This window comes from Amycolatopsis sp. NPDC051716, from assembly GCF_040681595.1.
Classification (GTDB): domain Bacteria; phylum Actinomycetota; class Actinomycetes; order Mycobacteriales; family Pseudonocardiaceae; genus Amycolatopsis.
Genome location: NZ_JBFAZA010000006.1, coordinates 164602 through 219932, shown reverse-complemented (window position 1 = coordinate 219932; position 55331 = coordinate 164602). Strand labels below are relative to the sequence as shown.

Genomic DNA, 55331 nt, shown 5'->3' with positions numbered 1-55331 from the left:
ACGAAATGCGAGGAATCGCCATTCCTTCCGGCATTCGGGTGACGACAGGTGGCCGTGGGGCCTGCTCCCTTGCACGCTCGGCGCGGCCGTCCGGTTGCCTCGCCGCCCTGTGCCGTTTCTCGCAGCATCGGCGCTGCTCGAGGCTTCTAAGCTCGGTTGATGGACCCCTTCGGCGGTTTCGTCAAGCGGCGGTGGGTGTGGTTCGCCCTCCCGGTGGCCGTGGTGACCGTCTTCGCCTTTTCCCCGGATGGCGTGGCGGCTTTCGGGGTGGTTGCCGAGGTCGCCGTCCTGGTCGCGGTGGGGGCCGGCTGCGCGGTCTGGCGCCTGCGGGTGTCGGCCCGGAACCGCGCCGCCGCGCGGGAAAACGGCTTCGCGGGTTGGTTGCCGCCGCCGACCGGCCACGACCACGACCGCCGGATCGACTTCGCCGCCGAAACCGGGCGGCTGCGCCGGGTGGCGCTTCGCGCGGCGGCGTTCGTCCTCGCCTGGCTGGCGCTGGCCGGGGCCGGGGCCGCGGATCTGGTCCTGCTCGGCAAGGCCGCCGACGACCTCCTCGCGACCGGCGCCCGGACCACCGGCGAAGTGGTTTCCGTGCGGACCTACAGCCGGGACGGCGGGATGACGTTCGAGGTGCGCTACGGTGCCCGGACCGCGGAGATCGTCCGCGACTCGAAGGACTCCTACGTCGTCGGCGAGCGGGTCACCGTGGTCTTCGACCCCGCCGATCCGGACCGCGTGCGGACCACGAAAGAGGAGAACGAGAGCGGGTTCCTCGTCAACCTCGGCTACGTCCTGCTCGTGGCCGGCTCGCTCGGCACGCTGTTCGCCGCGGTGGCCGCGGTGGGCTGGTGGGGCCGGGCCCGCGCGGTCGCGGTCACCGGGTGGCGGAACGCGACGGTGGACATCGTGCGCGTCTTCGCCCGCAGCAGCCGCTCGCTGAAGCGGCCCCCGCCGGAGATCCACGTCCGCTACCGCGAGGGCACCGGCATCGTGCTGAAGGCGATGTCGTCGACGCACGGGGCCAACGCGCTGGCGGACTTCACCGACCGGCTCGCGTGGGTGGGCGGCTGGGGACGGCACATGGTCGTCCTCTTCCCGAACGGCCCGAGCCGCCCCGGTCCGTACGCCGTTCCCGCTTACGCGTTGAACCTGCGCGCCGAGGGCGGGGGCCGCCGGTGACCGGCGAGCGGCGGCGGACCGGGTGGTGCGTCGTGACGGTGGCCGCGACGCTCGTCTTCCTGTTCTTCGGCGCGGGCACGGCGTACTCACTGCTGACCCCGGACTACGACTTCGCGGACGGCGAACTCCTCGCCGAGGCCGGCATCCTGACCGGCTCCCTGGCCCTGGCCGCGTTCGGCGTCCACCGCCTGCACGCCCCGGACCGCCGGCTGCTCGCCGCGGTGCCGGACTTCGGCGCCTGGCTGCCCTCGCGGGACGGCACCCACGGTGAGGGCCGGGTCGACCTCGGCGCGCAGACCGCGCGCCTGCGCCGGACCGCCCTCCGGGCCGCGGGGATCGCCGCCGCCTGGGCCGCGCTGTTCGCGGCCGGCCTCGCCGGGGTGATCGCCGCCGACCGCGCCGCCGCGGACCTCCTGGCCACGGGCGTACGCGGGGAAGGCACGGTGCTCGACGTCTTCGACCCGGGCCGGGGCTCGCCGTCGATCCGGGTGCGCTACCCCGCGCCGGAGGTGTCCCGGATCGAGGACATCGCCGTCGGCTCCGGGCACGAGTACCACGTCGGCGAGCCGGTGACCGTCGTCTACGACCCCGCCGACCCGGGGCACGTCCGCACCACCGCCGAGGCGAACGGAAACCCGGTCCTGGTGGGGTTCGGCGTCGTGTTCCTCGTGACCGGCTTCGTCGCGCTGCCGGTGGCGGCGACGGCGGCGCTGGGCTGGTGGCGCCGGGCCCGCGCGGTCGCGGCCACCGGCTGGCGGATCGCGACGGTGACCGCCGTGCCGCCCGGCGGGCGCCGAGCGGACATCGAGGTCCGCTACCGCGACGGCAGCGGCATCGTGCTGCGCTGCGCGCCGTCGCTGCACGACCCCGGCAACCCGGTCCGCCGCCGGGCGTGGATCGGCGGCTGGGGACGGCAGCTGGTCGTCCTCTTCCCGCCCGGGCCGCACCAGCCCGGCCCGCGCCACTTCCCGGTGATCGCGGCCGGGCCGCGGGTTCAGCCGATCTCGCCGGTCAGGTAGCGCTGCAGGTTCGGCGCGATCGCCCGCACCAGGACCTCGACGTCCTCGGTGGCGAGCGGCTCGAACTTCGCCACGTACCGGACCATGCCCAGGCCCACCATCTGGGAGGCGCAGAGGTTCATCCGCAGCGGGGTGCGGTCCGCGCCCATCGAGGTGATCAGCGCGCTGAAGAACCGCTGGAAGAAGTCGCGCAGCACGTGCCCGGCCTGCTCGTGGCCGGTGACGCTGCGGATGAGCGCCACGAACTGGCCGCCGCCCGCGCTGTCCCAGCGGGTGATGAAGGTGCGGACGATCCGCTCGCCCAGCTCGTCGTCGGGGCCGTGGCGCAGGATCTTCTGCAGCTCCAGGGGGTCGAACGGCAACTCGAGGACCGCCTGGGCGAACAGGCCCTCCTTGCTGCCGAACCAGTGGTTGACCATCGCCGCGTCGACGCCGGCGCGGGTGGCGATCGCACGCACGGTCGCCCCGTCGTAGCCGTTTTCGGCGAACACCGACCGCGCGGCTTCGATCAGCGCCGTCCGGGTGTCCTGGCCGGCGGGCCGCCGGCCGCGGCGGCGGGCCGTAGTCTCGCTGTTGTCCGTGGTGCTCACGGCTCCATCATGGCCCATGCGCCCGCTGAATTCAACAATCATTGAATTTCGGGTTACCGCCTGAACCGGCAGCGTCTTGCCAAGCTTGGAACACGGGATCGTCTTCGAGCGACCGTCCAGACCTGGGCCGGGCAATCTCCTCGGCTTCGGTCCAGCGGATGATCCTGGGCCGGTCCCCGGTGGCCACGAACTCGCCGATCGCGGCATAGACGTACTCGACGGGGACTTCCTGATCCGTGCTGCTGCCTTCGGGCTGGCCGCCCCGCCAATACTCCACCGAGGGCCCGTCGGCCAAGGTGCCTTCCGGAACGAACTCCGTCTGCCCGCCGGTTGCGAACCAGTTGAGAGTTCCCCGGTTTCCGCGGATGCCGACGACAAGGAGCGGGCCGCCGTCCGCGAGGCCGTGGCTCCACAGCTCCCAGCGGACCCCGTGGGGTTCGCCGGTTTCGGGATTCACGTGGCTGCCGGACCGGAGGAGGCCGACGACGTCGGCCATTTCTCGCAGCTGAGCCAGGGTGACCGCGTTGTCCCGGCGGATCACCTCGAGGTCGGCTGTACTGATGGTCACGAGCGACGCCTCCCGAACGTTCTTTGGTAAGGGCGATTGTTCTGGTATGAGCCGTACACCGTCAAACGCATCGAGCTGTCCGGCGGGAAGAGCCGCATGAGCACTTTGGCGCACACATTCGGATGCCACCGAAACTGCTCGGTTCCGCACGGCGTGTTGTTGATGACGATCTCCACTTCGGCATTGATAGCCGAACGGTGCATCAGGGCCGCCACCTTGATTTCGGCGTGCCACCGGAGAAACTGGGCTTCCTGGACGGTGCAGCCGTGTCGGCGTAGCAGCTGGTACGCCTCCTTGACCACGGGGTCGTCAACCGAACCACCGGATTCCACAGCTGGGAGTTTTCGGCCGTTCAGCCGCGGGATCGCGACTGTCCTGCCTCTCACCTCCGCCTGGTGGTCGACTCGAGGGGGTAACTCACCGGCCAGCTCCGCGGCGGCGACCGGGTAGCGATCGCCGTGCTTGTTCGTGAAGTTCGAGGGAGGGTTACTAGGCGGCTCCTCGGCGCGCGCTCCGCTACATGTCTAACCGCCGCGCACGATGTTGCCGGCGGTGTCCTTGAGGGCTTGGCGGGCCTCGGCGAGCTTCAAGGTGAGTTCCGTGGTGAGATGCTCACGGATAGCCTGGAGCCGCTCGACCACCTCCTCGTGTCCAGTACCGGACACGATGCCTTGGCAGAGGGCGATGGTCGCGTCGAATTTCTCGGTCAGTGCCGCGGCAACATCCTGCGGGATCTGCTCCGCGGCGGCGTCGAGCCGCCCGGCGAGTTCTTTGAGTTCACTTGACACAGCGTTCCCCCTCATCATGAACCGCATGTTGACCGTCAGTGTCCGGGGCGGCACCGACAGTTCGGCTCCTGGCGATCCGCAGTGGCCGAGCCCCCGACATCCCAGGCACACCCGGGCCGGGCCGGGGCGGCACAATGAGGTCCATGGTCAGCGCATCCGCCGGTTCGGCCGGTCCCGGCACGGTCAGCCCGTCCCGCGAGGACTTCCGCGTCCTCGCCGAGAGCCGCCGCGTGATCCCGGTCGTGCGCCGGGTCCTCGCCGACGGCGAGACGCCGATCGGGGTGTACCGCAAGCTCGCCGCCGACCGGCCCGGCACCTTCCTCTTCGAGTCCGCCGAGAACGGCGCGTCCTGGACCCGCTGGTCGTTCATCGGGGTCCGCAGCCCGGCCGCGCTCACCGTCCGCGGCGGCGAAGCGGTCTGGACCGGCACCCCGCCGGTCGGCCTGCCGTCCGAAGGCAACCCCCTGGAAGTCCTGCGCGAGACCATCGACGCCCTGCACACCGAGCCGCTGCCCGGCCTGCCCCCGCTGACCGGCGGCATGGTCGGCTACATCGGCTACGACGCCGTGCGCTGGCTGGAAAAGCTGCCGGAACTGGCCGAACGCGACCTCGACATCCCCGAGCTGACCATGCTCCTGGCCACCGACCTGGCCGCGTTCGACCACCACGAGGGCACGGTCACGCTCATCGCGAACGCCGTCAACTGGGACGACTCGCCCGAGCGCGTGGACGCGGCCTACGACGACGCCGTCGCCCGGCTGAGCGCGATGACCGAGCAGCTGCAGGTGGCCGCGCCCGCCACCATCGCCGCGTTCGACCGACCCGCGCCGGAATTCACCCGGAAGCGTTCGAAGGCGGACTTCCACGCGGCGGTGGAGAAGGCCGTCGAGGCGATCAAGGCCGGCGAAGCGTTCCAGATCGTGCCGTCGCAACGGTTCGAGATCCCCACTACCGCCGACGCGATCGACATCTACCGCGTGCTCCGGACGTCCAACCCGAGCCCGTACATGTACCTGCTGCGGCTGGAGGGCTTCGACATCGTCGGCTCCAGCCCCGAATCCCTGGTCACCGTGCGGGACGGCCGCGCGACCACGCACCCCATCGCGGGCACCCGCTGGCGGGGCGCCGACCCCGAGGAAGACGCACAGCTGGCCAAGGACCTCCTGGCCGACGACAAGGAGCGCGCCGAGCACCTCATGCTCGTCGACCTCGGCCGCAACGACCTGGGCAAGGTCTGCAAGCCGGGCACCGTGCGCGTCGTCGACTTCTTCCAGATCGAGCGCTACAGCCACGTGATGCACATCGTGTCCACCGTCACCGGTGAGCTGGCCGAGGGCAAGACGGCCTTCGACGCGGTCACCGCGTGCTTCCCGGCCGGGACGCTGTCCGGCGCGCCCAAGGTCCGCGCGATGGAGCTGATCGAGGAGCTCGAACCGGTCCGCCGCGCGCTGTACGGCGGCGTCGTCGGCTACCTCGACTTCGCCGGCGACGCCGACACGGCCATCGCGATCCGCACGGCCCTGGTGAAGGACGGCATCGCGCACGTCCAGGCCGGCGGCGGGGTGGTCGCCGACTCGGTGCCGGACTACGAGGACACCGAATCGCTGAACAAGGCCAGGACCGTGCTCTCGGCGGTGGCCGCCGCGCAGACGATGGTGGCGGCGGGTGCGCTCGACCCGGCCGCGGACGCCGCTCATGTCTGACACGCCGGACGCGCCGGGCGCCGCCTCTCCGGTTGCCGACGCGGCCGCTCCGGCGGCGACGGCGTCGAGACGTCCACTGTGGATGATCGTGGTCGCGCTCCTGCTGGGCGCGCTCGCGCTGTGGGGTGCGTCACGGCTGACCTGGTTCGCCGAGTTCCGCGACGGCGGGGTCCGCGGCACGGTGCTCCACCGCGAAACCGGCGAGCAGCAGGCGACCGCGCTGGTGCCGCTGGCCCTGCTCGCGCTGGCCGGCGTGGCCGGGGTCGTGGCCACCGGCGGCTGGGCGCGGCGCGTCCTCGGTGTCGTGCTGGCGCTCGCCGGGGCCGCGGCGATCTGGAGCGGCGTCGCCGGGGTCCGGTTCGGCGGCTACGCGGACGGCCTGCCGGTGACCGAGATGCTGCTCGGCCGCGGCCTGGCCGTGCTCGGGGGAATTCTCGTCGCCGCCGGCGGGTTGGTCGCCGTCAAGGGCGCCGGCCGGGCCGCGCGCCTCGGTACGAAGTACGCGGCCCCGGCCACCCGGAAAAAGGTCCGTGACCCCGACGCCGAGCTGTGGGAAGCCCTGTCCGAAGGGGAAGATCCCACGGACGTCCGGGGCAGGCATTCGGAGTAACGCACGCACCCGGAACCGAGCGCTCCAGATGCGGGGGTTAGCATCGTTTCGGCGGGAAGGGGAAGGTTTTTGTGAGCGAACTTGCGAGTGAATCCGTGAGCACGTGCCCTGGTGGGGGCGCCCGGTGAGCGTGCTCGAAGACATCGTCGCCGGCGTGCGGGAAGATCTCGCCGTGCGGGAATCCGCGCTGCCGTTCGACGAGCTGAAGATCCGCGCGGCCGCCGCCCCGGCGCCGCGCGACGTGATGGCCGCCCTGCGCGAGTCCGGCATCGGCGTGATCGCCGAAGTCAAGCGGCGCAGCCCCTCGAAGGGCGACCTGGCCGACATCCCCGACCCGGCCGCGCTGGCGAAGGACTACGAAGCCGGCGGGGCGCGCGTGATCAGCGTGCTCACCGAGCAGCGCCGCTTCGGCGGTTCGCTGGCCGACCTGGACGCGGTCCGCGCGGCGGTGGACATCCCCATCCTGCGCAAGGACTTCGTCGTCAGCCCCTACCAGGTGCACGAGGCCCGCCTGCACGGCGCCGACATGGTGCTGCTGATCGTCGCCGCGCTGGAGCAGAACGCGCTCGTCTCGCTGCTCGACCGCGTCGAATCGCTCGGCATGACCGCGCTGGTGGAGATCCACAACGCCGAGGAGGCCGACCGGGCCCTCGAGGCGGGCGCCAAGGTCATCGGCGTCAACGCGCGCAACCTGCACACCCTCGAGGTGGACCGGGACGTCTTCTCGCGGCTGGCCCCCGGCCTGCCGATGGACGTCTACAAGGTCGCCGAATCCGGGGTCCGCGGGCCGGGCGACCTGATGTCCTACGCGGGCCACGGCGCCGACGCGGTGCTGGTCGGCGAGGGGCTCGTCGCCTCCGGCGACCCGAAGGGCGCCCTGGTCAAGCTGGTCACCGCCGGTTCCCACCCCGCCTGCCCGAGGCCGTCGCGGTGACGGAAGAGCACGGCAAGCACGACCCGGACGAGCGCGGCTATTACGGCCCGTACGGCGGCCGGTTCATGCCGGAGGCGCTGATCGGCGTCGTCGACGAGGTCGCCACCGAGTACGACAAGGCCCGGCACGACCCGGAGTTCCTGAACGAGTTCAACCGCCTGCTTCGCGATTACGCCGGCCGCCCGTCGCTGCTCACCGAGGCCAAGCGCTTCGGCGAGCACGCCGGCGGCGCGCGCGTGTTCCTCAAGCGCGAGGACCTGAACCACACCGGCTCCCACAAGATCAACAACGTGCTGGGCCAGGCGCTGCTCACCAAGCGGATGGGCAAGAAGCGCGTCATCGCCGAAACCGGCGCGGGCCAGCACGGCGTCGCGACGGCGACCGCGTGCGCGCTGCTCGACCTCGACTGCGTCGTCTACATGGGCGAGGTCGACACCGAGCGCCAGGCGCTGAACGTGGCCCGGATGCGGCTGCTCGGCGCCGAGGTCATCCCGGTCAAGACCGGGTCGCGGACGCTGAAGGACGCGATCAACGAGGCGCTGCGCGACTGGGTCACCAACGCCGACACCACGCACTACCTCTTCGGCACGGCCGCCGGGCCGGCGCCGTTCCCGACGATGGTGCGCAACTTCCACCACGTCATCGGCACCGAGGCCCGAGAGCAGATCCTGGAGCAGGCCGGCCGCCTGCCCGACGTCGTCGCGGCCTGCGTCGGCGGCGGGTCGAACGCGATCGGCATCTTCTCCGGCTTCTACGACGACCCGTCCGTGCGGCTGGTCGGCCTGGAGCCGGGCGGCGAGGGCATCGAGGGCAGCCGCCACGGCGCCACCCTGACCAAGGGCACCCCGGGCAACCTGCACGGCGCGATGACGTACCTGCTGCAGGACGAGGACGGCCAGACGGTCGAGTCGCACTCGATCTCGGCCGGGCTCGACTACCCGGGCGTCGGCCCGGAGCACGCGTGGCTCAAGGACACCGGCCGCGCCGAGTACCGGCCGGTCACCGACGCCGAGGCGATGGACGCGTTCAAGCTGCTGTCCCGCACCGAGGGCATCATCCCGGCGATCGAGTCGGCGCACGCGCTGGCCGGCGCGCTGGTGCTGGGCCGCGAGCTGGGCCCGGACGGGCTGATCGTGGTGAACCTGTCGGGCCGCGGCGACAAGGACATGGACACGGCGGCCAAGTGGTTCGGACTGGTGAACGGATGAGCGGGCTCGACGACCTCTTCGCCGCGACACGCGCCGAGGGGCGCGCCGCGCTGATCGGCTACCTCCCGGCGGGCTTCCCGACGGTGGACGGCTCGAAGGACCTGATCGCGGCCTGCGTCGACGGCGGCGCGGACCTGATCGAGGTCGGCGTCCCCTATTCGGACCCGGTGATGGACGGCCCGACCATCCAGGCCGCCTCGGTGACCGCGCTGGACAACGGCTTTCGCCTCAAGCACGTGTTCGAGGTCGTCGAGTCGATCTCCGCCCGCGGCGGCCGCGCGGTCGTGATGACGTACTGGAACCCGGTGAACCGCTACGGCGTGGACCGCTTCGCGCGCGACCTCGCTTCGGCGGGCGGGCTCGGCCTGATCACGCCGGACCTGATCCCGGACGAGGCCTCGTCTTGGATGACGGCGTCGAAGGAGCACGGCCTGGACCGCACGTTCCTGGTGGCGCCTTCGTCGTCGGAGGAGCGGCTCGCTTTGACGGCGGCCGCGTCGTCGGGCTTCATCTACGCGACCGCGGTGATGGGCGTGACCGGCGCCCGCGACCAGGTCGGCGCGGGGGCGGAGGAGCTGGTGCGCCGCACGCGAGTGCACACTTCGCTCCCGATCGGCGTGGGCTTGGGCGTGCGATCGGGCGAGCAGGCGGCCCAGGTGGCCTCGTTCGCGGACGCGGTGATCGTGGGTTCGGCCCTGGTCACGGCGGCGGCCGAGGGTGCTTCGGGCGTGCGTGCCCTGTCCGCCGAGCTGGCCGAGGGCGTACGCCGGGCGGTCGCCACCGCTTGACCTGGAGTGCGCTCCAGGTGCGAGGCTGGGCCGGTGACGTCCTACACCCCGGCCCAGGTGACCGAAAAGACCGGTTTCACGATCGACACGCTCCGGTACTACGAGCGCATCGGCTTGCTCCACGAGGTAGGCCGCACCGCCGGCGGCCGGCGGTTCTTCACCGAGCAGGACGTGGAGTTCCTCCAGCTGCTGCGCTGCCTGCGCTACACGGGCATGCCGGTGGCGGAGATGCTGCGGTTCGTCTCGCTGCTGCGCTCGGGCGAGGCCACGCGCGAGGAGCGGGTCGACGTGCTGCGGGAGCACGAGGCCCGGGTGGCTGCGCAGATCGCGCGGCTGGAAGAGCACCGGGAGCACATCCGGTTCAAGATCCGGCTGTACAGCGGCGCACCGGAGATGGTGTCGGCGAGCTGAGGGCTGTCGCACCGGGGTGACGCCCATCGCCCGATCAGAACTGTCAGTGGCGGTCTGCATACTCCTCGTGTGATGATCGGCAACGCTCTTTCCATCCCGCCGCGACCGGACGGCTGGACGCTCGACCAAGTCCTCGCCTTGCCCGAGGACCAAACCTTGCTGCAGCGGGTCGAACTCGTTGACGGGGTGCTCCTGGTGAGCCCGTGGCCGGGGCTGGAGCACCAGCGGCTTCTGCGGAAACTCCAATTCGCCTTCGCGCCCGCGCTACCGGATGGCACCGAGCTGCTGCCCGGCGTGAACGTGCGCGTCGGAACGCAACGGCTGCTGATCCCCGACCTGGTGATCCTCAATTGCCCCGGGATCGACACCGTCGCCTACCCAGCGAGCGATGTCCTGCTGGCCACGGAGATCGTCTCCCGATCGACCAAGGTGCAGGACCGGATCCTCAAGCGGGCCATCTACGCCGAAGCCCTGATCCCGTACTACCTCCTGGTCGAGCCCGGCGAGCCCATCGCGGCAACCCTCTTCGAACTCCGAGGTGGTGAGTACGAACCCATCGCCAAGAGCGGCGAAACGGATATCGAGCTCACCCGCCCCTTCACCGCCACGATCCGCCTCGCCTGATCGGCGTTTGTACGAAAGCTGTACATCCGCGCGGCAAAGTCCGCCCCATGGACATCGCACACCTCCCGCGGCGCAGCTTCCTCCGCGGTGCCGCCGGCCTCGCCGTCGCCGGGGCCGCCGGACTGGTCCTCCCGAACGCCGCCCGAGCCGCCCAAGCCGCCGCCACCGCGCCGCGGATCTACAGCTGTGCCGAGTGGGGTGCCCGGCCGCCCGCCGACGCCCTCACCACGCTCGACCACCCCGCGAACCGGATCCTCATCCACCACATCGCCAGCGCCAACAGCACCGACTACTCCCTCGCGCACGCCTTCCAGGTCGCGCGCGACGACCAGCACGACCACATCGACAACAACGGCTGGTCCGACACCGGGCAGCACTTCACCGTCAGCCGCGGCGGGTACCGGCTCGAAGGGCGGCACGGCAGCCTCGACGCGCTGCGCGGGCGCACCACCATGATCCAGGGCGCGCACTGCCCGGGGCAGAACACCAACGCCATCGGCATCGAAAACGAAGGCCTCTACACCAGCGTCGAGCCGCCCGAGACGCAGTTCGCCTCGCTCGTCGTCTTCTGCGCCTACATCTGCCGGCAGTACGGCATCCCGGTCGAGGAGATCAAGGGCCACCGCGACTTCTACAACACCGAATGCCCGGGCGACCGCCTCTACGCGAAGCTGCCGCAACTGCGTACGGAGGTCGCCAGGGCACTGGCGGGGTGAGCGGCTACCCGAGTGTCTCCAACGTTCGCACGGCATCCGTGGCCGCGGCCTGGTCGGCCGGGTCCGGCTCGGCCGCCGCGGCCGGGTGGCGCGAGGCCGCCGGGTGCGTGCAGCCCAGCTGCTGCAACGATCCCCGCAGCCGGTCGGTCAGGAACTTCAGCAGGCCGACGCCGTCGTCGGGGGACGGCGCCGCCCGCAGCAACCGGCGGTCCGACGTCAGCCGGTCGAGCCCGGACGTCCGCAACGAGCGGCAGTACGCCCGGGTGCTCGCCGAACGCCGGTCGAGCGGGGGCTGATCGACCCCGGCGCGGTACAGGTTCGCCTTGGCCGGGCTGGGTTTCCCGGCCACCAGCGTCATCGGGTCGCCCGGCGGCACCAGCGCCACCGGCGCCCGCTGGCCGGCCGCGGCCTGCAGTTCGTTGAGGGCGAGTGACGTCGTGGGCCGGCCGCCGTCGGTCACGTCCGGGGCGGTGAACGGCGTGCAGCCCAGCGCCGGGTCCACGAACGCGTCGAGCAGCCGGTTGTCGCTGCCGTTCGCGAGCGTGGCGGGCTTGCGGAGCGTGCGCGAGTTCGCCGCCGTGGCCTGGGCCGTCCGGCCGTCGCGCGTGGCCAGGTACGTCGTCGTCACGTTGTCGCTCTGGTCTTGGTCCACCAGCGAGAAGTCGCGCACCGACGGGCACGGCCGGCCGTCCTTCGCCCGGCCCAGCGGCGGGATCCGCAGCTTGCCGGCCTGGACGGCGGTGTTCGCCGCGGCGAACAACTCCTGGGCGCCGCAGAAGGCGACCTGGCCGAACAGCGAACCGCCGAGGCCGTTGACGCACCGGCCCGCCGTCAGCGCGGCCCGGCTGCCGCCGAGGGTCAGCGTGTCGCCGTTGAACCCGAACCACAGGCCGACGACCGCGCCGCGCGGCAGCGCCGGGACGACCGGCGGGACGGCAGGCGCGGCACCCGCGTCGACGACGAGCGGGTGGTACACCGACAGCTTCCCGGTGGCGGGGTCCAGGATCGTCGCCTCGGCGAACGCGCCCTGCGCGTCCACCGATTCGTGGCACGCGCCTTGCCGCGGGTCGGTCGCGGCCAGCTGGTACGGCGTGGCCAGGCCACGCGCCGACAATGGATCTTCGGGCACCCGGATGGTGCAGGAGGAATTGGGGGTCGCGGGCGGCGGTGCCGGGCTGCGCGGTGCGGCCACCGCGATTCCGACCGCGCCCAGCGACGCCGCGGCCACCGCGACGGTCACCTTGAGCTTCCAAGGCCGTTGCCGGTGGCGGGGACGAGCTTCTGGCATGGACTGTGCCTTCTTTCGGCCTCCTCACCTCACCCGGCGCAGGACGCTAGCACAGATAACAGCTCGATCACAGGACGATTTACAGGCAGAATTCCGGCATTCACGGCGAATGGTGCCAATAAAAGATCAATGCAGGTACCGCATCACGGCGCACAGCTCGTCCGGCGGCAGGGCGCCGAGCCGGTCGAGCTCGCCGCGGCGGATGTCCATCAGTGTCGTCGCCAGCTCCGGGCCGAACGCCGACGTCAACGCCGCGTCCGCTTCGAACGCCGTCACCGCGTCGGCCAGCGAAGTCGGCAGCCGCTCCACCGCATCGCCGAGCGTTCCGGGGTCGACGTCGACCGGCTCCGGCAACGACTCCTCCGCCGAAAGCCCGGCCAGGCCCGCGAAGATCAGCGCCGCCACCACCAGGTACGGGTTCGCCGTCAGGTCGAAGCACTTGACCTCGAAGTTCGCCGCCCGGTCGCGCTGCCCGGCCGGGCCCTGCACCAGCCGCAGCGGCGCCTCGCGGTTTTCCAGGCCCCACACGCGGAACACCCCGGCCCAGCGGTGCGGCTCGAGGCGCAAATAGCTGACCACCGAAGGCGCGCCGATCGCCAGCAGCGCCGGCAGCCGGGAAAGGATCCCGGCGCCGAACGCCTCCGCCGTCTCCGTGAGCCCGAACCGCCGGTCGCCGCCGGCGCACAGGTTGCGGTCGCCGTCCCACAGGCTCAGGTGGACGTGGCCGCCGTTGCCGACGCCGTCCGGGGCGAACTTCGGCGTGAACGACGCCCGCAGCCCGTACTGCTCGCTGACCGTCCGGATGGTCTCGCGCGTCAGCACCGCGACGTCCGCCGCGCGCACCGGGTCACCGGCCGCCACCGACACCTCGAACTGCCCGGCCGCGTACTCCGGGTGGACCTGTTCCACCGCGACACCCTGGGCGGCCAACGTGGACACCAGCTTGCGCAGGTAGCCCGCCTGCGAAGACAGCCGCGCATAGCCGTAGGCCGGCCCCGCGGTGGCCGAGCGCGGGTCGTCCGGCGCGTCGGCCGCCGTGACGACCCATTCGATCTCGAACGCCGTCCGCGCGTTGTAGCCCAGCTCCGCGAGCCGGGCCGTCGCGGCCGCGGCCAGCGCCCGCGCGTCCTGCGGGTGCGGCGCGCCTTCCTGGTCGTACCGCCACGCCGGCGCCCACGCCCAGCCGGGCTGCGCGGCCAGCGGCACGAGCGCGTCGAGGTCCGGGTGCAGCCGCAGGTCGCCGACCGGGCCGCGGGAATGCGTGCCGCTCACGATGTCGTCGGTGGCCAGGAAGAAGTCGAACGAGTTCGACGCGCCGACGCCCCACGCCGCCGCCGACCACAGCCGGTCCACCGGCACGGCTTTCACCCGCGCGATGCCGCTGTTGTCCACGAAGGTCAGCGCGACGAGCTCCACGCCGGCAGCGCGCAGGCCGTCGGCCCGGAGTGCGCCCTGTTGTGCGAGTTCCGCCCGATCGAGCTGGCTCATCCTGCCCCCGTCGCTGTTCACTGGGTCTGCTCACCTGAGAAAGAGGTGAAGATCGTGTCAGACACCGTCGAAACCCGTCCAGGGCTGCGCCGATCCCTCTCCGTCTGGCAGGCCGTCGGCCTGTCCGTGGCGTTGATGGCCCCGAGCATGGCCGCCAACATCAACCCCCAGCAGACCGCGGCCGCCGCCGGCCGCGCCGTGCCGCTCGCCTTCCTGCTCTCGGCGGTCGGCGTGCTGCTGGTCGCGTACGGCTTCGTCAAGCTCTGCCGGTACTACCAGCACGCCGGCTCGGTGTACGCCTTCGTCGGCGCCACCCTCGGCCCGCGCGCGGGGGTCGTCTCCGGCATCGGGCTGCTCGGCACGTACACGTTCTACGCCGTCGTGACGAGCTCGGCCGCGGGCACGCTGGGCACGGCTTTCCTGACGCAGGTGGGCATCTGGCCGGACCCGCCGTCCTGGGGGCCGTTCGTGCTGACCGCCGTCGCGCTGATCGGTGCCTGGCTGCTCGCCGTGCTGCCCGCCCGCCGCGGCACGAGCACCCTGCTCGCCGTCGAAGGCGCGACGATCGCGGTGATCCTGCTGGTCACCGTGGTGATCCTGGTCCGGCTGCTCGCCGGAAGCGCGCCCGGCGGCGCCCGGTTCACGATGGCCGTCTTCGTCCCGGAAACCGGGCTGTCGGGCGTGTTCCTCGGCGCAGTCTTCGGGTTCCTGTCCTTCGCCGGGTTCGAAGCCGCCGCGACGCTCGGGGAGGAAACCCACGACCCGAAGCGCAACATCCCGCGCGCGATCCTCGGCACGGCGATCTTCGGCGGCCTCTACTTCGTGGTGGTGACCGCCGTCGAAATGATGGCGTTCGGCAGCGACGCGGCCGCGTTCCACGACTCGCCGTCCCTGCTCGGCGACCTCGGCAGCCGGTACGCGGGCGCGTGGGTCGGCGACGTCATCAGCGTGGGCGCCGCGATCAGCGCGTTCGGCTGCTGCCTCGCCTGCGTCGTCGGCGGCTCGCGGCTGCTCTACGCCCTCGGCCGCGACGCGGTCGGCGGCCGGGGCATCGGCCGGACGTCTTCGCGCGGCACGCCGGTGGCGGCGGTCAGCGCGGTGACGGGCGCCGCCGTCGTGATCATCCTGGTGTGCGCGCTGTTCTTCGGCGCGACGGCGTCGGACACCTTCGCGTGGAGCGGTTCGATCGGCACGCTCATCCTGCTGGTGATCTACCTGCTCACGACGGCCGGCGCGATCCTGCTGCTGTTCGTGAAGCGGCGGATGCGCGTGCCGGGGTGGCACCTCGTGTTCCCGGTCGGCGCGCTCGCCGTGCTCGGGTACACCGTGTACGTCAACGTGGTGCCCTACCCCACCGAAGGCCCGGCGCGGTGGTTTCCCGTGGTCGCGGCGGCGGTACTGGCCCTGGCGGTGATCTTGGTGCTGTCCGCGCCCGCCTACGCTCGTAGGGTGGGGGAGAGGCTGACGAGTGTGGACGGAGGCACATGAGAAGTCTGCTCCCGTTCGTCGCGGACTTGCCGCTGGTGGACCACCACTGCCACGGCGTCGTCACCCGGGACGTTACCCGCGCGGACTTCGAGGCGATGCTGACGGAGGCCGACGCGCCGTCGCCGCTGGGCACCAGCCTGTTCGACTCGCTCATCGGGCTGGCCGTGCGCGCCCGCTGCGCGCCGGTGCTCGACCTGCCGGAGCACGCCCCCGCCGAGGCCTACCTCGAGCGCCGCGCCGCATTCGGCGCGGCCGAGGTGGCCCGGCGGTTCCTGCGGGCCACCGGCACGACCGACTTCCTCGTGGACGGCGGGTTCTTGCCGGACTCCCTGACCACCACCGCGGAGTTCGCCGGGCTCGCGGGCACGCGCGCACACGACGTCGTCCGGCTGGAGCAGGTCGCGGAGGCGGTGATCGGCGGGACCACCGCGGCCGGGTTCGCCGCGGCCTTCGCCGACGAGCTGGGGAAACGCGCCGCGACGGCGGTCGGGCTGAAGTCGATCGCCGCCTACCGCGTCGGCCTGGAGCTGGCGGGGGAGCGGCCGTCACCGTCCGAAGTCGAGGCCGCCGCCGGGCGGTGGCTCGCCGCGGGCGGCGGCCGGCTGGCCGACGAGGTCCTGCACCGGCACCTCGTGTTCACCGGCCTCGACCTCGGCCTGCCGGTGCAGTTCCACGTCGGCTACGGCGACGCCGACGTCGACCTGCGCCGCGGCGACCCGCTGCTGCTCACCGGGCTGCTGCGGGCCACCCGTCACCTCGGCGTGCCCATCCTGCTGCTGCACAACTACCCGTTCCACCGCCACGCCGCGTATCTGGCGCAGGTTTTCGAGCACGTGTTCGTCGACGCCGGGCTCATCACGCACAACGCGGGGTTCCGGGCGCCGGCCGTGCTGGCCGAGCTCCTGGAGATCGCGCCGTTCGGGAAGGTGCTCTTCTCCACCGACGCCTTCGGCCTGGCCGAGCTGTACCACCTGGGCACCGCCCTGTTCCGGCAGGGTTTGTCGGACTTCGTCCGCACCGCATTCGACGCGGACGCGATGTCCGAAAAGGACGCCGTCCGGCTGTGTGCTTTGGTGGGACACGAGAACGCGAACAGGATCTACCGCTTGGAGCACGTGTGAGTGATCTGTGGACCCGGTGGACGCAGGCGATCGCGGACGAACTGCCCGCCGCCGTCGAGCTCCGCCACGCCGTGCACGCCGACCCCCGCGGGTCCGGCGACGAGGAGGACACCGCCCGCCTGGTGGCCGGGGCGCTCGGCGCGGGCGACGGCACCCGCGTCGCCAAGACCGGGCGCGCCATCCTGCTGCCCGGCGGGGACGGCCCCGCCGTGGCGCTGCGGGCCGAGCTCGACGCCCTGCCGGTGCTGGAGGGCACCGGCGTGCCGTGGGCGTCCGGGAACGAGTTCATGCACGCGTGCGGCCACGACGTCCACCTCGCCGCGCTGGTCGCCGTCTGCCGGGCCGCGCGGCGCGCCGGCGTGCCGCGGCCGATCCTGGCGCTGCTGCAGCCGCGGGAGGAGACGTCCCCGCCCGGCGCGCTCGACGTCGTCGAATCCGGGGTGCTGGCCGAGCACGGGGTGGACACGGTGATCGGCGCGCACGTCCAGCCGCGCATCGCGCACGGCGTCGTCTCGGCGGCGCCGGGGCCGGTGAACGCCTCCACCGACGAGTTCGAGGTGACCATGCACGGCCAGGGCGGCCACGCCGGCTACCCGCACCTGCTGCGCGACCCCATCCTGGCGCTGTCCCAGCTGGTCGTGAGCCTGCAGCAGCTGGCGTCCCGCCGGATCGACCCGGTGTTCGGCGCGGTCTGCTCGATCGGCCGCATCCAGGGCGGCGCCGCGGCCAACGTCGTCCCGAACAGCGCGAGCGCGTTCGGCTCCCTGCGCCTGATGCGCGCGAAGGACCGTGAGCGCGCCCTGGAAACGCTCGCGGACATCGTGCACGGCACCGCGCGGGCGCACGGCTGCACCGCCGAGCTGGAGATCAGCCCGTGCGAGCCGGTCCTGGACAACGACGCGGCGCTGGCCGCGGGCGCCCAGCAGTGGCTCCGGCACGCCGGCTTCACCGTCGACGACAAGTTCCGCTCGTTCGGCGCCGACGACTTCGCCCACTACTGCGGCGGCGCGACCCGCGGGCTGATGCTGTTCGTCGGCCTCGGCGACACCGCGGGCGTGCCGAGCCTGCACGACGAACGCTTCCTGCCGCGCGACCAAGCCGTCACCCAGGTCGCCCACGCGCTGGTGGCGGGGTACCTGGCCGCCTTGGATGCTCCGGTGTCTTAGCGCTACGGTGGCCGCGTGATGAGCGCCTACCTCGCGACGATCCCCAGCCCCGACCGTGGTGTCTGGCACCTGGGACCGATCCCGCTCCGCGCGTACGCCCTGTGCATCATCGCCGGCATCATCGTGGCGATCTGGTGGGGCGAGCGCCGCTGGGCGGCCCGCGGCGGCACCAAGGGCACGGTGATCGACATCGCGGTGTTCGCGGTGCCGTTCGGCCTGGTCGGCGGCCGGTTGTACCACGTGATCACCGACCCCGAGCTGTACTTCACCGAGGGCCGCAACCCGTGGAACGCGTTCGCGATCTGGGACGGCGGCCTCGGCATCTGGGGCGCGATCGCCCTCGGCGCGGTGGGCGCGCTCATCGCCTGCCGCCGCAAGGGCATCCCGCTGCCGGCGATGGCGGACGCGCTCGCCCCCGGCATCGTCGTCGCGCAGGCGATCGGCCGCATCGGCAACTACTTCAACCAGGAGCTGTACGGCGCGCACACGGACCTGCCGTGGGGCCTGGAGGTCTACCAGCGCTTCAACCCGGAGGACCCGGACAACCTGCTGAACGGCGTCGCGACGGGCCACATCCCGCTGCCGGAGAGCCCGGTCCACCCGACGTTCCTGTACGAGCTGCTCTGGAACCTGCTGGTCGCGCTGCTGGTGGTGTGGGCGGACCGCAAGTTCAAGCTCGGGCACGGGCGGGCGTTCGCGCTGTACGTGGCCGGGTACACGGTGGGCCGCGGCTGGATCGAGATGATGCGGACCGACACGGCGAACCACATCCTCGGGCTGCGGGTGAACGTGTGGACGTCGATCCTGCTGTTCCTCGCGGCGGTGGTGTACTTCGTGCTCGCCGGACGGCGGGGGCCGCGGGAGGCGCCGGAGACGCTGGTGAGCAAGGACGCCGTGGGGCCGGACGAGGTTCCGGTGGCTTCGTCGGAAGCGGCTTCGTCTTCGGAAGCGGCCTCCTCTTCGGAGGGCGGCGAGCCGGAGCACGTGAAGGTCGCGGCCTCGTCGGAGGCGGCGTCGTCGTCGTCGGAGGGCGGCGAGCCGGAGCACGTGAAGGTTGCGGCCTCGTCGGAGGCGGCGGCGTCGTCGTCGGAGGGCGGCGAGCCCGGGTCCGCGACCGCCGAGCCCGCGAAGGTGGTGGCCGATGCCCCGGCTGCCGCGGAGAAGCCGGCTTCCTCGGAGGCAGCGGCGCAGGAGCCCAAGAAGACCGACGAGAGCTGATCGCTCGCGTTGCGAAGGCCGCCCCAGGATGCCTGGTGGCGGCCTTCGGTGCGTCACCCCGGAGGTCGCGAATGACTCATTCGGGACCTTGCACGTCCCGAATGAGTCATTCGGGACACTCGCCGGTCTGCTGGCCGGTCCCGCAAGCGCCGGAACCGGGCTTGGGGCTCCGCCCCCCGGTTTCCACGCTACCGGGTGGCACCGACAGTTTCGGGCGGGCGGAACAGGCCGGAGCAAGGCCCGAGCGAGTCCAAGCGGGCCGGTCAGCCGAGGTCGGGCAGGCCCAGCTCCAGGTTCGGCGCCTGCAACCCGCCGTCGACCTCGAGGATCTTGCCCGTGATGTACCCGCCGGCGCGGGACGCCAGGAACACCACCGTCGCCGCGATGTCCTCGGCCTCGCCGATGCGGCCCAGGGGTGTCGCCGACTCCATCTTCTCCTTCAGCTCCGGGTTGCCGACCACGATCTCCAGCGCGGACGTCGCCACCGATCCCACCGAGATCGCGTTGACGCGGACGCGCGGGGCCAGGTCCGCCGCCGCCAGGCGGGTGTAGTGCGCCAGGGCCGCCTTCGCCGTTCCGTACGCCGCGAAGCCGCGGCCCGAGACCCGGCCCATCACCGACGAGATGTTGACCACCGAGCCGCCCGTTTTCACCAGCGATGGCGCCGCCGCCACCGTCAGGGCGTGGGCCGTGGCCACGTTGAAGCGGAACGCTTCCTCCATGAAGTCCACCGTCGACTCCAGCAACGGGCGCGGGTACGTGCCGCCGACGTTGTTGACCACCAGGTCGAGCCGGCCGAACTCGGACACCGCCGTCTCCGCCAGCGCGGCCGCCGCGTCGGGCGACGAGAGGTCGACGGGCACCGGGAAAGCCCGGCGACCCACGGCCGAGACGCGGGACGCCACCTCGTCGAGTTGCGCGGATGTGCGGGAGGCGATCACCACGTCGGCGCCCGCTTCGGCGAGGGCCACCGCGGTGGCCGCGCCGATTCCGCGTCCGGCGCCGGTGACCACCGCGACCTGGTCGGTGAGCTTGAACCGATCGAGGATCATGCGGCGAAATGTAACACGTTCTAGTGAGCGGGGACACAGTGCGGCGATCACGCCACAGTGGTTTTGAGCGGGGTCGGCGGGCCGTATACTTAGCGGAACGAACTACCGGGAACCCATCAGGAACTCTGTCGTTCCGCGCAGCCAGATCGTTACCGTCCGACGTCGTCCGAGGCGCTCTGAAGTGCTGCTGCGGTGTTTCCCAGGTGTTAAAGTCGCGCTAACAAGCGGGCCATCGTCGTCCCGTGCGCTCCCCGGCCGGTAACCCGGCCCCGCACGACAAGACGACGAAGGAGGTCCCGTTGATCTTCTCCGCCATGCCCGGCAAGCAGGGTCTGTACGACCCGGAGACCGAGCAGGACTCCTGCGGTGTGGCCATGGTGGCCGACATCCGCGGGCGCCGCTCCCACGGCATCGTCACCGACGGCCTGGCCGCGCTGACGAACCTCGACCACCGCGGCGCCGCGGGCGCCGAGCCCACCAGCGGCGACGGCGCCGGCATCCTCCTGCAGCTGCCCGACGCGCTGCTGCGGGCCGAAGCCGGCTTCGAGCTGCCCGCACCGGACGAGCAGGGGCACCAGACCTACGCCGCCGGCATCGCGTTCCTGCCGCAGGACGCCGAGCAGCGCCGCAAGGCCGTCGGGCTCGCCGAACGCATCGCCGTCGAGGAGGGCCTGGAGGTCCTCGGCTGGCGGGCGGTCCCCGTCGACGCCGATCGCGCCGACATCGGCCCGACCGCCCGCTCGGTCATGCCGCACTTCGCCATGCTCTTCGTGGCCGGTGACCGGAAATCGGGCGTGGAGCTGGACAGGCTCGCCTTCTGCCTGCGCAAGCGCGTCGAGAACGAGAGCGCGAACGCCGGCTGCGGCACCTACTTCCCTTCGCTGTCCTCGCGGACGATCGTCTACAAGGGCATGGTGACGCCGGAGCAGCTGCCCGCGTTCTTCGCCGACCTGCGTGACGAGCGGCTGGAAAGCGCCATCGCGCTGGTGCACTCCCGCTTCTCCACCAACACCTTCCCGTCGTGGCCGCTGGCGCACCCGTTCCGGTTCGTGGCCCACAACGGCGAGATCAACACCATCCGCGGGAACCGCAACCGCATGCGGGCCCGCGAGGCGCTGCTGGAATCCGACGTCATCTCCGGCGACCTGAGCAGGCTGTTCCCGATCTGCTCGCCGGACGCGTCGGACTCGGCGTCCTTCGACGAGGTTCTCGAGCTGCTGCACCTGGGCGGCCGGTCGCTGCCGCACGCGGTGCTGATGATGATCCCGGAGGCGTGGGAGAACCACGCCACCATGAAGCCCGAGCGCCGCGCTTTCTACCAGTTCCACGCCAGCCTGATGGAACCGTGGGACGGCCCGGCCTGCGTCACCTTCACCGACGGCAGCCTGGTCGGGGCGGTCCTGGACCGCAACGGCCTGCGTCCCGCCCGCTGGTGGCGCACGGCCGACGACCGCGTGGTCCTCGCGAGCGAGGCCGGCGTCCTGGACGTGGCCCCGAAGGACGTCGTCGCCAAGGGGCGGCTCAAGCCCGGCAAGATGTTCCTGGTCGACACCGAGGCCGGCCGGATCGTGGACGACGAAGAGGTCAAGTCCGCGCTGGCCGCCGAGCTGCCCTACGACTCGTGGCTGCACGCGGGCCTGCTCAAGATCGCCGAGCTGCCCGACCGCGACCACGTCGTGCAGAGCCACGACTCCGTGCTGCGGCGCCAGCTTTCCTTCGGCTACACCGAGGAAGAGCTCAAGATCCTGCTCGCGCCGATGGCCGAGAAGGGTGCCGAGCCGATCGGCTCGATGGGCACGGACACCCCGCCCGCGGTGCTGTCGAAGCGGTCCCGGCTGCTCTACGACTACTTCAAGCAGAACTTCGCCCAGGTGACCAACCCGCCGCTCGACGCGATCCGCGAAGAGCTCGTCACCTGCATGGCGCGGATCATGGGCCCGGAGCGCAATCTCTTGGCCCCCGGCCCGGCGTCCTGCCGCCACCTCAAGCTGCCGTACCCGGTCATCGACAACGACGAGCTCGCCAAGCTCATCCACATCAACGACGACGGCGACCTCCCCGGCTTCGCCTGCAGCGTCCTGTCCGGACTGTATGAAGTGGACGGTGGCGCGGAAGCGCTCGCGAGCGCCATCGAGCGCGTCCGGCGCGAGGCGTCCGAGGCCATCGCGGCCGGCGCGCGCACGCTCGTGCTGTCCGACCGCGACTCCGACCACCGGATGGCGCCGATCCCGTCGCTGCTGCTGGTTTCCGCGGTGCACCACCACCTGGTCCGCACCAAGGAACGCCTGCGCGTCGCGCTGGTCGTCGAATCCGGCGACGCGCGCGAGGTGCACCACATCGCGCTGCTGCTCGGCTACGGCGCCGCCGCGGTCAACCCGTACCTGGCCTTCGAGACCATCGAAGACATGATCGGGCAGGGCGCGGTCACCGGCATCGAGGCCGCCAAGGCGATCCGCAACTACGTGCAGGCGCTGGTCAAGGGCGTCCTGAAGATCATGTCCAAGATGGGCATCTCGACGGTCGGCGCGTACACCGCCGCCCAGGTCTTCGAATCCCTCGGCCTGAGCCAGGACCTGCTCGACGAGTACTTCACCGGGACGTCGTCGAAGCTCGGCGGCGTCGGCCTCGAAGTGCTCGCCGAAGAGGTCGCGACGCGCCACCGCCGCGCCTACCCGGAAAACCCGACCGACCGTGTCCACCGTGGACTCGACACGGGCGGCGAGTACGCCTACCGCCGCGAGGGCGAACTGCACCTGTTCACGCCGGAGACGGTGTTCCTGCTGCAGCACGCGTCCAAGACCGGCCGCGACGAGGTCTACCGCAAGTACACCGAAGAGGTGCACCGCCTCTACCGCGAGGGCGGCACGCTGCGCGGGCTGTTCGCGTTCAAGGACGGCGTCCGCGAGCCGGTGCCGCTCGACGAGGTCGAGCCGGCCGAGGCCATCTTCAAGCGCTTCAACACCGGCGCGATGTCGTACGGCTCGATCTCGGCCGAGGCGCACGAAACCCTGGCCATCGCGATGAACCGGATCGGCGGCCGCTCCAACACCGGTGAGGGCGGCGAAGACCCCGAGCGGCTCTACGACCCGGAGCGCCGCAGCGCGATCAAGCAGGTGGCTTCGGGCCGCTTCGGCGTCACGAGCGAGTACCTGGTCAACGCCGACGACATCCAGATCAAGATGGCGCAGGGCGCGAAGCCCGGCGAGGGTGGCCAGCTGCCGCCGAACAAGGTGTACCCGTGGATCGCGCGCACCCGGCACTCCACGCCGGGCGTCGGCCTCATTTCGCCGCCGCCGCACCACGACATCTACTCCATCGAGGACCTGGCCCAGCTGATCCACGACCTCAAGAACGCCAACGAGCACGCCCGCATCCACGTGAAGCTGGTGTCCGCGCTGGGGGTCGGCACGGTCGCGGCCGGCGTGTCCAAGGCGCACGCCGACGTCGTGCTCATCTCGGGCCACGACGGCGGCACCGGCGCGTCGCCGATGAACTCGCTGAAGCACGCGGGCACGCCGTGGGAGATCGGCCTCGCCGAGACCCAGCAGACGTTGCTGCTCAACGGCTTGCGCGACCGGATCACCGTGCAGGTGGACGGCGCCATGAAGACCGGGCGCGACGTCGTCATCGCGGCGCTGCTCGGCGCCGAGGAGTACGGCTTCGCGACGGCCCCGCTCGTCGTCGCCGGCTGCATCATGATGCGCGTCTGCCACCTCGACACCTGCCCGGTCGGTGTCGCCACGCAGAGCCCGGAGCTGCGCAAGCGCTACACCGGCCAGGTCGAGCACGTGGTCAACTTCTTCAAGTTCGTCGCCGAAGAAGTCCGGGAAACCCTCGCGGCACTGGGCTTCCGCACTCTCGACGAGGCCATCGGCCACGCCGAGCTGCTGGACACCGACGAGGCCGTCGACCACTGGAAGGCGTCCGGGCTGGACCTGGCGCCGATCTTCGAGATGCCGACCGAGACCCCGTACGGCGGCGCGAAGCGGCGCACCCGCGGCCAGGACCACGGCCTCGAGCACGCCCTGGACCGCACGCTCATCCAGCTCGCCGAGGCGGCGCTGGAAGACGCGCACCAGGTGAACATCGAGCTGCCGGTGCGCAACGTCAACCGGACCGTCGGCACGCTGCTCGGCTCGGAGATCACCCGCCGCTACGGCGGGGACGGCCTGCCCGAGGGCACGATCCACGTCACCCTCACCGGGTCGGCGGGCCAGTCGCTCGGCGCGTTCCTGCCGCGCGGCATCACCCTCGACATGGTCGGCGACGCGAACGACTACGTCGGCAAGGGTCTCTCCGGCGGCCGGATCATCGTCCGCCCCGACCCGCAGGCGTCCTTCGCCGCGGAGGCGCAGACGATCGCGGGCAACACGATCGCCTACGGGTCCACCGGCGGCGAGATCTTCCTGCGCGGCCAGGTCGGTGAACGCTTCTGCGTCCGCAACTCCGGCGCCACGGTCGTCGCCGAGGGCGTCGGCGACCACGCCTTCGAGTACATGACCGGCGGCCGCGCGGTGGTACTCGGCCCGACCGGGCGCAACCTGGCGGCCGGCATGTCCGGCGGCATCGCCTTCGTCCTCGACGTCGACGCGAAGAAGGTCAACCAGGACATGGTGGACCTGCTGCGGCCGACCGCCGACGACCTGGCGTGGCTCAAGAAAACCGTGCAACAGCACTACGATCTCACCCGCTCCGCGGTGGCGGCCTCGCTGCTCGGCGACTGGCCGCGCCGGTCGGTGGCGTTCACGAAGGTGATGCCACGCGACTACCAGCGGGTCCTGGACGCGGCGAAGGCGGCGCGTGCCGCCGGCCGCGACGTCGACGAGGCGATCATGGAGGCCGCTCGTGGCTGACAATTGGCGAAGCCCCGGCCGCGAGGGCCGACTGGGTGCGGATATCCCGCAAGACACAGGGGCCGCTCGTGGCTGACCCGACCGGTTTCCTGAAGTACGACCGCGAAGAGCCGCCGAAGAAGTCTTACGATGAAAGGCTTTCTTCGTGGGGCGAGGTCTACGCGGACGTTCCTTCCGCTGAGCGCAACGAGAAGGTGCGCAAGCAGGCGTCGCGGTGCATGGACTGCGGCATCCCGTTCTGCCATTCCGGCGGCTCCGGCTGCCCCCTGGGCAACCTCATCCCGGAGTGGAACGACCTGGTCCGCCGCGGTGACTGGGCCGCGGCGAGCGACCGGCTGCACGCGACCAACAACTTCCCCGAGTTCACCGGGAAGCTGTGCCCGGCGCCATGCGAGGCGGGCTGCGTGCTGTCCATCTCGCCGCTCTCGGGCGGGCCGGTGTCGATCAAGCGCGTCGAGCAGACGATCGCCGACCAGTCCTGGGAAGCGGGCTACGTCCAGCCGCAGGTGTCCGAAGTGTCCAGTGGCCGCCGGGTCGCCGTCGTCGGCTCCGGGCCGGCCGGGCTCGCCGCCGCCCAGCAGCTGACCCGCGCCGGGCACGAGGTCACGGTGTTCGAGCGCGACGACCGCCTCGGCGGGCTGCTGCGCTACGGCATCCCCGAGTTCAAGATGGAGAAGAAGGTCCTCGACCGCCGCCTGGCGCAGCTGCGCAAGGAAGGCACCCGGTTCGTGACGGGCTGCGAGGTCGGCGTCGACCTGTCGGTGGAGGACCTGCGCGCGCAGTACGACGCGGTCGTGCTCGCGGTCGGCGCCCTGCGCGGCCGCGACGACACGACGACGCCGGGCCGCGAGCTGGCGGGCATCCACCTGGCGATGGAGCACCTGGTGCCGGCCAACAAGTACGTCGAGGGCGACGGCCCCCCGGCGATCGACGCGAAGGGCAAGCACGTCCTGATCATCGGCGGCGGCGACACCGGCGCGGATTCCTACGGAACGGCGACCCGCCAGGGCGCGCTGTCGGTGACGCAGCTCGACCAGTACCCGATGCCCCCCACCGCCCGCGACGATTCTCGGTCGCCGTGGCCGACCTGGCCGTACATCCTGCGCACGTACGCGGCGCACGAGGAGGCGGGCGAGCGGAAGTTCGCGATGGCGGTCAAGCGGTTCGTCGGTTCGCCCGAAGGTCGCGTGACGGGCGTGGAGCTGCAGCAGGTCCGCGTGCAGAAGGACCCGGCGACCGGCCGCCGCGAGGTCATCCCGGTCAACGACGAGATCGAGACGCTCCCGGCCGACCTGGTGTTGCTGGCGATCGGCTTCGAAGGCGTCGAGGAGATGCCGCTGCTGGGCGGACTGGGCCTGTCCCTGACCCGCCGCGGCACCCTGTCGTGCGGCGCGGACTGGCAGACGGAGACCCCGGGCGTGTTCGTCTGCGGCGATGCGCACCGCGGGGCGTCGCTGGTGGTGTGGGCGATCGCGGAGGGCCGCTCGGTGGCCAACGCGGTGGACACGTACCTGACGGGTGCGTCGGACCTCCCGGCCCCGGTCCACCCGACGGCGTTGCCGCTCGCGGTCGTCTGATCCGTTCGGAAGAGGGGCACTCAGCGGCGCGCCGGGTGCCCCTTTTCTTGGTTCAGTCGTCGGGAGGCGATGCCCGAAGGGATTCGTCTCGGGGCAAAAGCCGGCCCCAACGACCTTCGGTCACCCCGTCCGGACGGTCGGGTGAAGGCTCGACTACCCAATTCTGAGGCCATACGTGGCGCTTCGACTCTCCGAGATCGATTCGCACCCAGCACCAGACAGTCTTTCCTTTGAGTGGTCCATCGGGGTCGGTCGTGTTGAAGGGAAAATTCTTGAACGAACTGTCGAGGATAAATATTGGACCATGGAACTTAGCCCTGGAGAACCAAGAGATGTTCGCAAATTCCGCCGACAGGAAGCTGGCGCCTTGCTGACAATTGGTTCCGCCGAAATCTGCTTCACGCAGGAACTCTGAACCGGTGAATGTGGCGGCCTTGATGAAATTGGATCCATTGAAAGCCACTCTCTCGCGGAAGATGCATTTACTGAAGTGTGTGTCATCGGACATGGTGGCGCTCATGAAGCCAAGAATATTCGCGAAGCGGGCGTTTCTGAAATTGGTAAATCCTTCGAAGGTGGCTGCGGTGAAGTGTGCCGTGTCGCCGAACGCCGCTTTTTCGAAGTAGACACTGCCGTGGAACGCGGACTCGCGGAACGAAACAGGCCCGGTGAATTCTGCGTGACCGAAGTTCGATGTTCCGATAAATTGCGTGCCGGTGAAGTCGGCGGGGCCGAATCGGCAGTGTGAAAGGTCGAAGTTCGTCAGTGTCGCGTGGTTGAGGTCGATCTCGATTCCGCTCCAGAAGGTGGCGTCGTTGCCTGGCCGGAGGTGCTTTGCCAACACGCGCTCGGCCGCCAGGCGAACCTGTTCCTCCTGAGTTCCGTCCGCTGCCTCATAGGGCATCCGGAGGTAGGCGCAGAGCACGTCCACGATGGTTTGCCGTTGTTCCGGATTGTCCTGGGCGAGCCGGCGCAGCGCGTAAAGACCGCCGAGGCGCACGGGGGCTTTGTCGGAGCCGAGCTGGTCCACCGCGCGGCCGTAGAGCTCGGTGATCCTGCGCGATTCCGCGTCCGCGTTCGTGGTTCTGGCGACCTCCTCCTGCAGCTTGTGCGCGCGATCGATGGCCTGCTGGTCGAGGTGCTTCTGGATCAGGGCGATTTCGCTCGTCCGCTGGCGCCTCGCGGTGAGCCACAGTGCCGCCGCGCCGCCGGTGCCGAGCACGATCGTGCCTGCCGTCTTGATCGCCTCGAGCTGGGCGTCGTGCCGGCCGTCGCCGAAGGTGATCAAGAGAATCGTCGCCAGCCCGCCGCCGAAGAGGATCAACGCCACCGCCGCCCAGGTGATCGTCCTGTTCGACAGGACGGGGTAGGGCTGATCGGAAGCCTCGTGATCTGGGCGTTTCACGCTGGGAGAGTCGTCGCTGCCGGCGGAAGTGCTACAGCGAACCGGTTAGGCCGGACGGCGGCTGTGCGGTGTGTGGTGCGGCAATTACTTTCGAGTAGTTGTGTCGCCTTTGCGACGATTCACTTCTGCGGAAGGTGGGGCGTCTTGAAGCACACGAAACTCCGGGCCGCGGTGGTCACCGCCGTCCTCTCGCTCGCGTTCGCCCTGGTCGGGGCCCCCGCCCAGGCCGCGCCGAAACCCTTCTGGACGCCCGATGCCATGCGGGCGGCCGTCCCGATGGACTCCCTCGTCAAAGCGCCGGCCGCGACGCCGAAGGACGTGGCCAAGGGACAGAGCCAAATCATCCGGAGCATCCCGAACGGCGGCGGGCCCTGGACCGGCGGCGGCAAGGTCACCCAGACCGCCGGGCGCGTGTTCTTCCTCTTCAACGGCCAGAAGGCCTCCTGCTCCGGGGACGCCGTCACCAGCACCAACGGCAGTGTCGTCGTCACCGCCGGGCACTGCGTGAAGTACCAGGGCACCTGGCACACCCAATGGACCTTCGTGCCCGGCTACGACAACGGCAACGCCCCCTACGGCCAGTGGACGGCGAGGACCACCCTCACCACGCCGCAGTGGGAAGCCAGTGAGGACATCAACTACGACGTCGGCATGGCCGTCGTGAACCCGCTCAACGGCCAGCGGCTCACCGATGTCGTCGGTGCGCAGGGCATCGCCTTCAACCAGCCGAAGAACCAGAACATGTACACCTTCGGCTACCCGGCCGCGGCGCCCTACGACGGCACCAAGCTGATCTACTGCAGCGGCAGCACCTTCACCGACTTCCTGCTGACCAAAGACCACGGCATGAGCTGCAACATGACCGGCGGTTCCAGCGGCGGTCCGTGGTTCCTCTCGTTCAACGAGGGCACCGGCGCCGGCGTGCAGGCCTCGGTGAACAGCTTCGGCTACAACTTCCTGCCGGGCTACATGTTCGGGCCGTACTTCGGCACCGACGCGCAGAACCTCTACAACCGCGCGCAAGCCGCGTGACCGCCGTCAGCCCAGGGGCGGAGCGGGAGTTCCGGTCCCTGGGCTGACGTCGGCGCGGGCCGGCCCCGGCAGGCTCGGGGCATGCGGAAAACCCTGATCGCGCTGGCTTTCCTGCCCTCGCTCGCGGCACCTCCGGCGGAGGCGGCCCCGAACCTCGAGTGGACGGCCCCCTGCCCGGACTACGGCATGTCGCCGTCCCCGACCGCCGGCCTCGAATGCGCCACCCTGCGCGTGCCGCTCGACTACGCGCACCCGGATCGCACCATCGAGCTCACCCTGTCCCGCCACCTCGGCACCCCCGGCCGGCGCCGCGGCGTGCTGCTGATGAACCCCGGCGGGCCGGGCAGCCCCGGGCTCGCCATGCCCGCCCAGCTGCAGCAGCGCATGGGCGGCTCCGGCCTGCCGGACGCCTACGACGTCATCGGCTTCGACCCCCGCGGCACCACCTACAGCACGCCGGTGACCTGCGGCATGACGACGCCGGAAGAGCGCGGTGCCGTGCTCGGCCCGTACGCCGGCGGGCCGCGGGACGTCGTGGCCACGGCGGCGAAAGCGCGGGCCGTGGCCGAAAAATGCGGTTCTGCGTCCACAAAGGACCTGCTGCCGCACATGACGACCGCGAACACCGCCCGCGACCTCGACCGGATCCGGGAAGCGCTGGGGGAGAAGAAGATCTCCTACTACGGCGTCTCCTACGGCAGTTACCTCGGCGCCGCCTACGCGTCGATGTTCCCGGCCCGCACGGACCGGATCGTGCTCGACAGCGTCCTCGGCCCGCGTGGCCTCGACGTCGGCGGCAACCAGCGGTTCGCCGAAGGGTTCGACGACCGCTTCCCGGACTTCGCCGCGTGGGCCGCCCAGCGCGACGATGTCTACCACCTGGGGCGGACGCCGGCGGCGGTGACGGCGAAGTTCTTCGAGCTCGCCGCCGTCCGGGGGCCGGAGTTCCGGTCCGACACGTGGAACGGCCTCTACGACGACGCGTCCTTCCAGGCCGTGGCCAGGAACTGGGCGGGCACCGCGCGCACGGCGGCCGGGCCGCCCGCCGGCGACAACCACGCCGCCCTGCAGCTGCAGGTGCTCTGCAACGACGCCGACTGGCCCGAGCAGGTCGGCTACTACCAGCGCGCGGTCGAACGCGAACGGGTGCGGCACCCGATGTTCGGCCCGGCCGCGGCGAACGTGAACCCGTGCGCGTTCTGGCCCGTCGAACGCGCCGAGCCGCCGGTGCGCGTCGGCGGCCCCGGTCCGGCGAACGTCCTGCTGGTGCAGAACCTGCGCGACCCGGCGACCCCGCTGTCCGGCTCGCGCGAGACGCGGGCGGCGTTCGGGGCCCGCGCGCGGATGGTGACCGTCGACGCCGGCGGGCACGGCGTCTTCACGCGGGAAAACGCTTGCGGAAACGCGGCGGTGCTGGGCTATCTGCGTGACGGGGTCTTCCCCGCGACCGATGGCACCTGTCAGTCTGGAGGGTGAGGGGGACATTTCCCCCTCGGGGGAAATGAGGGGAAAAACTGATGAAAAGAATGTTGTTCTTCGTCGTGTCCGTGCTGGCCGCGGTCCTGCTGGCGGCCCCTTCGGCGGGAGCGGAACCCGCCGCGCGGGGCCCGATCTGCATTCCGGAAGCCCTGTGGCTCTACGGTTCAGGCGGAACCGCGACCTGCATGGCGGCGCCGAATCCGTCGATCACCCCGCCGTTCACCGCGTTTTCCGAAAGCAACGGCAGTCAGGACGCCTGGTGCCTGTATTCCCGGCCGAACTACTTCGGTTTCCCGACGCGGATCCCGGCGTTCTCGAGCGCCAATGTGCGGCTGACGGTCGCCTCGGCGCGGCCCTGCTGAGCGGGACGCACCCGCCGGGGTGGGGTGGTCGCGCAGCGTGACCGCCCCGCCCCGGTCACCGGCCGCGGTGGCGAACCGGGCGAAGCGCTTCGAGGCGCGAACCTTATCCTGGTCTGCGTGAACTGGACTGTGGACGTCCCCGTCGACACACTGCCCGAGCTGCCGCCCCTGCCGCCCGAACTGCGGACGCGGCTCGACAAGGCGCTGGCGCTGCCGGCCGCCCAGCAGCCGGAGTGGCCCGACCCCGAGGCGACCCGGCGGGTCCGCGGCGTGCTGGAGAGCGTGCCGCCGATCACCGTCCCGGCCGAGATCGACCGGCTGAAGAGCCGGCTGGCGATGGTCGCCAACGGCGAGGCCTTCCTCCTGCAGGGCGGCGACTGCGCGGAGACGTTCGAGTCCAACACCGAGCCACACATCCGGGCCAACCTGCGCACGCTGCTGCAGATGGCCGTCGTGCTCACCTACGGCGCGAGCCTGCCGGTGGTCAAGGTCGGCCGCATCGCCGGCCAGTACGCGAAGCCGCGCTCGGCCGCGACGGACGCGCTGGGCCTGCCGGTGTACCGCGGCGACATCATCAACTCCCTGGTCGCCAAGCCCGAGCTGCGCGTGCCGGACCCCGGCCGGATGATCCGCGCCTACGCGAACGCGGGCGCGGCGATGAACCTGGTCCGGGCCCTCACCGCCGCCGGCATGGCCGACCTGCACCAGGTGCACGACTGGAACAAGGACTTCGTGTCGGCGTCGCCGGCCGCGCAGCGCTTCGAGTCGCTGGCCAACGAGATCGACCGCGGCCTGCGGTTCATGTCGGCGTGCGGCGTCACCGACACGTCCCTGCAGTCGACGGAGATCTTCGCCAGCCACGAGGCGCTGCTGCTCGACTACGAGCGGTCGATGCTGCGCCTCGACAACGCCGACGCCGCCAACCCGAAGCTCTACAACCTCTCTTCGCACTTCCTCTGGATCGGCGAGCGGACCCGCCAGCTGGACGGCGCGCACATCGCGTTCGCCGAGCTGCTGGCCAACCCGATCGGGTTGAAGATCGGCCCGACGACCACGCCCGACCAGGCGGTGGAGTACGTCGAGCGGCTCGACCCGCGCTCCGAGCCGGGCCGGCTGACGCTGATCGCGCGGATGGGCAACGGCAAGGTCCGCGAGGTGCTGCCGGCGATCGTGGAGAAGGTCGAAGCGTCCGGACACAAGGTCATCTGGCAATGCGACCCGATGCACGGCAACACCCACGAGTCCTCCACCGGTTACAAGACCCGCCACTTCGACCGGATCGTCGACGAGGTCCAGGGCTTCTTCGAGGTGCACAACAAGCTGGGCACCTACCCCGGCGGCATCCACGTCGAGCTGACCGGCGAGGACGTCACCGAGTGCCTGGGCGGCGCCCAGGAGATCTCGGACGTCGACCTGTCGGGCCGCTACGAGACGGCCTGCGACCCGCGGCTGAACACCCAGCAGTCGCTGGAGCTGGCGTTCCTGGTCGCGGAGATGCTCCGCGGCTGAACCCCGCTCACGCCCCGGCACCGCCGTCGACCGGCACGATCGCGCCGGTCACCATGGACGCGCGGTCGCTGAGCAGCCAGGCCGCCGCCTCGGCGACCTCGCGGGGTTCGGCCATGCGGCCGAGCGGGATCGAGGCGTTGATCCGCTCGACGACCCCGGGGGTCGCGGCTTCCCACACGTCGATCATGTCCGTAGCGGTGCCGCCGGGGGTGATCCCGTTGACCCGGATGCCGTGCGGGGCCCAGGTCACGGCCGCGGTCTCGGTGATGCTGTTGAGCGCCCGCTTCATGGCGCCGTAGGCGGGCAGGGCGGGGTTGGCGCGGCGGCTGCCGATGCTGGAGGTGTTGACGATCGCCCCGCCGCCGCTGCGGCGCATGAGCGCGGCCTCGGCGGTCATGGCGGTCCAGTGCGCGCGGAAGTTCACCGCGAACTGCTGGTCGATCTCTTCTTCGGCGGTGGTCTCCAGCGGGCCGGGCTGCTGGATGGCCGCGCCGTTGTTGAACGCGCCGTCCAGGCGGCCGTGCCGCTGCTCGACGTGGTCGACCGCGGCCCGGATGCTCGCGGAATCGGCCAGGTCCAGCGCGACGGCGTCGGCGGTGCCGCCCGCGTCGCGGATCTCGCCGGCGATGCGGTCGAGCGACTCGGTGCCGCGCGAGGCCAGCACGACGGCGGCGCCTTCGCGGGCGAAGAGGCGGGCCGCGGCCGCGCCGATGCCGCGACTGGCGCCGGTGATGAGCACGACCTTCCCGGTGAGCAGGCCGATCGGGGGAAATTCACTGGTGTTCGTCATGCCCTCGACGCTGCCCCGGTCCGCGGCCGGCAGACAGGCATCATCCGTACCAGGATCGGGCCCGGAGGCGTCCGCATACTGAAAGCATGGACAAGCAGGAGCTCGGGGCGTTCCTCCGCAGCCGTCGTGAGCGGCTGCGGCCGCAGGACGTCGGCCTGCCCGCCGGGCCGCGCCGGAGAACGCCGGGCCTGCGCCGCGAGGAGGTGGCGGTGCTCGCGCACATCTCGACCGAGTACTACGTCCGCCTCGAGCAGGGCCGGGCGCCGCGCCCGTCGGGCGAGGTCCTGGCCGGGATCGCCGGTGCGCTGCGGCTGACCGACGCGGAGTCCGAGCACCTGCACGTCGTGGCGGGCACCGCGCCCATCCGGAGCGGCCGACACCGCCGTGACGTGCGTCCCAGCATCCTGGCCCTGCTGCGGCGGCTGCCGCAGACGGCCGCCATCGTCATCTCCGCCACGTTCGAGGTGCTGGCCTGGAACGACCTCGCGGCGGCGCTCATGGAGGACTTCGCCGAGGCCTCTCCCGAGGAGCGCAACCTCGCCCGCAAGGCGTTCCTGGGGCCGGCCCAGCCGCCGTACGGGATCTCCGACGCCGCCGAATTCCGGCTCACCGTCGTCACGGAGCTGCGCGCCACGCTGGCCCGCTACCCGGCCGACCCGGCGGTGCACGAGCTCGTCGACGAACTCCGCGCGGGCAGCGCCGACTTCGCCCGGCTGTGGGACCGGCACGACGTGCAGGCGACGCCGGTGCTCACCAAGACCTTCCGGCACCCGGCGGTGGGGGACGTGACGGTCGATTGCGACTCTCTCGCCCAGCCCGAGCGTGACCAGCACCTGGTGCTTTACACGGCGCCGCCCGGTTCTCGCGGGGCGGAGGCGCTGGCGTTCCTGGAGGTGGTCGGCTCGGCGGGTGTCACATCCTGACGAGCGCCGTCAGGAGGCGTCGAGCAGCCGGGCCTTCCGGCACCCGGCGGTGGGGGACGTGACGGTCGATTGCGACTCTCTCGCCCTGCCGGACGGCGACCAGCACCTGGTGCTTTACACGGCGCCGCCGGGCTCGCGCGGGGCGGAGGCGCTGGCGTTCCTGGAGGTGGTCGGCTCGGCGGGTGTCACATCCTGACGAGCGCCGTCAGGACGCGTCGAGCAGCCGGGCCGCGGACTTCAGGACCGCGTCCCGCAGCGAACCGACGTCCGGGACCGCCGCGCCGTTGGCCTGCAGTCCGATGTGGACCGAATCCCGGTACGTCGCGACCGCGATGCCGACGGCGTGGCGCGGGGCCAGCGGCACGAACGGGTAGACCTCCGCCATCCGGGCACCGTCGAGGGACAGCCGGGCCGGGGGCACCGGGACCGTGGTGATCACCAGGTCGAACAGCATCGGCGCGGCCCGGCCCGCCGTGCGGGTGCCCAGGCGGTGCAGCAGCGGCGGGACACGCCCGGCCAGCAGCGGCAGCGCGCCGGCGCCGCGGCTCGGGCCCGCCGCCTTGTTGCGGGTCATCACCCGGCGGACCACCCGCAGCCGCTCGACCGGGTCGTCCTCGCCGACCGGCAGGTCGCACAGGTACCCCGAAAGCTTGTTGCCGCCGACCTGATCGCCCGCGCGGCCGCGCACGCTCACCGGGATCAGCGCGCGCAGCGTGCGGCCGTCGGCACGCTGCCCGCGGTTCACCAGCCACTCGCGCAGGGCCCCCGCGAGCACCGCCAGCACGACGTCGTTGGTCGTCCCGCCGTGGGCGCGGCGCACCCGGCGCAGCTCGGCCAGCGGCAACCGGACGAACCCGAGGCGCCGCTCGGCCGACGGCGGGGCCGACACCGGCGACAGCGGCGGTCGTGCGGCGCGCACCAGCGAAGACGCGATCCCGGCCGCCTCGTTCGCCTGGCCCCACGCCGTGCCCAGCGCGTCCTTCACCGTGTCCAAAGTGGAGCGCGGCGCCGGGATCGGGCGGGGCGCGGCGCCGGTTTCCGGCAGCTTGACGCCGTCGAGCAGCCCGGCCGCGACCGCGTACGCGCCGGCGCCGTCGGTCAGCGCGTGGTGGAGTTTCAGCAGCAGTGCGAACTTCCCGTCCGGCAGCCCGGTGACCAGGGTCAGGTCCCACAGCGGCCGGGACGTGTCGAGCGGCTCGGCGATCCACCGCGACGCGTAGGCGGCGAGGGGGTCCGGCTCGTACAGCGAGCTCAAGGCGACCTGGTGGATGTGGTCGGCGGCAACGAAACCCGGGTCGTCGGCCCAGCTCGCCGAGCCCGGCGGGAACAGTTCCGTGCGCGCCCGCTGGCGCAGCTTCGGCAGCCGGGCGGCCCGTCGCGCGAGCAACGCCGTCAACGCGGCCGGGTCCACCGGGCCGCGGGCGGTGAAGGTGACCACCGCACCCATGTGCATCGGAGAGGTTTCGCTTTCCAGGCAAAGGAAAGCGACATCGAGTGCGCTGAGCGGCGAGCCTGCCATGGGCGACCTTTCCGGGTTCGCGGGGGGCGCACGGCCACGTGCGTCGGAAGGGAAGGAACCCACTGCACCAGCCCGACGTGACAGCCGGGTGGTCGAAGTGTTTCCACCACGCTAACGAGCGACCCCGTTCCGCCATTCGAGACACCCCGGGCGGTGGTGCCCCGGCTCACAGATGGGGAAAGAACTCATTCCCCCGGAGCATGCTCGGGTTTTTCCGCCTGGGCCACCGGTGTGCCCCAATCGGGGGTGAGCGCGACCTGCTTGCCGACGCGGCGCACCGGCAGGCCGTTCACCTGCCGCCGGCCCAGCCCCGGCCAGATTTCCGCGGCGTCCTTCGCCGCCGAGCGGATCGCGCCGCCGTCGAGCGTCGTGCGGGTTTCCGGGATCTCCCGGTCCGTCCACTGCACGACCAGCTTCAGCGGGCCGGCCGAGGGCAGCGGCCACAGGAACACCTCGTGCTCGACGGCGAACCGCGTGCCGCCGACCGGCTGGGCCCGCAGCACCGGGGCGTCCGGTTCGGACGCGGACGGCACCGAGACCGTCTCGGAGCTCGCCCGGCTGCCGTCGGCGTAGAGCACGCCGATGAGCAGCCCGTTGTAGTCGGTCTTGCGCCGGTGGTCGATCAATCCCTCGGTGGGTTCCTCGACCAGGCTGTCCCGGGAGTACACCGTGACGCGCAGTGTCACCGCTTCCGGCCACACCTCGATGGCCCGCAGCGCGACCACCGTGCGCTCGGAGCGGCCCAGCGGCTGCGCCCACGGCAGCACGGCCGGGACGATGTGCTCGCGCGGGGGGTCGGTCCAGTGCCGTCCGTTGAAGGCGTAAAGCTCCTGCTCCGGAACGGGGAACAGGGGACGCTCACGGGGACCGCCGGTGAAGAAGCTCATCGGACGGCCCGCGACGCACGGTCCGGCACCATGCGCCCACGGTAGGACAACCGAGCGGGAATTTCCGCCCCCGAACGGGGGTACGGCCCCCGCGGCCCGTGATCCGGGACACAGAGGCCGTACACCGAGCGTGACGGGTCAGTCGCTGAGCTTCAGTTCGCCGTTGCGCCGGGCGGACTCGTCGAGCTCCTTCTCGGCCGGCTTGCCCATGGCGTCCATCAGCTGCCGGGCCAGGCCGACGCCGGTCCCGCCGAGCGACAGCGCCTTGGCGAACATGTCGGACATGCCGTCGGCGCCGTTGAGCACGACCATGTGGTCGATGTTGCCGAACGCGCTCGCGCCCGCCTCGACGATCTCCGGCCAGCGCTCGGCCAGCTGCTGCGCGACGACGGCTTCCTGGTTCTCCGCCAGCGCCGCCGCCCGCGCCTTGATGGCGTCCGCTTCGGCGAGCCCCTTCGCCCGGGCCGACTCGGCTTCGGCGAGGCCACGCGCCTTCGCGGCTTCCGCCTCCGCCAGGCCGCGGGCCTTGGCCGCGGCCGCCTCGGCCTCACCCGTCGCCCGGGTCGCGCCCGCCATCGCCTCGGCACGGGCCTTGGTGGCCTGGGCCTCGGCCTCGGCGGCCGTCTTCACGCGGGTCGCGTCCGCCGCGGCCCGCAGCTCGGTCTCCCTCGCCTCGGCCTGGGCCTTGGCGATCGAAGCGTCACGGGCGGCGTCGGCCGTGGTCCGCGTGTCGTAGGCCTTCGCGTCGGCCGGCTTGCGGACCTGCGACTGCAGCCGCTGCTCGGCCAGCGCCGCCTCCAGCTCGGCGGCACGGGTCTCCTGGACGACGACCTCCTGGCGCGCGGTCGCCTCGGCGAGCGGGCCCGACTGCGACGCCTTCGCCCGCGCCTGGTCGACCTCGGCCTGGTAGCCGGCCTGCTGGATCTGGCTTTCGCGGACCGCGGCGGCCTTCTTCGCGGCCGAGACCTGCTCGACCTCGGCGGCCTCCTGGTCGCGCTGCGCCTCGGCGATCCGGGCCGACGCGGCGATCGCGGCGGCGTGCGGCTTGCCGAGGTTGTTGATGTAGCCGGACTCGTCGTCGATCTCCTGGATCTGCAGCGAGTCGACGATCAGCCCCAGCTTGATCATCTCGGTGGCCGAGGACTGGCGCACCTCGCCGGTGAGCGCGTCCCGGTTGTGGATCATCTCCTCGATGGTCAGCCCGCCCACGATCGAGCGCAGGTGCCCCGAGAACAGCTCGTGGATCGTGTCGTTCATGCCTTTTTGCTGGTCCAGGAACCGGCGGGCGGCGTTGGCGATCGAGGCGAAGTCGTCCCCGACCTTGTAGATGACGACGGCCCGCACGGTGACCGGCAGCCCCTGCTTGGTCACGCACGAGACCTGCAGGTTGACGCCGCGGGTGTCCAGCGACAGCCGCCGCGCGGTCTGGAACCCGGGGATGACGTTCACCCCGCGGCCGGTGATGATCTTGAACCCCAGGCTGTCCGCGGTGTCCGCGCGGTCGACGCGGACGCCCAGCCCGGAGATGATCAGCGCTTCGTTCGGTTCGGCCACTTTGTACAGCAGCCGCAGGATCCCGAAGACGACGATCAGCACGGCGATGACGCCACCGGCGGAAACCAGCAGGATCTCCACGAGGCTCATGGCACCGACCCCCCTCGTTCTGTTCTGTTGTGGTGTGTTGGTGCCTCTTCCACGCCGTCAGCGGCTCAGGGGTTGCCAGCGTTCGACGGAAATTCGGCGCCGGATGGCGGCCGGTCGGCTGCGGTTCTCCGGCGGGCCGGTTTCCTGGTTTGGCGGGCGTCGAGGAGGTGCCGCCGGCCGCTCAGGGCGTGCCTGGGGTCGCCGAGAGGGCGCCGCGGGCTGTCGCCGTCAGCGGCTCAGGGGTTGCCAGCGTTCGACGTAAACCGTGCGCGGCGGTTCGAAGTCGACCACCAGCACCTGCGTTCCCGACGTGAACGTCTCCTCCGGGTCGGCCGGGTACGCGTAGAACGCCTCCGTGCCGCCCCGGACGTTCAGGAGCACCTCACCGATGAGGCCGGGGCCGATCGTGCCCGTCACGCGGCCCCGGCTGCCGATCATCCCCCGAAGCCCTTCAGCTTGACCTTGGAGTTCTTCGCCACGAACGTGCCCGGCGCCGGGTCCTGCTGGAAGACGAAGTCGAACCCGCCGCCGCCACCGCCGCCGGGACCACGGCCGCGGCCGCCGTCGCGGTCGGCCTTCAGGCCGGCCTGCTCCAGGATCTTCTGGGCGTCCTCGAACGAGCGGAACCGGACGTCCGGCACCTGGACGGCGTTGTTGACGAACACGCCGATCCGCTTGGCCTTGGCCGTGGCGTTCGCCGGCGGGTCGGTCCGGGTGACGGCGCCGGCCGGGATGTCCTGCTTGAACTCCTCGCCCGCCTGGAACGGCTCGAACCCGGCCTGCTGCAGCAGGCCGAACGCCTCGTCCTTGGACCGGCCCACGACGTCCGGGACCGGCGGCAGCGGGATCGGGCCCTTCGACACGATGATCGTGACCTGGCCGCCGATGGTCAGCTGGCTGCCCGCCGCCGGCGTGGTGCGGATGACCGCGCCCTGCGGGACTTCGGCGTCGAAGTCGTCGGTTCCCCGGACCGGGGTCAGCTGGGCCGCCTTGATCGCCTGCTGGGCGTCGGGCAGCGCGGTGCCCGGCCGGATGTCCGGCACCTGCGGGCGGCCCTTCGACAGCACCACCGAGACCGTCGCGTTCGGCGACAGCGTCGTGCCCTCCGCGGGGTCGGCGCGCAGCACGGTGTTCGACGGCGCCGTGTTGTCGTACTCCTGGCTGAACCGCGGGTTCAGCTTCACCGCCCGCAGCGCGTCACCGGCCGCGGCCTGGTTCAGCCCGACCAGCTTCGGCACCTGCGCGGTCTTTTCGCCGCCGGTGTCGGTGAGGATGAAGGCGAACGCCCCGATCAGCCCCCCGAGCAGCAGCACCGCGGCCGCGATCACCAGGATCCGCTTGCGGTTGTCCAGCGGCTTCTCCGGCTCGGGCCGGCTGCGCCGCCGCGGCGGCGGCGGGGTGAGCGGCGGGGTGAGCGAGGGCGAGAGGGCCGGGGGAGCGGCGTGGCTCAGCGCCCGGGTCGCGTTCGGCCGGTGCACCGGCATCGTCTTCTCGGTGTCCGGGACCTGCGGGATCCGCGGCAGCGTGCGCTCGGTGTCGGCCAGGTCGCCCTGGCCGTGGGACACCGGGATCGGCACGGTCACCGGCAGCAGCCCCAGCTGGGCGCGCACCGCGGTCAGCTCGGTGAGGAACTCCCCGGCGTCGGCCGGGCGCAGCTGCGGGTCCCGCCGCGTCGCGCGGACGACCAGGTCGTCGAGCGCCGGCGGCAGGTCCGGGCGCAGCTCGCTCGGCCGCGGCACGTCGTCGTTCACGTGCCGGTAGGCCACCGAGATCGCGGTGTCACCGGTGTAGGGCACCCGGCCGGTCAGCATTTCGTACAGCAGGATCCCGGCCGAGTAGACGTCGCCGCGCGAGGACGCCGCGCCGGTGGCGACCTGCTCGGGGGAGAGGTAGGCGACCGTGCCCAGGATGACGCTCGAACTGGTCGTGCCGGCGCTCGCCACGGCCCGCACCAGGCCGAAGTCCGCGACCTTCACCGCCCCGCCGGTGTGCTGCCCGACCCGGCCGATCAGCACGTTCTCCGGCTTCACGTCCCGGTGCACCAGGCCGGCCCGGTGCGCGGCGGCCAGCGCCGACAGCACGGGCTCGGCGACGCTCAGCGCCAGCGCGACGTCCAGCGGGCCGTGGTCGTCCAGCAGGTCGCGCAGCGTCCCGCCGTCGACCAGCTCCATCACCAGGAACGCCAGGCCCGACTCCGCACCCTGGGGCAGGTCGAAGCCCTGGTCGTGCACCGCCACGACGTGCGGGTGGTGCAGCTGCGCCGCGGACTGCGCCTCCCGCACGAACCGGTCCACGAACGACCGGTCGTCGGCGAAGCGCGGGTCCATGATCTTGATCGCGACCGGACGGTCCAGCCGGGTGTCCGTCCCCCGATAGACGGAAGACATTCCGCCGTGGGCGAGCAGCCGGTCCACCCGGTAGCGCCGCTCCAAAAGCGTGCCGACCAGGCTGGGTTGGGTGCGTGTCACGAGTATGGATCGTACGGAACCGCGCACGCCTCGTGGAGGAGACCTCGCGGGTCACCCATGCGCACTAGCGGGTGAGGGGACGGAATGTGGCACAGTGTCACCTGTGAGTGGGATTCCTGTCGCCGAAGACATCCTCGACACCGCCATCGCGGTCCTTCCGCTGACGGAGGTGGCGACCGTCCTCGGGACCTCGACCAACAAGGTCCGGCAGATGCTGCGCGACGGGCAGCTGATCGCGGTCCGGCGCCGCGGCGAACTGTGCGTGCCCGGCGACTTCTTCGTCAAGGACGGCGTCGTCAAGGGCCTGACCGGGACGATCACCGTGCTCGCCGACTCCGGGTTCTCCCGGACCGAGATGCTGCGGTGGCTGTTCGCCGAAGACGACACGCTGCCCGGGAGCACGCCCATCAACGCGCTGCGCACCAGCCACGGCACCGAGGTGAAGCGGCGCGCCCAGGCCATGGCGTTCTGACCTCCTGAAACAGGCCATGGCCGCAAGTAGCTGAACGGCGGCCGCGGTCAGCAGGCACCCCGGGAGCGACCACGCCGCGAGGGGGCCGGCCAGCGCCGCTCCCGCGGCCAGCCCGGTGATCTTCACGCTCGCCGCGGTCGTGAACACCTGCGCGCGGACGTGCTCCGGTGCTTCGCGGTGGCGGATCGCGAACAACGCCGTGAGCTGCGGACCTTCGGCGAATCCGGCCAGCACGGCCGCGACGACGACGCCGTGCCCGCTCGCGGCGACGAGGCAGCTCACCGCCAGGAGGAGCGTGCTCAGCCGGACGATCCGGTCGGGTGCCCACGGCAGCGGTTTCTTCGCGAGGATCGCGTTGGCCAGCAGGGACGCCACGGCCAGGACCGTCAGCAGCAGTGCGCCGTCCGCCGGGCCGCGCAGGTGCGCCGCGCCCAGCAGCGGGTAACACACGGTGACCATGCCGATTCCGGCGCAGGAAATCGCCGAGGCGGCGGTCGCCCGCCGCAGCGGTGCGTTGCGGACCAGAACCCTGAAGCCGTCCTTGAGGCGGGCGTTCCCGGGTGACCGCTTCGGCAGCGACCACGCCACCGGGATCGCCGCGGCGACCAGGCCGACCGCGACCACGAGCCCGGCCGGCCCGCCGAGGAGCCCGGCCAGGCCGGGCCCGGCGAGCGCGGCGGCGGTGAACGTCATGGCGTCGAGGCGGCCGGCCTTCGGCAGGGCGGGCCCGGCGACCGCGGGCAGCTGCGCGGTCCAGCCGCCGGCGATGGCCGGGTTGAGCAGGCCGGTCACGACCGCGACTGCGACGACGCATTCCAGCGGCAGGCGGCCGAACACGGCGGTGACCAGCGCGATCCCGCCCGCGTAGCCACCGAGTGCGACGGCGAGCAGCCGCCCCGGGGTCGCGCTGCGGTCCAGCAGGGTGCCGAACACCGGTCCGCCCACGGCGGCGGCCGCGGTCAGCCCGGCGAGCAGCGCCGCGCCGGCGTGCGGGCCCGCGGTCATCCCGAGCAGCAGCAGCGCGGGCCCGGAGAGCTCGTCACCGGTCCGGGCGAGCGTGGCACCGAGGAGGTAACGTCTTATCACTGGCAAGACGTTACAATGAGGCATGGCCTTTCCGCACCGGGATTCCGTGCAGCGCGCGGTGGACCTGCTGATCGTGGTGCTCGCCCCGGCCCCCGACCCGGCCGCGGTCGCCCGGGTCCTGCGCGAACACGGCGAACCTGAGCCGGCGCTGTCGCCGGAAGACGTCGCGGAACTACGGGCGGCGGCGCTGGAGCTGCGCGAAGTCTTCGCGGCGCGCGATGTCGCTTCGGCGGCTTCGGTGCTCAACGCGTTGTTCGCGGCGTACGCGGGCCCGCCGCGCTTGTCCGACCACGAAGACGGCTACGGCTGGCACCTGCACGCGGACGCGGCCGACGACGGGCCGTGGGGCGCGTGGCTGGTGACGTCGTCCGCGCTGGGGCTGGCGGCGCTGCTGGCGGAGCGCCAGGACGTCCCGGGCGGGCTGTGCGCGTCACCCTCGTGCGGCAAGCCGTTCGCCCACACGGGCGGCGGCAGCCCGCGGCGGTACTGCTCGCCCCGGTGCGCGACGCGCGAACGCGTCGCCGCGCACCGGGCGCGATCGTGAAAACTCAGCCCTGGGTCTTGTCGCGCCAGGCGATCCACTTCTCGAGGGCGCCCAGGTCGTAGTCCGGGCCGCCCACGCCGACGGTGAACGTCGTGACACCCAGCTCCAGCAGCTTCGGGCCCAGCTCGTCCGGCTCGCCCTGCACGCCGCAGGAACGTTCGATCTCGGCCGGGTCGCGGCCGACGTCCGCGCAGTGCTGGTCCAGGATCTTGACCTTGCGGGCGACGACCTCCGGGTCGCCGAAGCCGTGCCAGATGTCGCCGTGCCTGGCCACCAGCTTGAGGGTCTTTTTTTCGCCGCCGCCGCCGATCAGCACCGGGATCTTGCGGGTCGGCGCCGGGTTCAGCTTGCCGAGCCTGCTTTCGATCCGGGGCAGGGACTCCGCGAGGTCGTCGAGCCGGCCGCCGGCGGTGCCGAACTCGTAGCCGTACTCGTCGTAGTCCTTCTCGAACCAGCCGGAGCCGATGCCGAGGATGAGCCGCCCGCCGGAGATGTGGTCGACCGTGCGGGCCATGTCGGCGAGCAGTTCCGGGTTGCGGTAGCTGTTGCAGGTGACGAGCGCGCCGATCTCCACCCGGGACGTCGACTCCGCCCACGCGCCGAGCATCGTCCAGCACTCGAAGTGCATGCCTTCGGGGTCACCGTAGAGCGGGTAGAAGTGGTCCCAGTTGAAAACGATGTCGGCGCCGAGTTCTTCGGCGGCCGACGCGGTGCGCCGGATGCTGTCGTAGTCGGCGTGCTGCGGCTGGAGCTGCAAGCCGATCCGGATGCGTCGTTCGGTCATGATCGCAGCCTACGACCGCGCCCGGCCGTTTCGCGCGCCCAGACCGTGGCCAACCGGGGCAGCGCCACCACCAGTCTCCGCGACTTCGGCACCACCGCCCGCCGCGTCAAGATGTCGTAGTCCAGCGCGACGATCTCGTCGAGGATGGCCTGGTACAGCGTCAACGCCGTCCGCACGCACGGCCGCGATTCGGGACGCAGCAACGCCACGCCCGCTTCGGCCCGCCGGTACACCGCCCGGGTCCGCGCGACGAAGTACGCCATCGCCGCCCGGATCCGCGGATCGGGTCGCCGCGCCTCGAGCAGTTCACGCGAAACGCCGAACGCGGCCAGCTCGGCCAGCGGCAGGTAGAGCCGTCCCCGGTCGAGGTCCTCGCCGACGTCGCGCAGGAAGTTCGTCAGCTGGAACGCCTCGCCCAGCGCGATCGCGCCCGGCTCCGCGTCGGCGAGCGGGCCGACCGTGCCGAACACCGGCAGCATCTGCAGCCCGATCACCGCGGCCGAGCCGTACATGTAGTCGCCCAGCTCGGCGAAGGTCGCGTACTCGACCGGCGAGAGGTCCATCCGCATCGACTTCAGGAACGCGTCGAACAACTCTCGCGAGAGGTCGTAGCGCCGCACGGTGTCGGACAACGCCACGAGCACCGGGTCGGCCGGGGTCCCGCCCGCGAAGACGACGTCGACCATGTCGCCGACCCGGTCGAGGGAAGCCGCCGGGTCGGTGCCCGGCGCCGGGTTGTCGACCAGTTCGTCGGCCATCCGCGCGAACCCGTAGAGCGTGTGCGCGGCGGGCCGGGCCCGGGCCGGCAGCAGCCGCGTCGCGAGGAAGAACGTGCGGCCGTAGTGGGCGTTGATGCGGCGGCACTCGGTGTAGGCGGCGCGCAGGGCCGGTTCGGTGATGCCCGCCGCGTCGAGTTCGTTCACCGGCCGGTGATCCTTTCCGCCGCCAGTCGTCCGGAGATGAGCACCGGCGGGATGCCGACGCCCGGGGTGGTGCCGCAGCCGGCCAGCACGACGTTCCCGGCCGCGCGGACCAGGTTCGCCGGCCGGAACGGCCCCGTCTGGCCGAAGGTGTGCGCCAGCGAGAACGGCGTCCCGGCCATGAGGCCGCGCGCCGCCCAGTCCGCCGGGGTGATCGTCTCGTCGATGGTGAACTCGCCGCCGAAACCGGTCAGCCCGCGGGCCTCCAGCGTGCGAAGCAGCTCTTCGCGGTACGGCCCGCGGACGCGGTCCCAGTCGATCGGGCCGCGGCGCAGGTTCGGCGCGGGCGCGAGCACCGAGACGATCTCGCCGCCGCGCCCGGCCAGCCCCGGGTCGGTCGCCGTCGGCCGGGTGACCAGCAGCGACGGGTCGCTCATCAGCTTGCCCTCGCGGATGATCTCGGCGAACGTCCGCTCCCAGGCGCCGCCGAAGAAGATCGTGTGGTGGCCGAGGTCCCACTTTTCGCTCGTCCGCCCGTGCAGCACCACGGCCGACGGCGAGTAGCGCAGCGGCAGCGGGCGGCGGGGCCGCGCGCCGAGCAGCCGGTAGGCCGTGCCCAGCTCGGTGGCCAGCACCACGGCGTCGCAGGCGATCCGCTCGCCCGAGCGCGTCCGGACCGCGCGCACCCGCGAATTCACCCGTTCGAGCCACGCGGCTTCGGTGCCGAACCGCACGTCCGCGCCGGCCCGCGTGGCCGCCCCGGTCATCGCGCGGCCGATCTCGCCCATCCCGCCTTCGGGGTAGTAGACGCCGCCGACGGTGTCCATGTAGGAGATGACGCCGTACGCGCCGATCGCGCGGGCCGGGTCGAGGCCCGCGTAGAGCGCCTGGAAGGTGAACAGCCGCCGGACCCGCTCGTCCCGCAGGTAGCGGGCGACGCGGGGGCCGAGCCTGCCGAACCCGCCCAGCGTGCCGAGCTTCGCCAGCTCGGGGCGGGCCAGGGCGAGCGGCGAGTCGAAGTTCGCCGCCAGGAAGTGGTCCTTCTGCACGGCGTACAGCTCGGTCAGCCAGCGGCGCAGCGCCCGGTAGCCCGCCGCTTCGCGGGCGCCGGCGAAGGCGCGGATTTCGGCCTCCATCGCGTCGCCGTCCGTGCGCAGCGCCAGCGAGCTGCCGTCGGCGAACCGCGCCCGGTACGCCGGGTCGAGCCGGGTCAGGCGCAGGTTCTTGGCCAGCGGCTCGCCGACCGCGGCGAACGCCTCTTCGAGGAGCTCCGGCATGGTGAGCACGCTCGCGCCGGTGTCCACGGCGTTGCCGTCGAAGCTCCGCTGCCCGGCCCGCCCGCCCGGGACGTCCGCCTGTTCCAGCAGGGTGACCCGCCGTCCCGCGCCGAGCAGGTGCAGGGTCGCCGAAAGGCCGGCCAGCCCGGCCCCGATGACGACGACGTGGTCGGCCGGACCGTCGATCGTCCGCACGTCAGTAGGTCCGCTGGGTGGCCTTGACGACCAGCCCGGTCAGCGCGGCGGGAGCCGGCTCGGCCAGGTGCGCGCGGTCGAGGGCGGCCATCGCCGCCGTCGTCAGCTCGTCGATCCGGCGCTCGACCGCGTCGACCGCGCCGACCTGCTGCAACGCCATCCGGACGGTCTCGACGCCCTCGTCGGACAGGTCCGTGTCGCCGATCGCGTCCGCGATGACCGTGGCCGCGGCCTGCTCGCCCTTCTCCGCGGCGAGCTGCAGGCCGAGGGCGGCGAGCAGGGTGCGCTTGCCCTCGCGCAGGTCGTCGCCGGCGGGCTTGCCGGTGACCGACGGGTCGCCGAAGACGCCCAGCAGGTCGTCACGCAGCTGGAACGCCACGCCGACCTCGCCGCCGAACTCCAGCAGCGTGGCGATCAGCTCGTCGGACGCCCCGCCGAGCGCGGCGCCCAGGTGCAGCGGCCGCTGCACGGTGTAGGCGGCGGTCTTGAGCCGGTCGATCTTGAGCGCGGCCTCGACGGAGGCGTCCCCGGTCGCCTGCGTGCGGACGTCGAGGTACTGCCCGGCGAGCACCTCGGTGCGCATCGCGCGCCAGGCCGGGCGGGCCGCGGCCAGGGTCGCGGCGGGCAGGGCCGCGTCGGCGAACATGTCGTCCGCCCAGGCCAGCGCCAGGTCGCCGACGAGCACCGCGGTGGCCAGGCCGAACGTGGCGGGGGAGCCGAGCCAGCCGCGGTCGGCGTGCAGCTTCGCGCCCGCGATGTGCACGGTCGGGTTGCCGCGGCGGGAGTCGGAGGAGTCGATGAGGTCGTCGTGGATGAGCGCGCACGCCTGGATCAGCTCGAGGCTGGCCACCGCCTGCAGCACGCCTTCGGCGTCCGGGCCGGCCGGGTCGCCGCCCGCGCCGCGCCAGCCCCACCAGGCGAACGTCGGGCGCAAGCGCTTGCCACCGCCCAGCACGAACCCGCGCAGCGCGTCGATCCCGGCCGCCACGGTGGGCTCGGTCCCGAGGATCGCGGTGCCCGCCCGATCGAGGAACCCGGCCAGCGCGCGCTCGACGTGAACGGGTAGGTCGGTGTCGGCGACGGGCGCGTTCATCCCGCCATCCTCGCCGAACCCGCGGGCGCGCGGGCGCGCGGGGCACCCGGATGTGGCGAATCAGACTCCGGCCGTGGCGGCCCAGAACGGACCGGTGAGGCCCGCTTCGGCGAAGTAGGCGACGGCGTCGTGCGGCTCACGCCGCCGGTAGCCGCGCTCCAGCCGGCCCGCGTACCAGCCGCGCGCGAGCCGCCAGAGCGTGACGAGGTCCATGACGTACCCCTTGGCCTGCCCGGTCGCCGCGAGCCAGGCGTCCACACAGGACTCGCAGCAGAACAGCCGCTGGGTGCCGCAGGTGTGCAGCACGTCGTCCCACATCCGCGAGGCGGGCACCAGGAAGTGCGCCACCTGGGCGCCCTCCGGCGGTTCCGCGCGGTTCACGACCAGGGCGTGCGGCTGGGCGCAGCCGGGGCAGCGGGTCGCGACGAGCACCTCGGGCTCGGCCTCGACCAGGTGCGGGATGGCGAACGAGTCCCACGCGCAGCCGCCCCACCACAGCGTGTGCGAACCCATCACGGAGAACCCGAGCGACTTCGCCGCGAAGGGATGGGCCAGCACGACGTGCTCGCACTCGTCGAGCACCAGGTGGTGGGCGCCGGCGAGGCGGTGCAGCGCCTGCTTGGCGACGGCGAGCGACCCGCCCGCGGCGTCGGCCAGCTCCGGCCCGGTCGGTGCGCGGCCGCGGTCGGCGAAGGCGTGGTAAACGGCCAGGCGGACGTCTTCGTCCCAGCTCGCGTCGTCGTCCCTCATCGCTCACTCCTGCTATCGAGTCTAGAGCCGGGACCCTTAACATTCGAGACATGACGTCGGTGATCGAGCGGTTGCGCGGAGACGGGCCGAAGTTCTCCATCGAGTTCTTCCCACCCCGGGACACGGCGGACGAGGCCGTCCTCTGGAAGGCGATCCGGGAGCTCGAGCCCTACGACCCGGCCTACATGTCGATCACCTACGGGGCCGGCGGCTCCAGCCGCGACGGCACGATCCGCAGCATTGCCCGCGTCGCGACCGAGACCACGCTGGTGCCGATGGCGCACCTGACCGCGGTCAACCACTCCGTCGCCGAGCTGCGCAACGTGATCGGCTGGTACGCCTCGGTCGGCGTCCGCAACATCCTCGCCCTGCGCGGCGACCCGCCGGGCGACGTCTACGGCGACTGGATCCCGCACCCGGAGGGCCTGCAGTACGCCGAAGAGCTGGTCCAGCTCGTCCGTGAGCTGGGTGACTTCTGCATCGGCGTGTCGGCCTACACCTACGGCCACCCGCGCTCGCCCGAACTGGAGACCGACACGAAGTACCTGGTCCGCAAGCTGCGCGCCGGCGCCGACTTCGCGATCGCCCAGCTGTTCCACGACGCCGAGGACTTCCTGCGGCTGCGCGACCGGGTCGCCGCGACCGGCTGCGACGTGCCGGTGCTGCCCGGCGTCATGCCGCTGACGACGATGCGGACGTTGCAGACGACGATCAAGCTGTCCGGCGCGCCGGCGCCCCGGAAGCTCCTGGACCGGCTCGAACCGCTGGCCGACGACCCCAAGGCGTTCCGCGCGGCGGGCATCGACGTGACCACGGAACTGTGCGAGAAGCTGATCGCCGAGGGCGTGCCGAACCTGCACTTCTACACGTTCAACCGCTCCAAGGCGACGCGCGAGGTGATCGCGCGGCTGGGCCTCGTCCCGGCCCGTGCTTAAGTACGTACCACTGGGTCCACGTGGCCCGGTAGCGTGCGGCGCATGTCTACTGCTTCCGAAGGCGTGCACGAAATCTGTGACCGCTACGTCGACGACTACGTGGCCGCGGATCCGGTCGCGGCGACCGTCCACGGCGTCGCCGGCCACGACCACCGCCTGACCGACTACTCGGCGGACGGCTTCGCCGAGCGTGCCGGCCTGGCCGCGCGGGCGCACGCCGCCGTCACCGCCGCCGAGCCGCGCGACGCCGCCGAGCGCGCCGCCAAGGCCGTGTTCACCGAGCGCCTCGGCTTGGAGCTGGAGATCCACGAGGCCGGCCTCGACGTGGCGAGCCTGAACGTCATCTCCAGCCCGGTGCAGGAGCTGCGGATGGCGTTCGACCTGATGCCGCTGGAGACCGAGCAGGACTGGGCGGTCGTCTCGGCCCGGATCGCCGAGGTCCCCCGCGCACTCGCGAACGTCCGCAGCGGCCTGCTTTCGGCGGCCGACGCGGGACGCGTCTCGGCGCTGCGGCAGGTCGCGAAGGTGGCGGAGCAGTGCGAGACGTGGGCGGGCCTGAAGGAGGAGAAGAGCTTCTTCACCGAGCTCGTGTCGTCTTCGCCGGGTTCGGCGCTCGGCGCCGATCTCGCGCACCGCGCGCGGGCCGCGGACGAGGCGTTCGCGGAGTTCGCCGGGTTCCTGCGGGCCGAGCTGGCACCGAAGGCCCCGGTCAAGGACGCCGTCGGCGAGGACGTCTATCGCCTGTGGTCGCGCTACTTCGTCGGCGCGGCGCTGGACCTGCGGGAGGCCTACGAGTGGGGCTGGGCGGAGTTCGCCCGGATCGAGGCCGAAATGCGCGCGGTGGCGAACCGCATCAAGCCGGGTGCTTCCCCGGCCGAGGCGGCGGCGGCGCTGGACGCGGACCCGCGCTACCGCGTCCGCGGCCGCGCGGAGTTTGAGGCGTGGATGCAGCGCCTGTCCGACGACGCCCTGGAATCGTTGCGCGGCAAGCACTTCGACATTTCCGACCGCGTGATGGCCCTCGAGTGCAAGATCGCCCCGCCGGGCGGCGGAGTGGGCGCGTACTACACGGGACCGAGCGAGGACTTCGCGCGCCCGGGCCGCATGTGGTGGTCCCTGCCGGCGGGCCGCGACGAGTTCAGCACCTGGCGCGAGACGAGCACGGTGTACCACGAGGGAGCACCGGGCCACCACCTCCAGATCGCGACGGCGGTGGACCAGTCGGACGGGCTGAACAAGTACCAGCGGCTGCTGGCGTTCACCTCGGGCCACGCGGAGGGCTGGGCCCTGTACGCGGAGCGCCTGATGGAGGAACTGGGCTACCTGTCGGACGACGGCGACCTGCTGGGGATGCTGTCGGAGCAGCTGTTCCGCGCGGCCCGCGTGGTGGTGGACCTGGGCATGCACCTGGAGCTGGTGATCCCGGCCGGCACGGGCTTCCACGAGGGTTCGCGGTGGACGCCGGAGCTGGGACTGGAGTTCATGCTGACCCGCACGATCACCGACCAGGCCCACATCCGCGACGAGATCGACCGGTACCTGGGCTGGCCCGGCCAGGCCCCGGCGTACAAGATCGGCGAGCGCCTCTGGCTGGCGGCCCGATCGGACGCCCAGACCCGCGCGGGCGCCGGGTTCGACATCAAGCACTTCCACACGGAGGCGCTGAAGATGGGCGGGATGGGGCTGGACACGCTGCGGGAGCAGCTGGCCGGCCTGGACTGAGCGGCGGCTCGGGCGCCGGCGGTTTCGCCGGCGCCCGAGGCGTTCTCGATTCCGCTGTCGGCGGTTAGAATCACGGCGGAGGGTCCGGAGCGCACGCAGTGCGCGGCTTGTTCACCAAGCGGGTCCAGACGGCCGAAGGCGACCGGGCGGACCCGGACTGCCGCCGAAGGACACGAGGCACCACAACCGAAGACGACTTCAACCACCACCATCGGTACCGGGGCCGACGGCGCGATCGGTGAGGTCAAGTTGAGTCTCGGTTCCTGGGTGGCCGCCCCCTCTACGTCGTCCTTTGCCTCGCGGCGTGTTTCGTCGCCGCGTTGCCGGTGTGCGCCTACATCGCGAAGAAACGCGGGCCGGAAGGCCTGCGCGCCTTCGCCGAAGTCGTGCGCGCCTTCTGGGGACGGAAATCCTGAACTCCGCGCCGGTCCGGCTCGGCGGAAAACCCGTCGCGCTCACCCGAGCCGCGCCGGTAGGTTCGCCCCGTGCGCCGAATCCTCTTCGTGACCCCACCGCCCCGCGGCTGAGCGGGGTGCTCCCTCGCCGCGTGGCCTTCGAGGCCCGCGGCTGATTCGTGGTGCGCACGCACCCCGCGTTCGTCGAATTCCCTTTCCTTCGACGCAGACGCAGGAGCGTTCATGTCCCTCGTCCTTCCCACGCGCGCCCGGTCATCGGCCGCGCTCGTCCTCGCCGGCGTCCTCTGGGGCACCGGCGGCCTCGCCGGCTCGCTTCTCGGCCGGCGAGCCGGCCTCCACCCGCTCGCCGTCGCCGACTACCGGCTGCTCGTCGGCGGTGGGATCGCCACCCTCGTCGTCCTCCTGACCGGCGGCACCTTCCCGCGCACACCCGCCGCCGCCCGGCGCATCCTCGCCGTCGGCGGCCTGTTCGCCCTGTTCCAGGCGAGCTACTTCGCCGCCGTCGCGCTCAGCTCGGTGAGCGTTGCGACCATGACCACGATCGGGGCCGCGCCCGTTTTCGTCACCCTCGCGTCGGTCCGGAAACTCCGTCGCTGGACGGCGGTGTCCGTGGCGGGCACCCTCGCCGGGCTGGTGCTGCTCCAGTGGTCACCGGGCGAAGCGTTCTCGTCCGGAGGCCTCGGCTGCGCCTTGCTCGCGGCGGCGGGCTTCGCGACCCTCACGCTGGTCACCGCGAAGCCCGTCGAAGGCCTGGAGCCGTTGTCGACGACGGCGTTCGGCTGCCTCACCGGCGGCCTGCTGCTCGTCCCGGTCGCGAGCTGGTCCGGTATGGCGATCCCGCTGCACGCGGACGTCCTCGCGATCGTCTGCTACCTCGGCGCTGTCCCGACCGCGCTCGCGTACGCCGCGTACTTGCGCGGCCTGGCCGACGCGCACCCCGTGCTCGGCTCGCTGTCGGCGGTGCTCGAACCGCTGACGGCCGCGGTGCTGTCCGCCGCGCTGCTCGGTGAACGGCTGGGTGTCACGGCGTGGTGCGGCGCCGCCGTGCTGGTCGCGGCGCTGGCCGTCGGCTACTGGCGGCCCGAGCCGCGCTGAGGAACCGCTGCCCCTCGGCTCAGCGCGCGTCGAGGGGCAGCGCCCGCCCGAGGATCGCGAACGGCCGCGGGTCGCCCGCGAAGTGGTAGTCGCGCAGGACGTCGACGAAGCCGGTGCGGCGGTAGAGCTTCCACGCCCGGCTCGTGCCCTCGGGTGTCGACAGGAGGACGTTCGAGCTCGGGACGCCGTCCAGGAGGCTGCGCAGCAGGTCTTCGCCGATCTGGTGGCCCTGGTTCTCCGGCCGGACGTGGATCTCGGTCAGCTCGAAGTAGTCCGAAAGCCAGCGGTCGGCCTCGGCGGCCCCGGCCCGGCGGCTCAGGCCGTGGCGCACCTGCTCGTGCCACCACTGCCCGGCCCGGCCGCGGTAGCCGTAGGCCACGCCGAGCAGGACGTCGTCGGCGTCGAGCGCGGCCATGCAGCGCCAGCCCTCGCGCAGCGCGTGGGTGAGCCACATCGGCGCGCGCTGCTCGGCGGTGCCGGCCGGGTACCGCATCGCCCGGACGTAGATGTCGAGCGCTTCGGGCAGGCGGGCGCGGAACTCGTCCGAGGAGAGCTGGACGTAACGAGAGCAGCCGGCGGGCATCGCGGTCACGGCTGCCCATCTTCCTCCGCGCCGGCGAGCGCGCCCGGGGTGCCCCCGGTCAACGCCACCAGCCCGGCGAAGGTGGTGGGGAACACGGCCTTCGGGTGCCCGGCGGCGGCCCAGACGACGTCGTGGGCCCGCAGCGCGGTGTCGACCAGGGTGGGCAGCGGCTCGGGGTGCCCGACCGGGGCGACGCCGCCGATCGGCTGCCCGGTGTGCGCCCGCACGAAATCGGCGTCGGCCTTGCCGATTTCGCCCCCGGCCAGCTGCTCCAGGGTGGCCGGATCGGCGCGGTGGGCGCCCGACGTCAGCGCGAGGAGCGCTTTTTTGTCGGACCCCAGGCGGAAGATGAGGCTGTTGGCGATGGCCCCGACGGGCACGCCGAGCGCTTCGGCCGCCTGAGCGGCGGTCCGGACCTCGGCGGGCAGGACACGGATGCCCTCGGCGGCGGCGCGCTGCCCGGCTTCGGCCAGCGCGGCCGCCACCTTGGCGACGGCGGGGTGCTCCAGCGAACTCATGAACCTATGAGATCACGGCACCGACCTGGTGTCCCGCGGGATTCCACCCTGGGGTTGAGCGGACGCCACGGGCGGGGTTACTCTGGAAATTGTTCGAACAGGCGTTCGACATCAGGTGAGTGCGCACCGGCCAGGTGCCCGGAGCCGTCCCGGCCCCGGACCCCACCGGGCTCACCCGCGCAGGAGGAGGGTCGCCATGTCCGTCAAGGTCGTGTCCCCCACGGATCCCGGGCAGCCGGAGCTGCCCATGACGCTGCGCCCGCAGCCGGCCCCGGCGGGAGCCCCCCGCGGGCGATCCCGCCAGTGCTTGTCGGCGCCGGCAGAGCCCCGTCAGCGCACTTCGGCTCCGGCGGCGGACTCCCGGCAGCCTCAGCTGCCGATCCTGCGTACTTCGGCTTCGGAGGCTTCGGACGCTGCCGACGCCGAGTTGCGGCCTTCGTCTTCGGTCGCTGCGGGTTCGGGGGCCGGATTGCCGGGTGTGCCGCGGTCTTCGTCTTCGGTGGTGGCGGGTTCGGGGGAGTCTCGGCCGACGGCCGTCGTGGCGGATTCCGGCCAGTCCGAGCTGCCGCTTCCGGCCCCGGCGATCCCGGAGCAGGCCCAGCCGGCGGCCGTCGTGGCGGGTGCGGGGTCGTCGGGTTTGCCGCGGTCTTCGTCTTCGGCGGTGGCGGGTACGGGGGAGTCTCGGCCCGCGGCCGTGGGGGCGGATTCCGGCCAGCTCGAGCTGCCGCCTCCGACCCCGGCGATCCCGGAGCAGGCTCGGCCGGCGGCCACCGGCGTGGACACTGGCCGGGCTGAGCCGTCCACGGTGGCGGATTCCGGGCAGCTCGAGCTGTCGGCCTCGGAGCCGTCTCGGCGGTCGGAGGCGGCGACTTTCGCCGCCCGGCCGGCGGCCACCGGCGCGGACTCCGACCGGCCTGAGCCGGCCACCCCGGCAGAGTCCGGGCAGCCGCGGCCGCCCGTCGTGTCGGTGGCGGAGCCCGGCCACTCCGAGCTGCCGGTTCCCGAAGCCCCGACCCCGGCCGGCGCCGATGATCCGCCCGGGCTGCCCCTCTCCCTGCGGCCGCCCGGGGCCGACCCCGATCAGTCCTCGCTGCCCATGTCGCTGCGCCCTCCCGCTTCGCCGGCCGCTGCCGGGCTGCTCGCCCAGGCGCGGCGCGGGCTCGCCGAGGCCGCGCAGGAAACCCGGCCCGCCGAACGCTTCATCGGCGCCTACCTCGCCGCCCTCCGGGGGGCCGCCGCCGTGCTCGCTGCCCGGGGGCGGCCGCACCGGGGGCGGGCTCGTCCCGCCAGCACCTGGGTGCTGCTCGACTCCGTCGCCCCCGAACTGCGGGAGTGGTCCGCCTTCTTCGCCAGCAACTCGGCCACGCGTGCCGCCGCGCAGGCCGGGATCACCGGGAAAGTCACCGCCGAGTCGGCCGCCGGCCTGGTGGGGGCCGCCACTCCGTTCCTCGAGCTCGTCCGCCGTCTCGTGCACGGCCTGCCGATCACCGGGGAAGCCCATGTCGCGTGAGCACGGCCCGGTCGACCAGGGGCGGTTGCTCACGGCGTTGGGAATCGAAGGCAGGCTGCTGGCCGAAGCGGTGCATGCGGCGCCGACCGAAGCGCCGGTGCCGGCCTGCCCCGGCTGGTCGCTCGGCGAGGTCGCCCGGCACGTCGGGAGCCTCTACCGGCTGGTCCGGCGCCGGCTGATCGACGGCCGGAGCCCCGACGACTGGCCGCGCGACCCCGAACCGGGCCAGAGCCTGCGGGACTTCCTGGAAACGGGCCTGACCGAACTGCTCGACGAGCTCGCCGCCCACGACCCGGAGGACCGCGCCGACACCTGGTGGCCGGCGGACCGGACCTACGGGTTCTGGCGCCGCCGGATGCTGCACGAGACGGTCGTCCACCGGGTGGACGTCGAGCAGGCGGCGGGCGCGGAGCCGCACGGCGTGCCCGACGACGTCGCGATCGACGGCATCGACGAGGTGCTCACCCTGTGGTTCGGGCAGAAGCTGCCGATGCTCGGCCTGACCGGCACGAAGGCGGGCTCGGTCGGTATCCGCACCGACGCGCACAGCTGGATCGCGCGGGCCGGACCCGTCACCACGGAAGCCTGGCGCTGTTCGGCCGAGGAGGCCGAGGCCGCGGACGACGTCGTCACGGCCAAGCCCGCGCAGATCTACCTGTGGCTCTGGGGCCGCGCGTCCCTGACCTCGGTGACCGTGCGCGGCGTGCACGACCAGGCGGCCCAGCTCTGGGCGCTGCTGCGGCTCGCGACCCGATGACCCGGCCGGTGGGGAAGCCGAACCGGAATTGTCGGAGGTGGCGGTTAGCCTGCGGCGCATGGACACGCGCCTGGTGAACCTGGTGATCGACGCAGCGCGGCCGAGGGTCCTGGCGGACTTCTGGGCCGCGCTGCTCGGCTGGCACGTCGCCGTCGAGGAGCCGGACGAGGTCGACGTGCGCGCCCCGGAGAGCGATGGCTGGGACTTGGACCTGGTCTTCGTGCCGGTGCCGGAACCCAAGGAGGTCAAAAACCGCATCCACCTGGA

52 protein-coding genes (1 of these 52 running past the window's edge) are annotated in these 55331 nt (G+C 72.1%); 31 read left to right on the top strand and 21 right to left on the bottom strand.

What is annotated here, in order from left to right:
* Positions 1–159 precede the first annotated feature (159 nt).
* Positions 160–1179 carry a DUF3592 domain-containing protein gene (locus AB0M30_RS10485; RefSeq protein ID WP_364582330.1) on the top strand — a complete coding sequence of 340 codons (1020 nt, stop codon included), beginning with the start codon at positions 160–162 and terminating at the stop codon, positions 1177–1179.
* On the top strand, positions 1176–2198 hold the full coding sequence (locus tag AB0M30_RS10480) for a DUF3592 domain-containing protein (protein WP_364582327.1): 1023 nt from the start codon (positions 1176–1178) through the stop codon (positions 2196–2198). The genes AB0M30_RS10485 and AB0M30_RS10480 overlap by 4 nt, the downstream gene beginning before the upstream one ends.
* Here AB0M30_RS10480 and AB0M30_RS10475 read toward each other — a convergent pair.
* The 4 genes from AB0M30_RS10475 to AB0M30_RS10460 all read right to left on the bottom strand — a co-directional run bounded on the left by AB0M30_RS10475 (position 2174) and on the right by AB0M30_RS10460 (position 4144).
* Positions 2174–2806: a TetR family transcriptional regulator gene (locus AB0M30_RS10475; RefSeq protein WP_364582324.1), complete on the bottom strand. Its 633-nt coding sequence runs from the start codon at positions 2804–2806 to the stop codon at positions 2174–2176. The genes AB0M30_RS10480 and AB0M30_RS10475 overlap by 25 nt on opposite strands.
* Before the next feature lie 13 nt (positions 2807–2819).
* Entirely contained in the window at positions 2820–3356 is a 537-nt protein-coding gene (locus AB0M30_RS10470) for an Imm1 family immunity protein (protein ID WP_364582321.1), read from the bottom strand.
* On the bottom strand, positions 3353–3742 hold the full coding sequence (locus AB0M30_RS10465) for a DddA-like double-stranded DNA deaminase toxin (RefSeq protein WP_364582318.1): 390 nt from the start codon (positions 3740–3742) through the stop codon (positions 3353–3355). Before AB0M30_RS10465 ends, AB0M30_RS10470 begins: the two co-directional genes overlap by 4 nt.
* Positions 3743–3880: 138 nt before the next feature.
* Positions 3881–4144, bottom strand: coding sequence for a hypothetical protein (locus tag AB0M30_RS10460; RefSeq protein WP_364582315.1), 264 nt, complete (start codon positions 4142–4144; stop codon positions 3881–3883).
* 143 nt (positions 4145–4287) lie between these two features.
* Between AB0M30_RS10460 and AB0M30_RS10455 the strand changes: the two genes are divergently transcribed.
* From AB0M30_RS10455 to AB0M30_RS10420, 8 genes are all read left to right on the top strand, one after another.
* Entirely contained in the window at positions 4288–5847 is a 1560-nt protein-coding gene (locus AB0M30_RS10455) for an anthranilate synthase component I (RefSeq protein WP_364582313.1), read from the top strand.
* Between the two features lie 82 nt (positions 5848–5929).
* Positions 5930–6457, top strand: coding sequence for a Trp biosynthesis-associated membrane protein (locus tag AB0M30_RS10450; protein WP_360182997.1), 528 nt, complete (start codon positions 5930–5932; stop codon positions 6455–6457).
* A 124-nt stretch (positions 6458–6581) separates the two neighbouring features.
* Positions 6582–7391, top strand: a complete 810-nt coding sequence (trpC, locus tag AB0M30_RS10445; protein ID WP_013224167.1) for an indole-3-glycerol phosphate synthase TrpC — start codon at positions 6582–6584, stop codon at positions 7389–7391.
* On the top strand, positions 7388–8599 hold the full coding sequence (trpB, locus tag AB0M30_RS10440; protein ID WP_364582310.1) for a tryptophan synthase subunit beta: 1212 nt from the start codon (positions 7388–7390) through the stop codon (positions 8597–8599). The genes trpC and trpB overlap by 4 nt, the downstream gene beginning before the upstream one ends.
* Complete coding sequence (gene trpA, locus AB0M30_RS10435) at positions 8596–9387, top strand: tryptophan synthase subunit alpha (protein WP_364582307.1); 792 nt, start codon at positions 8596–8598, stop codon at positions 9385–9387. The genes trpB and trpA overlap by 4 nt, the downstream gene beginning before the upstream one ends.
* A gap of 33 nt (positions 9388–9420) precedes the next feature.
* A complete protein-coding gene (locus tag AB0M30_RS10430) occupies positions 9421–9798 on the top strand; it encodes a MerR family transcriptional regulator (RefSeq protein ID WP_364582305.1) in 378 nt (125 codons plus the stop codon).
* Between the two features lie 72 nt (positions 9799–9870).
* Complete coding sequence (locus tag AB0M30_RS10425; protein WP_364582637.1) at positions 9871–10422, top strand: Uma2 family endonuclease; 552 nt, start codon at positions 9871–9873, stop codon at positions 10420–10422.
* A 47-nt stretch (positions 10423–10469) separates the two neighbouring features.
* The gene (locus AB0M30_RS10420) at positions 10470–11138 is read left to right on the top strand and encodes a peptidoglycan recognition family protein (RefSeq protein ID WP_364582303.1); all 669 of its coding nucleotides are present in this window, start codon (positions 10470–10472) and stop codon (positions 11136–11138) included.
* A 4-nt stretch (positions 11139–11142) separates the two neighbouring features.
* Here AB0M30_RS10420 and AB0M30_RS10415 read toward each other — a convergent pair whose 3' ends face one another.
* Positions 11143–12426: a hypothetical protein gene (locus AB0M30_RS10415; RefSeq protein WP_364582300.1), complete on the bottom strand. Its 1284-nt coding sequence runs from the start codon at positions 12424–12426 to the stop codon at positions 11143–11145.
* A gap of 126 nt (positions 12427–12552) precedes the next feature.
* A complete protein-coding gene (locus AB0M30_RS10410) occupies positions 12553–13914 on the bottom strand; it encodes a glutamine synthetase family protein (protein WP_364582298.1) in 1362 nt (453 codons plus the stop codon).
* Between the two features lie 54 nt (positions 13915–13968).
* Between AB0M30_RS10410 and AB0M30_RS10405 the strand changes: the two genes are divergently transcribed.
* The 4 genes from AB0M30_RS10405 to lgt are packed head-to-tail and all read left to right on the top strand — an operon-like array spanning position 13969 to position 18907.
* The gene (locus AB0M30_RS10405; protein WP_364582295.1) at positions 13969–15402 is read left to right on the top strand and encodes an APC family permease; all 1434 of its coding nucleotides are present in this window, start codon (positions 13969–13971) and stop codon (positions 15400–15402) included.
* Positions 15399–16523: an amidohydrolase family protein gene (locus tag AB0M30_RS10400; protein WP_364582292.1), complete on the top strand. Its 1125-nt coding sequence runs from the start codon at positions 15399–15401 to the stop codon at positions 16521–16523. Before AB0M30_RS10405 ends, AB0M30_RS10400 begins: the two co-directional genes overlap by 4 nt.
* Positions 16520–17689 (top strand): amidohydrolase, encoded by a 1170-nt coding sequence (locus AB0M30_RS10395; protein WP_364582289.1) that lies wholly within the window; start codon positions 16520–16522, stop codon positions 17687–17689. Before AB0M30_RS10400 ends, AB0M30_RS10395 begins: the two co-directional genes overlap by 4 nt.
* 18 nt (positions 17690–17707) lie before the next feature.
* Positions 17708–18907 carry a prolipoprotein diacylglyceryl transferase gene (gene lgt, locus AB0M30_RS10390; RefSeq protein ID WP_364582287.1) on the top strand — a complete coding sequence of 400 codons (1200 nt, stop codon included), beginning with the start codon at positions 17708–17710 and terminating at the stop codon, positions 18905–18907.
* A 263-nt stretch (positions 18908–19170) separates the two neighbouring features.
* Here lgt and AB0M30_RS10385 read toward each other — a convergent pair whose 3' ends face one another.
* Positions 19171–19959, bottom strand: coding sequence for an SDR family oxidoreductase (locus AB0M30_RS10385; RefSeq protein WP_364582284.1), 789 nt, complete (start codon positions 19957–19959; stop codon positions 19171–19173).
* A 299-nt stretch (positions 19960–20258) separates the two neighbouring features.
* Here AB0M30_RS10385 and gltB point away from each other — a divergent pair, with 299 nt between their 5' ends.
* Positions 20259–24812: a glutamate synthase large subunit gene (gene gltB / locus AB0M30_RS10380; RefSeq protein WP_364582636.1), complete on the top strand. Its 4554-nt coding sequence runs from the start codon at positions 20259–20261 to the stop codon at positions 24810–24812.
* A gap of 68 nt (positions 24813–24880) precedes the next feature.
* The gene (locus tag AB0M30_RS10375; protein ID WP_364582282.1) at positions 24881–26389 is read left to right on the top strand and encodes a glutamate synthase subunit beta; all 1509 of its coding nucleotides are present in this window, start codon (positions 24881–24883) and stop codon (positions 26387–26389) included.
* Between the two features lie 52 nt (positions 26390–26441).
* On the opposite strand, the gene AB0M30_RS10370 is transcribed toward AB0M30_RS10375, so the two are convergent.
* Positions 26442–27794 carry a pentapeptide repeat-containing protein gene (locus AB0M30_RS10370; protein ID WP_364582279.1) on the bottom strand — a complete coding sequence of 451 codons (1353 nt, stop codon included), beginning with the start codon at positions 27792–27794 and terminating at the stop codon, positions 26442–26444.
* A gap of 144 nt (positions 27795–27938) precedes the next feature.
* Between AB0M30_RS10370 and AB0M30_RS10365 the strand changes: the two genes are divergently transcribed.
* The 4 genes from AB0M30_RS10365 to AB0M30_RS10350 all read left to right on the top strand — a co-directional run bounded on the left by AB0M30_RS10365 (position 27939) and on the right by AB0M30_RS10350 (position 32176).
* The gene (locus AB0M30_RS10365; protein WP_364582277.1) at positions 27939–28826 is read left to right on the top strand and encodes a peptidase; all 888 of its coding nucleotides are present in this window, start codon (positions 27939–27941) and stop codon (positions 28824–28826) included.
* An 81-nt stretch (positions 28827–28907) separates the two neighbouring features.
* A complete protein-coding gene (locus tag AB0M30_RS10360) occupies positions 28908–30302 on the top strand; it encodes an alpha/beta hydrolase (protein ID WP_364582274.1) in 1395 nt (464 codons plus the stop codon).
* 41 nt (positions 30303–30343) lie between these two features.
* The gene (locus AB0M30_RS10355; RefSeq protein ID WP_364582271.1) at positions 30344–30667 is read left to right on the top strand and encodes a hypothetical protein; all 324 of its coding nucleotides are present in this window, start codon (positions 30344–30346) and stop codon (positions 30665–30667) included.
* Positions 30668–30784: 117 nt separating this feature from the next.
* Positions 30785–32176 carry a class II 3-deoxy-7-phosphoheptulonate synthase gene (locus tag AB0M30_RS10350; RefSeq protein WP_364582268.1) on the top strand — a complete coding sequence of 464 codons (1392 nt, stop codon included), beginning with the start codon at positions 30785–30787 and terminating at the stop codon, positions 32174–32176.
* Positions 32177–32183: 7 nt separating this feature from the next.
* Here the strand turns inward: AB0M30_RS10350 and AB0M30_RS10345 are convergent, their stop codons facing one another.
* Positions 32184–32966 (bottom strand): SDR family oxidoreductase, encoded by a 783-nt coding sequence (locus AB0M30_RS10345; protein WP_364582265.1) that lies wholly within the window; start codon positions 32964–32966, stop codon positions 32184–32186.
* 86 nt (positions 32967–33052) lie between these two features.
* Between AB0M30_RS10345 and AB0M30_RS10340 the strand changes: the two genes are divergently transcribed.
* Both AB0M30_RS10340 and AB0M30_RS10335 read left to right on the top strand, forming a co-directional pair.
* Positions 33053–33889, top strand: coding sequence for a helix-turn-helix transcriptional regulator (locus AB0M30_RS10340; protein ID WP_364582262.1), 837 nt, complete (start codon positions 33053–33055; stop codon positions 33887–33889).
* Positions 33876–34085, top strand: coding sequence for a hypothetical protein (locus AB0M30_RS10335; protein ID WP_364582259.1), 210 nt, complete (start codon positions 33876–33878; stop codon positions 34083–34085). Before AB0M30_RS10340 ends, AB0M30_RS10335 begins: the two co-directional genes overlap by 14 nt.
* Before the next feature lie 9 nt (positions 34086–34094).
* Here AB0M30_RS10335 and AB0M30_RS10330 read toward each other — a convergent pair whose 3' ends face one another.
* The 5 genes from AB0M30_RS10330 to pknB form a co-directional block, all read right to left on the bottom strand.
* Entirely contained in the window at positions 34095–35408 is a 1314-nt protein-coding gene (locus AB0M30_RS10330) for a wax ester/triacylglycerol synthase family O-acyltransferase (protein WP_364582256.1), read from the bottom strand.
* A gap of 185 nt (positions 35409–35593) precedes the next feature.
* Complete coding sequence (locus tag AB0M30_RS10325; protein ID WP_364582253.1) at positions 35594–36295, bottom strand: hypothetical protein; 702 nt, start codon at positions 36293–36295, stop codon at positions 35594–35596.
* Positions 36296–36433: 138 nt separating this feature from the next.
* Entirely contained in the window at positions 36434–37939 is a 1506-nt protein-coding gene (locus AB0M30_RS10320) for an SPFH domain-containing protein (RefSeq protein ID WP_364582251.1), read from the bottom strand.
* A 228-nt stretch (positions 37940–38167) separates the two neighbouring features.
* The gene (locus tag AB0M30_RS10315; RefSeq protein WP_003100783.1) at positions 38168–38377 is read right to left on the bottom strand and encodes a hypothetical protein; all 210 of its coding nucleotides are present in this window, start codon (positions 38375–38377) and stop codon (positions 38168–38170) included.
* Positions 38374–40407 (bottom strand): Stk1 family PASTA domain-containing Ser/Thr kinase, encoded by a 2034-nt coding sequence (gene pknB, locus AB0M30_RS10310; RefSeq protein WP_364582249.1) that lies wholly within the window; start codon positions 40405–40407, stop codon positions 38374–38376. The genes AB0M30_RS10315 and pknB overlap by 4 nt, the downstream gene beginning before the upstream one ends.
* Before the next feature lie 103 nt (positions 40408–40510).
* Between pknB and AB0M30_RS10305 the strand changes: the two genes are divergently transcribed.
* The 3 genes from AB0M30_RS10305 to AB0M30_RS10295 all read left to right on the top strand — a co-directional run bounded on the left by AB0M30_RS10305 (position 40511) and on the right by AB0M30_RS10295 (position 42509).
* Positions 40511–40879 (top strand): Rv2175c family DNA-binding protein, encoded by a 369-nt coding sequence (locus tag AB0M30_RS10305; protein WP_364582246.1) that lies wholly within the window; start codon positions 40511–40513, stop codon positions 40877–40879.
* A gap of 451 nt (positions 40880–41330) precedes the next feature.
* Positions 41331–41747 carry a hypothetical protein gene (locus AB0M30_RS10300; protein WP_364582244.1) on the top strand — a complete coding sequence of 139 codons (417 nt, stop codon included), beginning with the start codon at positions 41331–41333 and terminating at the stop codon, positions 41745–41747.
* Between the two features lie 240 nt (positions 41748–41987).
* Positions 41988–42509, top strand: a complete 522-nt coding sequence (locus AB0M30_RS10295) for a CGNR zinc finger domain-containing protein (RefSeq protein ID WP_364582241.1) — start codon at positions 41988–41990, stop codon at positions 42507–42509.
* Positions 42510–42513: 4 nt separating this feature from the next.
* Here AB0M30_RS10295 and AB0M30_RS10290 read toward each other — a convergent pair whose 3' ends face one another.
* Genes AB0M30_RS10290 through merB form a run of 5 tightly spaced genes read right to left on the bottom strand, consistent with a single transcriptional unit; the run spans position 42514 to position 47528 of the window.
* Complete coding sequence (locus AB0M30_RS10290; protein WP_364582239.1) at positions 42514–43293, bottom strand: LLM class F420-dependent oxidoreductase; 780 nt, start codon at positions 43291–43293, stop codon at positions 42514–42516.
* Positions 43290–44216: a phytoene/squalene synthase family protein gene (locus AB0M30_RS10285; RefSeq protein ID WP_364582238.1), complete on the bottom strand. Its 927-nt coding sequence runs from the start codon at positions 44214–44216 to the stop codon at positions 43290–43292. Before AB0M30_RS10285 ends, AB0M30_RS10290 begins: the two co-directional genes overlap by 4 nt.
* The gene (gene crtI, locus AB0M30_RS10280; RefSeq protein WP_364582235.1) at positions 44213–45685 is read right to left on the bottom strand and encodes a phytoene desaturase family protein; all 1473 of its coding nucleotides are present in this window, start codon (positions 45683–45685) and stop codon (positions 44213–44215) included. Before crtI ends, AB0M30_RS10285 begins: the two co-directional genes overlap by 4 nt.
* 1 nt (position 45686) lies before the next feature.
* Positions 45687–46778 (bottom strand): polyprenyl synthetase family protein, encoded by a 1092-nt coding sequence (locus AB0M30_RS10275; protein ID WP_364582232.1) that lies wholly within the window; start codon positions 46776–46778, stop codon positions 45687–45689.
* Positions 46779–46838: 60 nt separating this feature from the next.
* Complete coding sequence (merB, locus tag AB0M30_RS10270; RefSeq protein ID WP_364582229.1) at positions 46839–47528, bottom strand: organomercurial lyase; 690 nt, start codon at positions 47526–47528, stop codon at positions 46839–46841.
* Positions 47529–47578: 50 nt separating this feature from the next.
* Here merB and metF point away from each other — a divergent pair, with 50 nt between their 5' ends.
* The 3 genes from metF (at position 47579) to AB0M30_RS10255 (ending at position 51696) form a co-directional block, all read left to right on the top strand.
* Complete coding sequence (metF, locus tag AB0M30_RS10265) at positions 47579–48463, top strand: methylenetetrahydrofolate reductase [NAD(P)H] (RefSeq protein ID WP_364582227.1); 885 nt, start codon at positions 47579–47581, stop codon at positions 48461–48463.
* 42 nt (positions 48464–48505) lie between these two features.
* Positions 48506–50185 carry a DUF885 domain-containing protein gene (locus tag AB0M30_RS10260; RefSeq protein ID WP_364582224.1) on the top strand — a complete coding sequence of 560 codons (1680 nt, stop codon included), beginning with the start codon at positions 48506–48508 and terminating at the stop codon, positions 50183–50185.
* A 638-nt stretch (positions 50186–50823) separates the two neighbouring features.
* On the top strand, positions 50824–51696 hold the full coding sequence (locus AB0M30_RS10255) for an EamA family transporter (protein ID WP_364582221.1): 873 nt from the start codon (positions 50824–50826) through the stop codon (positions 51694–51696).
* A gap of 19 nt (positions 51697–51715) precedes the next feature.
* Here the strand turns inward: AB0M30_RS10255 and AB0M30_RS10250 are convergent, their stop codons facing one another.
* Together AB0M30_RS10250 and AB0M30_RS10245 are read right to left on the bottom strand one after the other, a co-directional pair.
* Positions 51716–52288 (bottom strand): GNAT family N-acetyltransferase, encoded by a 573-nt coding sequence (locus AB0M30_RS10250; RefSeq protein WP_103339588.1) that lies wholly within the window; start codon positions 52286–52288, stop codon positions 51716–51718.
* A complete protein-coding gene (locus AB0M30_RS10245) occupies positions 52285–52797 on the bottom strand; it encodes a YbaK/EbsC family protein (protein ID WP_364582219.1) in 513 nt (170 codons plus the stop codon). Before AB0M30_RS10245 ends, AB0M30_RS10250 begins: the two co-directional genes overlap by 4 nt.
* A 1096-nt stretch (positions 52798–53893) precedes the next feature.
* Between AB0M30_RS10245 and AB0M30_RS10240 the strand changes: the two genes are divergently transcribed.
* The 3 genes in view from AB0M30_RS10240 to AB0M30_RS10230 are tightly spaced (at most 58 nt apart) and all read left to right on the top strand, a layout consistent with a single transcriptional unit that may run on beyond the window.
* Complete coding sequence (locus AB0M30_RS10240; RefSeq protein WP_353069492.1) at positions 53894–54307, top strand: SAV_6107 family HEPN domain-containing protein; 414 nt, start codon at positions 53894–53896, stop codon at positions 54305–54307.
* A complete protein-coding gene (locus AB0M30_RS10235; protein ID WP_364582216.1) occupies positions 54297–55064 on the top strand; it encodes a maleylpyruvate isomerase family mycothiol-dependent enzyme in 768 nt (255 codons plus the stop codon). Before AB0M30_RS10240 ends, AB0M30_RS10235 begins: the two co-directional genes overlap by 11 nt.
* Positions 55065–55122: 58 nt before the next feature.
* Positions 55123–55331: the start of a VOC family protein gene (locus AB0M30_RS10230; RefSeq protein ID WP_364582214.1), read on the top strand. The gene runs 523 nt beyond the window's last position; only the first 209 of its 732 coding nucleotides appear in the window; the start codon lies at positions 55123–55125; its stop codon lies off the right edge, out of view.

What these genes read in the sequence shown, in the direction of transcription:
- AB0M30_RS10425 (WP_364582637.1), top strand. Translation starts at nt 9,871, where the DNA reads ATGATCGGCAACGCTCTTTCCATCCCGCCGCGACCGGACGGCTGGACG.
- AB0M30_RS10410 (WP_364582298.1), bottom strand. Translation starts at nt 13,914, where the DNA reads ATGAGCCAGCTCGATCGGGCGGAACTCGCACAACAGGGCGCACTCCGG.
- AB0M30_RS10340 (WP_364582262.1), top strand. Translation starts at nt 33,053, where the DNA reads ATGGACAAGCAGGAGCTCGGGGCGTTCCTCCGCAGCCGTCGTGAGCGG.
- AB0M30_RS10245 (WP_364582219.1), bottom strand. Translation starts at nt 52,797, where the DNA reads ATGAGTTCGCTGGAGCACCCCGCCGTCGCCAAGGTGGCGGCCGCGCTG.
- AB0M30_RS10400 (WP_364582292.1), top strand. Translation starts at nt 15,399, where the DNA reads ATGAGAAGTCTGCTCCCGTTCGTCGCGGACTTGCCGCTGGTGGACCAC.
- trpA (WP_364582307.1), top strand. Translation starts at nt 8,596, where the DNA reads ATGAGCGGGCTCGACGACCTCTTCGCCGCGACACGCGCCGAGGGGCGC.
- AB0M30_RS10260 (WP_364582224.1), top strand. Translation starts at nt 48,506, where the DNA reads ATGTCTACTGCTTCCGAAGGCGTGCACGAAATCTGTGACCGCTACGTC.
- AB0M30_RS10415 (WP_364582300.1), bottom strand. Translation starts at nt 12,426, where the DNA reads ATGCCAGAAGCTCGTCCCCGCCACCGGCAACGGCCTTGGAAGCTCAAG.
- AB0M30_RS10320 (WP_364582251.1), bottom strand. Translation starts at nt 37,939, where the DNA reads ATGAGCCTCGTGGAGATCCTGCTGGTTTCCGCCGGTGGCGTCATCGCC.
- AB0M30_RS10290 (WP_364582239.1), bottom strand. Translation starts at nt 43,293, where the DNA reads ATGACCGAACGACGCATCCGGATCGGCTTGCAGCTCCAGCCGCAGCAC.
- AB0M30_RS10475 (WP_364582324.1), bottom strand. Translation starts at nt 2,806, where the DNA reads ATGGGCCATGATGGAGCCGTGAGCACCACGGACAACAGCGAGACTACG.
- metF (WP_364582227.1), top strand. Translation starts at nt 47,579, where the DNA reads ATGACGTCGGTGATCGAGCGGTTGCGCGGAGACGGGCCGAAGTTCTCC.
- AB0M30_RS10295 (WP_364582241.1), top strand. Translation starts at nt 41,988, where the DNA reads ATGGCCTTTCCGCACCGGGATTCCGTGCAGCGCGCGGTGGACCTGCTG.
- AB0M30_RS10325 (WP_364582253.1), bottom strand. Translation starts at nt 36,295, where the DNA reads ATGAGCTTCTTCACCGGCGGTCCCCGTGAGCGTCCCCTGTTCCCCGTT.
- AB0M30_RS10235 (WP_364582216.1), top strand. Translation starts at nt 54,297, where the DNA reads ATGTCGCGTGAGCACGGCCCGGTCGACCAGGGGCGGTTGCTCACGGCG.
- AB0M30_RS10315 (WP_003100783.1), bottom strand. Translation starts at nt 38,377, where the DNA reads ATGATCGGCAGCCGGGGCCGCGTGACGGGCACGATCGGCCCCGGCCTC.
- merB (WP_364582229.1), bottom strand. Translation starts at nt 47,528, where the DNA reads ATGAGGGACGACGACGCGAGCTGGGACGAAGACGTCCGCCTGGCCGTT.
- lgt (WP_364582287.1), top strand. Translation starts at nt 17,708, where the DNA reads ATGAGCGCCTACCTCGCGACGATCCCCAGCCCCGACCGTGGTGTCTGG.
- AB0M30_RS10360 (WP_364582274.1), top strand. Translation starts at nt 28,908, where the DNA reads ATGCGGAAAACCCTGATCGCGCTGGCTTTCCTGCCCTCGCTCGCGGCA.
- AB0M30_RS10240 (WP_353069492.1), top strand. Translation starts at nt 53,894, where the DNA reads ATGTCGCTGCGCCCTCCCGCTTCGCCGGCCGCTGCCGGGCTGCTCGCC.
- AB0M30_RS10450 (WP_360182997.1), top strand. Translation starts at nt 5,930, where the DNA reads ATGATCGTGGTCGCGCTCCTGCTGGGCGCGCTCGCGCTGTGGGGTGCG.
- AB0M30_RS10385 (WP_364582284.1), bottom strand. Translation starts at nt 19,959, where the DNA reads ATGATCCTCGATCGGTTCAAGCTCACCGACCAGGTCGCGGTGGTCACC.
- AB0M30_RS10485 (WP_364582330.1), top strand. Translation starts at nt 160, where the DNA reads ATGGACCCCTTCGGCGGTTTCGTCAAGCGGCGGTGGGTGTGGTTCGCC.
- AB0M30_RS10420 (WP_364582303.1), top strand. Translation starts at nt 10,470, where the DNA reads ATGGACATCGCACACCTCCCGCGGCGCAGCTTCCTCCGCGGTGCCGCC.
- AB0M30_RS10255 (WP_364582221.1), top strand. Translation starts at nt 50,824, where the DNA reads ATGTCCCTCGTCCTTCCCACGCGCGCCCGGTCATCGGCCGCGCTCGTC.
- AB0M30_RS10345 (WP_364582265.1), bottom strand. Translation starts at nt 32,966, where the DNA reads ATGACGAACACCAGTGAATTTCCCCCGATCGGCCTGCTCACCGGGAAG.
- AB0M30_RS10275 (WP_364582232.1), bottom strand. Translation starts at nt 46,778, where the DNA reads ATGAACGCGCCCGTCGCCGACACCGACCTACCCGTTCACGTCGAGCGC.
- AB0M30_RS10355 (WP_364582271.1), top strand. Translation starts at nt 30,344, where the DNA reads ATGAAAAGAATGTTGTTCTTCGTCGTGTCCGTGCTGGCCGCGGTCCTG.
- AB0M30_RS10330 (WP_364582256.1), bottom strand. Translation starts at nt 35,408, where the DNA reads ATGGCAGGCTCGCCGCTCAGCGCACTCGATGTCGCTTTCCTTTGCCTG.
- AB0M30_RS10455 (WP_364582313.1), top strand. Translation starts at nt 4,288, where the DNA reads ATGGTCAGCGCATCCGCCGGTTCGGCCGGTCCCGGCACGGTCAGCCCG.